Source organism: Streptomyces sp. NPDC088246 (genome assembly GCF_044741025.1).
Classification (GTDB): domain Bacteria; phylum Actinomycetota; class Actinomycetes; order Streptomycetales; family Streptomycetaceae; genus Streptomyces.
Genome location: NZ_JBIURV010000053.1, coordinates 1 through 41,099, shown reverse-complemented (window position 1 = coordinate 41,099; position 41,099 = coordinate 1). Strand labels below are relative to the sequence as shown.

34 protein-coding genes and 4 pseudogenes are annotated in these 41,099 nt (G+C 69.6%); 23 read left to right on the top strand and 15 right to left on the bottom strand.

Annotated elements, in window-relative coordinates:
* From ACIPEK_RS39015 to ACIPEK_RS38995, 5 genes are all read left to right on the top strand, one after another.
* Nucleotides 1–6,455, top strand: a 6,455-nt coding sequence (locus tag ACIPEK_RS39015) for an amino acid adenylation domain-containing protein (protein ID WP_402006462.1), incomplete at its 5' end; no start/stop codon positions are given.
* Nucleotides 6,456–6,460: 5 nt separating this feature from the next.
* A complete protein-coding gene (locus ACIPEK_RS39010; protein WP_093896554.1) occupies nucleotides 6,461–6,676 on the top strand; it encodes an MbtH family protein in 216 nt (71 codons plus the stop codon).
* Nucleotides 6,677–6,686: 10 nt separating this feature from the next.
* On the top strand, nucleotides 6,687–7,934 hold the full coding sequence (locus tag ACIPEK_RS39005) for a cytochrome P450 (protein WP_402006459.1): 1,248 nt from the start codon (nucleotides 6,687–6,689) through the stop codon (nucleotides 7,932–7,934).
* Between the two features lie 30 nt (nucleotides 7,935–7,964).
* Nucleotides 7,965–8,702: an SRPBCC domain-containing protein gene (locus ACIPEK_RS39000; RefSeq protein ID WP_402006456.1), complete on the top strand. Its 738-nt coding sequence runs from the start codon at nucleotides 7,965–7,967 to the stop codon at nucleotides 8,700–8,702.
* A gap of 31 nt (nucleotides 8,703–8,733) precedes the next feature.
* The gene (locus ACIPEK_RS38995) at nucleotides 8,734–8,922 is read left to right on the top strand and encodes a hypothetical protein (protein WP_383081987.1); all 189 of its coding nucleotides are present in this window, start codon (nucleotides 8,734–8,736) and stop codon (nucleotides 8,920–8,922) included.
* A 508-nt stretch (nucleotides 8,923–9,430) separates the two neighbouring features.
* On the opposite strand, the gene ACIPEK_RS38990 is transcribed toward ACIPEK_RS38995, so the two are convergent.
* From ACIPEK_RS38990 to ACIPEK_RS38970, 5 genes are all read right to left on the bottom strand, one after another.
* Complete coding sequence (locus ACIPEK_RS38990) at nucleotides 9,431–10,789, bottom strand: NAD(P)/FAD-dependent oxidoreductase (protein ID WP_402006454.1); 1,359 nt, start codon at nucleotides 10,787–10,789, stop codon at nucleotides 9,431–9,433.
* Nucleotides 10,786–11,847, bottom strand: a complete 1,062-nt coding sequence (locus ACIPEK_RS38985; RefSeq protein WP_402006451.1) for an oligopeptide/dipeptide ABC transporter ATP-binding protein — start codon at nucleotides 11,845–11,847, stop codon at nucleotides 10,786–10,788. Before ACIPEK_RS38985 ends, ACIPEK_RS38990 begins: the two co-directional genes overlap by 4 nt.
* A complete protein-coding gene (locus tag ACIPEK_RS38980; protein WP_402006448.1) occupies nucleotides 11,844–13,703 on the bottom strand; it encodes a dipeptide/oligopeptide/nickel ABC transporter permease/ATP-binding protein in 1,860 nt (619 codons plus the stop codon). The genes ACIPEK_RS38985 and ACIPEK_RS38980 overlap by 4 nt, the downstream gene beginning before the upstream one ends.
* Nucleotides 13,704–13,791: 88 nt before the next feature.
* Nucleotides 13,792–14,778: an ABC transporter permease gene (locus ACIPEK_RS38975; RefSeq protein ID WP_402006446.1), complete on the bottom strand. Its 987-nt coding sequence runs from the start codon at nucleotides 14,776–14,778 to the stop codon at nucleotides 13,792–13,794.
* Nucleotides 14,779–14,826: 48 nt separating this feature from the next.
* Nucleotides 14,827–16,299 (bottom strand): ABC transporter substrate-binding protein, encoded by a 1,473-nt coding sequence (locus tag ACIPEK_RS38970; RefSeq protein ID WP_402006443.1) that lies wholly within the window; start codon nucleotides 16,297–16,299, stop codon nucleotides 14,827–14,829.
* A gap of 282 nt (nucleotides 16,300–16,581) precedes the next feature.
* Here ACIPEK_RS38970 and ACIPEK_RS38965 point away from each other — a divergent pair, with 282 nt between their 5' ends.
* The 7 genes and pseudogenes from ACIPEK_RS38965 to ACIPEK_RS38935 all read left to right on the top strand — a co-directional run.
* On the top strand, nucleotides 16,582–18,315 hold the full coding sequence (locus tag ACIPEK_RS38965) for a DUF885 domain-containing protein (protein ID WP_402006440.1): 1,734 nt from the start codon (nucleotides 16,582–16,584) through the stop codon (nucleotides 18,313–18,315).
* Between the two features lie 88 nt (nucleotides 18,316–18,403).
* Nucleotides 18,404–18,964 carry a DUF5132 domain-containing protein gene (locus tag ACIPEK_RS38960; RefSeq protein ID WP_402006438.1) on the top strand — a complete coding sequence of 187 codons (561 nt, stop codon included), beginning with the start codon at nucleotides 18,404–18,406 and terminating at the stop codon, nucleotides 18,962–18,964.
* Nucleotides 18,965–19,353: 389 nt separating this feature from the next.
* Entirely contained in the window at nucleotides 19,354–19,584 is a 231-nt protein-coding gene (locus tag ACIPEK_RS38955; protein ID WP_383080600.1) for a hypothetical protein, read from the top strand.
* Complete coding sequence (locus tag ACIPEK_RS38950) at nucleotides 19,581–20,348, top strand: thioesterase II family protein (protein ID WP_402006435.1); 768 nt, start codon at nucleotides 19,581–19,583, stop codon at nucleotides 20,346–20,348. The genes ACIPEK_RS38955 and ACIPEK_RS38950 overlap by 4 nt, the downstream gene beginning before the upstream one ends.
* 214 nt (nucleotides 20,349–20,562) lie before the next feature.
* Nucleotides 20,563–21,705 (top strand): alpha/beta fold hydrolase, encoded by a 1,143-nt coding sequence (locus ACIPEK_RS38945; RefSeq protein ID WP_402006432.1) that lies wholly within the window; start codon nucleotides 20,563–20,565, stop codon nucleotides 21,703–21,705.
* 264 nt (nucleotides 21,706–21,969) lie between these two features.
* Nucleotides 21,970–22,170, top strand: coding sequence for a DUF5132 domain-containing protein (locus ACIPEK_RS38940; protein WP_327277379.1), 201 nt, complete (start codon nucleotides 21,970–21,972; stop codon nucleotides 22,168–22,170).
* A gap of 502 nt (nucleotides 22,171–22,672) precedes the next feature.
* A pseudogene (locus ACIPEK_RS38935) lies at nucleotides 22,673–22,852 on the top strand (IS701 family transposase); the annotation flags it as partial.
* 253 nt (nucleotides 22,853–23,105) lie between these two features.
* Here the strand turns inward: ACIPEK_RS38935 and ACIPEK_RS38930 are convergent.
* From ACIPEK_RS38930 to ACIPEK_RS38915, 4 genes are all read right to left on the bottom strand, one after another.
* Nucleotides 23,106–23,732 carry an ISAs1 family transposase gene (locus ACIPEK_RS38930; RefSeq protein WP_402006475.1) on the bottom strand — a complete coding sequence of 209 codons (627 nt, stop codon included), beginning with the start codon at nucleotides 23,730–23,732 and terminating at the stop codon, nucleotides 23,106–23,108.
* Between the two features lie 52 nt (nucleotides 23,733–23,784).
* The gene (locus ACIPEK_RS38925) at nucleotides 23,785–24,285 is read right to left on the bottom strand and encodes a transposase family protein (RefSeq protein WP_402006429.1); all 501 of its coding nucleotides are present in this window, start codon (nucleotides 24,283–24,285) and stop codon (nucleotides 23,785–23,787) included.
* A 744-nt stretch (nucleotides 24,286–25,029) separates the two neighbouring features.
* Nucleotides 25,030–25,404, bottom strand: a complete 375-nt coding sequence (locus ACIPEK_RS38920) for a hypothetical protein (protein ID WP_402006427.1) — start codon at nucleotides 25,402–25,404, stop codon at nucleotides 25,030–25,032.
* A gap of 254 nt (nucleotides 25,405–25,658) precedes the next feature.
* A complete protein-coding gene (locus ACIPEK_RS38915) occupies nucleotides 25,659–25,970 on the bottom strand; it encodes a hypothetical protein (RefSeq protein ID WP_402006472.1) in 312 nt (103 codons plus the stop codon).
* 294 nt (nucleotides 25,971–26,264) lie between these two features.
* Between ACIPEK_RS38915 and ACIPEK_RS38910 the strand changes: the two genes are divergently transcribed.
* Entirely contained in the window at nucleotides 26,265–26,444 is a 180-nt protein-coding gene (locus tag ACIPEK_RS38910; RefSeq protein WP_402006424.1) for a hypothetical protein, read from the top strand.
* A 534-nt stretch (nucleotides 26,445–26,978) separates the two neighbouring features.
* Here ACIPEK_RS38910 and ACIPEK_RS38905 read toward each other — a convergent pair.
* Nucleotides 26,979–27,443: pseudogene (locus tag ACIPEK_RS38905) on the bottom strand (calcium-binding protein); the annotation flags it as partial.
* Nucleotides 27,444–27,445: 2 nt separating this feature from the next.
* On the opposite strand from ACIPEK_RS38905, the gene ACIPEK_RS38900 reads away from it, so the two are divergent.
* The 3 genes from ACIPEK_RS38900 to ACIPEK_RS38890 are packed head-to-tail and all read left to right on the top strand — an operon-like array spanning nucleotide 27,446 to nucleotide 29,509.
* Entirely contained in the window at nucleotides 27,446–28,762 is a 1,317-nt protein-coding gene (locus ACIPEK_RS38900; RefSeq protein WP_402006470.1) for a site-specific integrase, read from the top strand.
* Nucleotides 28,743–29,009, top strand: a complete 267-nt coding sequence (locus ACIPEK_RS38895; RefSeq protein WP_402006421.1) for a potassium-transporting ATPase subunit C — start codon at nucleotides 28,743–28,745, stop codon at nucleotides 29,007–29,009. The genes ACIPEK_RS38900 and ACIPEK_RS38895 overlap by 20 nt, the downstream gene beginning before the upstream one ends.
* 5 nt (nucleotides 29,010–29,014) lie before the next feature.
* Nucleotides 29,015–29,509, top strand: coding sequence for a DUF3592 domain-containing protein (locus tag ACIPEK_RS38890; RefSeq protein ID WP_402006418.1), 495 nt, complete (start codon nucleotides 29,015–29,017; stop codon nucleotides 29,507–29,509).
* A 122-nt stretch (nucleotides 29,510–29,631) separates the two neighbouring features.
* Here ACIPEK_RS38890 and ACIPEK_RS38885 read toward each other — a convergent pair whose 3' ends face one another.
* A complete protein-coding gene (locus tag ACIPEK_RS38885; protein WP_402006415.1) occupies nucleotides 29,632–30,378 on the bottom strand; it encodes a DUF4118 domain-containing protein in 747 nt (248 codons plus the stop codon).
* Nucleotides 30,379–30,751: 373 nt separating this feature from the next.
* Here ACIPEK_RS38885 and ACIPEK_RS38880 point away from each other — a divergent pair, with 373 nt between their 5' ends.
* The 5 genes from ACIPEK_RS38880 (at nucleotide 30,752) to ACIPEK_RS38860 (ending at nucleotide 34,601) form a co-directional block, all read left to right on the top strand.
* Entirely contained in the window at nucleotides 30,752–31,180 is a 429-nt protein-coding gene (locus ACIPEK_RS38880) for an SAV_915 family protein (RefSeq protein ID WP_402006412.1), read from the top strand.
* 65 nt (nucleotides 31,181–31,245) lie between these two features.
* Nucleotides 31,246–32,577: a diaminopimelate decarboxylase gene (gene lysA / locus ACIPEK_RS38875; RefSeq protein WP_402006467.1), complete on the top strand. Its 1,332-nt coding sequence runs from the start codon at nucleotides 31,246–31,248 to the stop codon at nucleotides 32,575–32,577.
* A gap of 261 nt (nucleotides 32,578–32,838) precedes the next feature.
* Nucleotides 32,839–32,973, top strand: a complete 135-nt coding sequence (gene kdpF, locus ACIPEK_RS38870; protein WP_402006465.1) for a K(+)-transporting ATPase subunit F — start codon at nucleotides 32,839–32,841, stop codon at nucleotides 32,971–32,973.
* A gap of 228 nt (nucleotides 32,974–33,201) precedes the next feature.
* Nucleotides 33,202–34,140, top strand: a complete 939-nt coding sequence (locus ACIPEK_RS38865; protein ID WP_402006409.1) for a GNAT family N-acetyltransferase — start codon at nucleotides 33,202–33,204, stop codon at nucleotides 34,138–34,140.
* Nucleotides 34,141–34,211: 71 nt separating this feature from the next.
* Nucleotides 34,212–34,601: a hypothetical protein gene (locus ACIPEK_RS38860; protein ID WP_402006407.1), complete on the top strand. Its 390-nt coding sequence runs from the start codon at nucleotides 34,212–34,214 to the stop codon at nucleotides 34,599–34,601.
* Between the two features lie 1,010 nt (nucleotides 34,602–35,611).
* On the opposite strand, the gene ACIPEK_RS38855 is transcribed toward ACIPEK_RS38860, so the two are convergent.
* From ACIPEK_RS38855 to ACIPEK_RS38845, 3 genes and pseudogenes are all read right to left on the bottom strand, one after another.
* Complete coding sequence (locus ACIPEK_RS38855; RefSeq protein ID WP_402006404.1) at nucleotides 35,612–36,364, bottom strand: DUF4118 domain-containing protein; 753 nt, start codon at nucleotides 36,362–36,364, stop codon at nucleotides 35,612–35,614.
* Nucleotides 36,365–36,399: 35 nt separating this feature from the next.
* Nucleotides 36,400–36,663, bottom strand: a complete 264-nt coding sequence (locus tag ACIPEK_RS38850; protein ID WP_402006401.1) for a winged helix-turn-helix domain-containing protein — start codon at nucleotides 36,661–36,663, stop codon at nucleotides 36,400–36,402.
* Between the two features lie 180 nt (nucleotides 36,664–36,843).
* Nucleotides 36,844–37,755 (bottom strand): annotated as a pseudogene (locus ACIPEK_RS38845) (LysR family transcriptional regulator); the annotation flags it as partial.
* A 13-nt stretch (nucleotides 37,756–37,768) separates the two neighbouring features.
* Between ACIPEK_RS38845 and ACIPEK_RS38840 the strand changes: the two are divergent.
* A pseudogene (locus ACIPEK_RS38840) lies at nucleotides 37,769–38,340 on the top strand (pyridoxal-phosphate dependent enzyme); the annotation flags it as partial.
* Nucleotides 38,341–38,457: 117 nt separating this feature from the next.
* Nucleotides 38,458–40,272 (top strand): APC family permease, encoded by a 1,815-nt coding sequence (locus tag ACIPEK_RS38835; protein ID WP_402006399.1) that lies wholly within the window; start codon nucleotides 38,458–38,460, stop codon nucleotides 40,270–40,272.
* A 42-nt stretch (nucleotides 40,273–40,314) separates the two neighbouring features.
* Here ACIPEK_RS38835 and ACIPEK_RS38830 read toward each other — a convergent pair whose 3' ends face one another.
* Complete coding sequence (locus tag ACIPEK_RS38830; protein ID WP_402006396.1) at nucleotides 40,315–40,527, bottom strand: potassium-transporting ATPase subunit KdpA; 213 nt, start codon at nucleotides 40,525–40,527, stop codon at nucleotides 40,315–40,317.
* Nucleotides 40,528–41,099 lie beyond the last annotated feature (572 nt).

Sequence of the window (41,099 nt, the reverse complement as noted above, 5' to 3'; positions counted from 1 at the left end):
AGATCGCGCTCGACGTCCGGCATCCGGCCTACGTGATCTACACGTCGGGCTCGACCGGCCGGCCCAAGGGCGTCGTGGTGAGCCACACCGGCGTGGCGAGTCTGGTCACCGCCCAGATCGAGCGGTTCGCGATCGAACCCGACAGCCGGGTGCTCCAGTTCGCCTCGTCCAGCTTCGACGCTTCGGTGTCGGAAGTCTTCACCGCCCTGCTGTGCGGCGCGGCCCTGGTGCTTCCTCCTGCGGCCGATCCGGTCGCCGCGCTGATGGACCCGGGCATCGCAGTCACCCATGTGACCGTGCCCCCGTCCGTCCTGGCCGCCCTGTCGGAGGACACGGCGACCGTGTCGACGCTGGTGGTCGCGGGTGAGGCCTGCCCGCCGGAGCTGGTGGCCCGGTGGGCGCCGGGGCGCCGGATGATCAACGCGTACGGTCCGACGGAGACGACGGTGTGCGCGACGATGAGCGACCCACTGTCCCCGGGGTCGGGCGTGCCGCCGATCGGCCGTCCGATCGCCAACGCTCGGGTGTACGTCCTGGACGAACGGATGCGGCCGGTGCCGCCGGGTGTGGTGGGGGAGTTGTATGTGGCGGGCGCCGGGCTGGCGCGCGGGTATCTGAACCGGGCGGGGCTGACGGCCGGGCGGTTCGTCGCCTGCCCGTTCGGCACGGCAGGTGAACGCATGTACCGCACGGGCGACCTGGTGCGCCGGCGCACCGACGGTGAGCTGGAGTACGTCGGCCGAGCCGACGACCAGGTGAAGGTGCGCGGCTTCCGCATCGAGCTCGGCGAGATCGAGGCAGCCCTGGCCGAGCACTCCGCAGTCGCCCATGCCGCCGTCCTCGCACAGGACGACCGGCTCGTCGGCTACGTCGTCCCGCGCCAGGCTGCGGCGCGGGACGACGGCCTCGAAGCGGAACACGTGGGCGAGTGGCGGGACATCTACGATGCCCTGCCCATCGTTCCCGAGGAAGCCGCCTTCGGTCAGAACTTCGTCGGCTGGAACAGCAGTTACGACGCGAGCCCGATTCCGATCGAGCAGATGCGGGAGTGGCGGGACGCCACCGTGGCGCGCGTCCTGGCCCTGCGCCCCCGCCGGGTGCTGGAGGTCGGCGTCGGCACCGGCCTTCTCCTCTCGCAGATCGCACCGCACTGCGAGGCCTACTGGGCGACCGACTTCTCCGCCACCGCGATTGACGCGCTGGCCGCCCAAGTGGCGCGGGACGAGCGGCTGGCCGAGCGTGTGGTCCTGCAGACCCGCCCGGCGCACGACATCGACGGGCTGCCGGTCGGGCGGTTCGACACCATCGTGCTGAACTCGGTGGTGCAGTACTTCCCGTCCGCCGACTACCTCGCCGACGTGATCGACCGGCTGATGCGGCTGCTCACCCCCGGCGGCGTGCTCTTCGTCGGCGACATCCGCAACCTGCGGCTGCTGCGCCCGTTGGCCACGGCCGTCCAGCTCCACCGGGCCGCCGACGGCGCCGACCTGCCTTCAGTGCGCCGTGCAGTGGAGCAAGCCCTGCTGGTGGAGAAGGAACTCCTGGTCGACCCGGACTTCTTCACCGTCCTGCGCTACCGGGGCACCGTCGGTGCCGTGGCCGTGGAGGTCAAGCGCGGTCGGCACCACAACGAGCTCACTCGCTACCGCTACGACGTCACGCTGCACAAGCAGCCGGCCGTCCCCACGGCACCGGCCGCGCCGCAGGAGCTGGCGTGGGGCCGAGAGATCGCCGACCTCGAGGAGGTGCGCGAGCTGCTCGCCCTGCGCGGCGCGGACCCGGTGCGCATCACCGGGGTGCCGAACCGGCGCGTCGCCCGCGAGGCAGCGCTGGCCCGGGCAGTGCAGAACGGGGACGGCACGCTCGCCGAACTGCTGGACCGGCTACACGGCCCGGACAGCGGCGACTTGCCCGACCCGGAGGATTTCCGTGAGCTCGGCGACGAACTCGGCCGCCGGGTGGACGTCACCTGGTCGGTCGGCGCGCCCGACGCCCTGGACGTCGTCATCTCCGACGTACCGGGAGACGCCCCCGTCGAGGCCTACCGGCCGCTGCGGCCGTCCGGCACCGCGTTGTCCTCGCTCACCAACCGCCCGACCGGAAGCCGCGCCACGGGCGCCCTCGTCGGCGAACTCCGCGACCGGCTGCGCGACCGCCTGCCCGACTACCTCGTGCCGTCGGCCCTCGTCGTCCTGGACGCACTGCCGCTGACCGCCAGCGGCAAGGTCGACCGCCGCGCACTGCCCGCCCCCGACCTGGGGACGGCCGCGACCGGGCGGGCGCCGCGCACCCCGCAGGAGCAACTGCTCGCCGATCTCTTCGCCGACGTGCTCGGGCTGCCCAGGGTCGGCGTCGAGGACAGCTTCTTCGACCTCGGCGGGCATTCCCTGCTGGCGACCCGCCTGGCCTCCCGGGTCCGGGCGACCTTCGGCGCGGAGCTGGAGGTTCGCACGCTCTTCGAGCACCCGACCGTGGCCGCCTTGGCGGCCCGCCTCGACGGCTCGGTCACGGAGCGGCCCGCGCTGACCGCCCGTCCGCGCCCCGAGCGGATCCCACTGTCCTTCGCCCAGCAACGCCTGTGGTTCCTGCACCGTATGGACGGGCCGAGTGCCACCTACAACATGCCGCTCGCGCTGCGCCTGGACGGCGAGCTGGACCGGGCGGCGCTGCATGCCGCGCTCGCCGACGTGATCGCCCGGCACGAGAGCCTGCGGACGGTCCTGCGCGAGGCGGACGGCGTGCCGCACCAGCTCGTGCTGAGCGCGGACGAGGCCCGCCCCGAGCTGCCGGTCATCGAGCTCGATGAGGTACGGCTGTCCGGCCGGCTGGCGGAGGGGGCCGGGCGTGGCTTCGACCTGGCCGCCGAACCGCCGATCCGCGCGGAGCTCTACGCGCTTGCCTCCGACCGGCATGTGCTGCTGCTCGTGGTGCACCACATCGCGGCCGACGGCTGGTCGATGGGCCCGCTCTCCCGCGACCTGGCGACGGCATACGCGTCCCGCTGCCGGGGCGAGGAACCGCAGTGGTCCCCGCTGCCGGTGCAGTACGCCGACTACACCCGGTGGCAACGCGATCTGCTTGGCGACGCCGCCGATCCGGACAGCCTGTTCGCCCGACAACTCGCCTATTGGAGCGAGGAGCTGACCGGGCTGCCGCAGCGGCTGCAACTGCCCGCAGACCGGCCCCGGCCGGCTGTGGCCTCCCAGCTGGGCGGTCGGCTCGCCGTCCGGCTGGACGCCGAACTGCACCAGGCATTGCGGGACCTGGCCACCTCGCGCGGCGCCAGCATGTTCATGGTGCTCCAGGCCGGCCTCGCCGCGCTGCTCACCCGGCTCGGCGCCGGCACCGACATCCCGATCGGCAGTCCCATCGCCGGGCGCACCGACCAAGCCCTGGACGACCTCGTCGGGTTCATGGTCAACACCCTGGTGTTGCGCACCGACACGAGCGGCGACCCCGGCTTCGCCGAACTGCTCGGCCAGGTACGGCAGAAGGCGCTGTCCGCGTACGCCAACCAGGACGTGCCGTTCGAGTACCTGGTCGAGGTGGTCAACCCGGCCCGATCCCTGTCGCACCACCCGCTGTTCCAGATCATGCTGGCTCTTCAGAATGCGCCATGGAGCGAGTTCACGCTGCCGGGGCTGTCGACCGGCTACCTGGAGGCACCGACCGGCACCGCGCGGGTCGACCTGACGTTCAGTCTGGCCGAGCAGTACCGACCGGACGGCAGCCTCGACGGCATGGTCGGTGCGGTGGAGTACGCCACCGATCTGTTCGATCCGGCCACCGTGGAGCTGCTGTTCGCCCGCTGGGCGCGGTTGCTGCGCGCGGTGGTTGCCGACCCCGACCGGCCGATCAGCCGGATCGACATCATGTCCGGCGAGGAACGCCACCGGCTGCTGTCCGAGTTCAACGACACCGCCGCCGAGCTGCCCGAGGCCGCGCTGCCGGAGCTGTTCACCCGTCAGGTGCGAGCCACCCCGGATGCGGTGGCCGTCGTGGCGAGGGGCACCGAGCTGACCTACCGGGAACTCGACCTGCGGGCCAACCGTCTTGCGCGGGCACTGATCCGCCAGGGCGTGGTGCCGGAGGCGCCGGTCGCGGTACTGCTGGAGCGCTCGGCGGACCTGGTCGTGGCGATCCTGGCGATCATCAAGGCGGGCGGCGCCTACGTGCCCCTCGACTCGCGCTTCCCGCCGTCCCGCATCGACCTGATCCTCCGGGAGGCCGGGACCACGCTGGTCCTCACCGAGGACGTGCTGACCGCACTGATCCAGGCCGAGTCCGACTCATCCGACCCTGAAGTCTTCTGTGACCCAAAGCAGTTGGCGTACGTGATGTACACCTCTGGCTCGACCGGGCGACCGAAGGGTGTCGCCGTCACCCACCGCGACGTGGTGGCCCTCGCGCTGGCCCCCGACTGGCGCGGCGGCGGACACGAGCGGGTGCTGCTGCACTCCCCGACGGCGTTCGACCTGTCGACGTACGAGCAGTGGGTGCCACTGCTCGGCGGCGGCCGGGTCGTCGTCGCACCGCCCGGCCGGCTCGACCTCGACCTGCTGCACCAGGCGGTCAGCGAGCACCAGGTAACCGGACTGTGGCTGACGGCCGGCCTGTTCCGCCTGGTCGCAGAGGAGCGGCCGGGCCTGCTCGCGGGGGTCCGCGAGGTGTGGACCGGCGGTGACGTGGTCTCCCCGGCCGCCGTCGCCCGGGTGCTGGCAGCCTGCCCCGGTCTTGAGGTGGTCAACGGCTACGGGCCGACCGAGGCCACGACCTTGGCCACCTGCCACCCGGTGCACAGCCTCTCCGAGCACGCCGCGACCGTGCCGATCGGCCGGCCGATGGCGAACATGCGTGCCTACGTGCTCGACGCGGGGCTGCGGCCGGTGCCGCCGGGCGTGGTCGGTGAGCTGTACCTCGCGGGGGTGGGCGTGGCCCGGGGCTACGTCGGCCGATCCGGCCTGACGGTACAGCGGTTCACCGCCGACCCGTACGGGCCGACCGGTAGCCGGATGTACCGCACGGGCGACCTGGCCTGGTGGCTGGCCGACGGCACGCTGGAGTTCGCCGGACGGGCCGACCACCAGGTCAAGCTGCGCGGCTTCAGGATCGAGCCCGGCGAGATCGAGGCGGTGCTCGCGAGTTGCCCGGGCGTCGCCCAGGTGGCCGTCGTCGTCCGCGAGGACCAGCCGGGCGACAAGCGGCTCGTCGCCTACCTGGTGCCCGCTCCCGAGGGTGCGCCCGAGGCGGGTGAGCTGTCCGACCGGCTGCGGCGCGAACTGCCCGAGTACATGGTGCCGTCGGCGTTCGTCACCCTGGACGTGCTGCCGTTGACCGCCAACGGCAAGCTGGACCGGGCCGCCCTGCCGGCCCCCGACTACGGTGCGCCGGGCACCGGGCGCGGCCCGCGGACGCCGCAGGAGGAGCTGCTGTGCGACCTGTTCGCCGAGGTCCTCGGCCGGGAGCAGGTGCGCATCGACGACAGCTTCTTCGACCTGGGCGGGCACTCGCTGCTTGCCGCCCGCCTGGTCTCCCGCGTACGCGAGACCCTCGGCGTCGAGGTGGGCCTGCGCACACTCTTCGAAGCGCCGACCGTGGCCGGGCTCACGGAACGCCTGCTCATGAACGATCCCGACGACGCGTTGGACGTGCTGCTGCCGCTGCGCACGACCGGGAGCCGGACACCGCTGTTCTGCATCCACCCCGGCGGCGGCATCAGCTGGTCGTACAGCGGGCTGCTGAACCACATCGGCTCCGAGTACCCGGTCTACGCGATCCAGGCGCGCGGACTCGGCCGCCCCGAACCCCGGCCGACGTCCTTCGAGGAGATGGCGGCCGACTACGCCGACCAGATCCAGAAGATCCAGCCCGAGGGCCCGTACCTGCTGCTCGGCTGGTCTGCCGGTGGGCTGATCGCCCAGGCGATCGCCTGCGAGCTTCAGGCCCGTGGCGAGCGGACCGCGCTGCTGGCGATCCTCGACGCCTACCCGGTGAAGGACGTGCAGTTCGAGGAGCTGCCCGTGCCCACCGAGCGGGACGTGCTCGTCGGGGTGCTCGACTGCGACCTGGACGAGCTGGGCGACCGGCCGCTGACCTACGCCGAGGTCGCCGAGATCCTGAGCCGGCGGGGCAGCGCACTTGCCGGCCTGACGGAGCAGCAGATCGAGGTCATCGTCCACATCATGATCAACAACGCCAAGCTGGCGGTCGACTTCGTCCCCGGCAGGTTCGACGGAGACCTGCTGCTCTTCAACTCCACGATCGACCGGGGCGCCGACAACGCCGGGCCCGGGACCTGGCGCCCGTACATCGCCGGCCGGATCGAATCGCACGAGATCACCACCCGGCACGACCGGATGACCCAAGCCGGCTCGCTGGCCCAGATCGGCCCGATCCTGGCCGCCAAGCTCGCCGAGGCCACCGGGGACACCCCAACCCGCAACCAGGAGGACTGATTCACATGACCAACCCCTTCGAGAACCAGGACGGCACCTTCCTTGTGCTCGTCAACCAGGAGAACCAGCACTCGCTGTGGCCGCAGTTCGCGGACGTTCCCGCCGGCTGGACCGTCGCCCACGGCCCCGACACCCACGCCGCCTGCCTGGAGTACGTCGAGCAGACCTGGACCGACATGCGGCCCAAGAGCCTCGTCGACGCCATGGACGCCCAGCGGTAGCGCGGCCGACATGACCTCCACCGATACCCTGGACGAGGCCCGCGGCACCGCGGGCCTCGTCCGGCCCCGCGACCTCGCCGCAGCGCTGCAAACGCCCGAGGCCCGCCGGGACCCATACCCGTTCTACGCCCGCATGCGGCGCGAGAGCCCGGTCCACCGCAGCACCCAGGGCATCTGGTACCTCACCCGGTACGCCGACGTCGAGGCGGCCCTGGGAAACCTGCGGCTGTCCAACGACCGGGACCGGATGACCCGCGCCTACGGCGCGCTCGGCGGCGACCTGAAGGCCTTCAGCAGGCTCACCGACCGGCTCGGCCGGGTGATGAGCAACACCGACCCGCCGGACCACGCCCGGCTGCGCAAGCTGGCCAACCGCGCCTTCACCGCCCGGCGCGTCGAAGCCCTGCGCGACGGCGTCCAGCGGATCGTCGACCGGCTCATCGACGAGGCGGTCGCGGCGGGGTCGACCATGGACCTGATCGAGGCGGTCGCCTCCCCGCTGCCGCTGTCCGTCGTCTGCGAGCTGTTCGGCATCCCACCCGAGGACCGTCCGCAGGTCAACACATGGTTCCGCCGCCTCGGCCGGCTCAGCGAGGACATCGACAAGTCCGAGGCGGCGATCGAGCAGTACGAGGAGTACCTCGCCCGACTCGTCCGCCGACGCCGGGCAGACCCGGGCGACGACCTGATCAGCGCCTTGGTCGCGACGCAGGCGCAGGACGACCGGCTCACCGACTCCGAACTGCTGTCCACCTGCTTCGTCCTGATCACCGCGGGCGACGAGACCACCACCCACCTGGTCGGCAACGGTGTGCTCGCCCTGCTGCGCCACCCCGACCAGCTGGCCCGGCTGCGCGAGGACCCGGCGTTGATCCGCACCGCCGTCGATGAACTGGCCCGCTACGACACGCCGACCCAGGCAATCGTCCGAGTCGTCGCAGAGGACGTCGGGATCGGCGGGCGGACGCTGCGCGAGGGCGAGCTGGTGTACCTGTTCCTCGCCGCCACCAACCGTGATCCCGAGCGCTTCGAGGACCCCGACCGGCTCGACCTGTCCCGCCCCGGCAACCGGCACCTGAGCTTCGGCAACGGCCCGCACTTCTGCCTCGGCGGTCCGCTGGCCAAGCTCCAGGCAGAGGTGGCCATCGGCACGCTGGTCCGTCGGCTCCCGCACCTGCGGCTGGCCGACGGGGCGGCCCTCGAATGGCGGCCCAACCCACTGCAACGGCGGCTGAGCGCCCTCCCACTCAGCTACTGACACATGAACGATGACGAAGGAGAAGTGACCATGGCCCGAGAGTTCGAGGTCCGCCGGGAGCAGGACCTGCCCGCCACGCCCGAGCAGGTCTGGCACGCGGTCGCCACCGGCACCGGAAACCTCGGCTGGCTGTACCCCATGGAAGTCGAGCCGCACGTCGGCGGAAAGGTCACCCGGGCCGACGGCACCGTCGTGGCGTGGGAGCCGCCGAACCACTTCGCCGTGCGCGTGGCCCTGGACGACGGGTTCTCCAACACGCTCACCTACCGGATCGAGCCGCTCGACAGCGGAACGAGCCACCTGCGCATGGGAATCCACTGGGTGCACACGGGCGTCGTCGACGACACGTGGGACACCAAGGCGGACGCGGCCGAGAAGCACGTCGACTTCTACCAGCACGCCCTCGCCGAGTACCTGAGGCACTTCGCCGGCCGCCCCGTCGTCTACGTCAAGGCCGGCCGCGGCGAGCGCACCGACGACCCCGCCGACTTCGCCGCCCTGCGCCGACGCCTCGGACTCGCCGACGACACGACCGTCGGCGACCGGCTGTCGCTCGACCTCCCGGGCGTGGACGGCGGCTCGGAGGAGGTCGTTGTGGACTGGCTGAGCCCCGACTTCGTCGGCCTGCGCGGCCCGGACGCGCTGTACCGGTTCTTCAACGGCAGCACCTGGAACTGGCCGATCTGGCTGGGCCACCACCTGTTCGCCGAGGACGCGAACGAACAGCAAGCCACCAAGGCGTGGGACGCGTGGCTCAACGGGGCCTGACTCGTCGCACGACACAACCGAAGGATCTCTGGTGGAAACACTGCTCTATGCCGCCGAACTCGTCCAGGAAGGCGGTACCTACAAGCTCGTCGTGCAGGACGTGGTGCGGGGCACGGTCCAGGTCACTCCCGTCCCCAAATCCGCGGTGGACAAGCTCCCGACCTTCCTGTCGGTGCTGAGTTCCAAGCTCGGCTCCGCACCGGCACGCGGCCGCTGGTAGACCTCTTCCGTCGTCACGAGGCCGGTGCCGTCCGGCGCAGCAGCTCCCGGACGGCACCGGCCTCGTGACGACGCGGCCCAGGGCCTGGCGGTCCCCGCCTCCCCGAACCGCGGCAGGATGGTCACCCTCGCTTTCTCGGCGATTGCGGTATTGGCGCCCGTGTCCAGGAACGCCCGGGTCTCCTTCGAGGAGTACGCCCAGCAGTAGACCACCACGACCTTGTCGTCGGCGATCGTCTTGCGGAAGTCCTCCAGGCTGGTCGGGCCACATCAGTGTCCCTTGGCGACTTGATCCTGCCGCCGGGCCAAGGGGGCGGTGGCTGAACGAGTGGCCCGCGGTCAGGACGAGTCGCACGCGACCGACTCGCCCTGTCCGCAATAGGGGCGCAAGCACCGTCCATCAGCACGCGCCCGAGATGGCGGGCCCGACCAGCAGCGGTGCCATGGGGTTCAACGAGGCATACGCGGTCACCCGACGCTGTTCTGCAGACCCCTGCCCATGCAAAACGTCAGCCCATGACGGTTCGAGAGGCGGCACCCTCAGCCATGGGCCGTTTGCGGGAGAACGCGCCTAGGTTGATGACGATGCCGGTGTGTTCACCTGTGTACCGCAGCGGATCGCGGTCGTGGTCGTGGCCGGCCTCGACGCGGTCGACCAGGGCGGCGAGGAACCGACCCGCCAGGGGAGCGTTCTTGAACTGGTTGCCGCTCGTTCCCATGGCGACGTAGAAGCCGGCCAGATCGGTGCGGTCGTAGATGGGGGACCAGTCGTCGGCGGCGTCGTAGACACCGGCGATGCCGGTCGGCCGGTTCGGAACGCGGAGGAGCGGGAATCGGCGTGCGGCCCTGGTCACTTGGGTGTCGAACCGGGTGGGCGTCGGGTGCGGGTTACACATGTCGGGATCGTCGAGCCACTCCATAGGGTCGCAGGCGGGCAGCGTGCTGCCGATGAGGAGGTGTCCGCCGAGGGGGCGCAGGTAGGTCCCAAGATCGACATCGGCCACGATCAGGCCGAGCGTAGTCTTGGCGCCGCCCGGGCTCGACGAGGTTGTGTCGCCCTGGCAGACCGGTGCGGCCACCTGGTGGACTTCTTGGCGCAGCGGGCGCACTCCGACGGTGAACTCGGCCCCGACCTCGGCCATCCGGTTGAACGCGCCCGACCAAGGCCCGGCGGCGTTGATCACCACCGGTGCCGTGATCGCGGTGCCGTCGGCGAGCCGGATGCCCGCCACCCGGTCCTCGCGGCGCAGGACACCGACGACTGTGCGATGGAAGAGGAAGCGCGCCCCGATGCGGGCCGCCGCGTCCGCGAGATTCTGTGCCGCGAGCTGGGGATCGTCGACGAAGCCCGCATCGGGTGTGAACAGCGCGCCGAGTTCCCCTTCCGGGCCGGAGAAGAACGCCTCGTCGAGCAGGGGCTTGGGGGGTCCGTAGCGTCCCGCGTCGATGCCGGGGATCCGGCTGCGCAGCATTGCGGCATCCCAGCGCTCGTACGGCACGCCGGCACGCTCGAACAGTGCGATGACCTCCGACGTCCCGGAGCCCGGCGCGTCGAAGAGTACCGCTCCGGTCCGCCGGAACGCCGCCAGGCCAGGGCCGTGCATGGTGCCCAGGTGCTCCGCCCATCGTGCCCAGCAGTGCTGGGATTCCCAGGCGGTGGCGACACCGTCCCAGGTCGAGTAGTTGAAACGGATGATCGCGCTCGAGGCGCTGGTGGATCCGTGGCCGACGCCGCCGGACTTGTCGACGACCACTACGCGCCGACCGGTGCGCGCCAGTTCCAGTGCCACCGCGGCACCGATCACACCGGCGCCCACGACGATCGCGTCCGCGCCGGACGGAAGCGTGTCCGGCTCCCTGTCCGTCATGACGGCAGGTCCCCCGGGGTTTGCGGAGCCCGGTCGCCGTTCGCGTCCGGGTGGACGCTGCCGGCGTGGGGCGGGCAGTGGTCGGCGCGATACGGGAAGTGGCACGCGGCGCGGTGCGGCTGTCCGGCCGCATCCTGCTGGGGGTCCCGTGCGGCGCAGACGTCCCGTCCGGGACGCCGGCCCGGCCCGACGGGGCAGCGCGGATGAAAGCGGCATCCGGTCGGTGGCGATGCGGGGTCGGGCACCTCTCCGGGAAGAAGCGGTTCCCCGACCGGTCGTCGTCCGGCGTGCAAGCTCGGCACGGCGGACAGCAGCGTTCGGGTGTAGGGGTGCCGTGGGCTGCGCAGCAGGTTCTCGGTGGAGGCGGTCTCGACGATCCGACCGAGATACATCACGGCGACGGCGTCCGACACATGGCGGACGGCGGCGAGGTCATGGCTGATGAACAGCATGGCGAAGCCCATGCGTCGTTGCAGATCCCGAAGCATGGTGAGGAGCGCCGCCCGGACCGACACGTCGAGAGCCGAGGTGACCTCGTCGGCGATGAGAACCGCCGGATCGACGGCGAGCGCGCGGGCGACGGCCACGCGTTGGCGCTGGCCGCCCGAGAGTTGCCGCGGCACACGGTCGGCGCAGCCGGCGTCGAGACCGACCAGTTCCAGCAGCCCGCTGATGCGCTGTTCGCGGCTACGGCGGTCCAGCCGAACGAAGGCCCCGGCTGATTCGGCGATCGACTGACGGACCGTCATGCGCGGGTCCAATGCCGTGTCCGGGTCCTGGAACACCAGTTGGACCTGTTGCCCCAACCGACGCCGATCGGCCGCCCGGCGCCCACGGTACTCCCGCCCACCGACCGTGATCCGCCCGGCGCATGGGCTGTCCAGCCCGACGACCGCACGTGCCAGAGTGGACTTTCCCGAACCGGACTCGCCGACCAGGCCGACCGTCGTGCCCTGGGGAACCTCCAGTGACACTCCGTCCACTGCCACGACCGGCCCGAACGGCCCGTGGTGGCGGACAGTGACGTCGTACAGCGCCAACCCTGCCCCTTCCCTCACTTCTCCTCCCCTTCGGTCTCACGCTGTCCGCAGAACAGTGCCGGGGGCAGCGGTCGCCAGCAGGCGACCTCGTGCCCCGGGTCGAGCGGGGACAACATGGGGCTCTCCACGGCGCACCGGTCCAGTCGATGCGGACAGCGGTCATGGAACGGGCAGCCCGGGGCCGCACCGCACGGATCGGGCGGCACTCCCTCGATGGTGCGCAGGGGGCGGTCGCGGTCCGCGGCCATGTCCGGGACCGAGGCGACGAGCATTCGCGTGTACGGATGCCGTGCGCCGGTCGCCAGCTCATGGGCAGGAAGGTTCTCCACGATCGTTCCCCCGTACATGACCAGAACCCGGTCGCAGGCGTCGGCCACCAGGGCGATGTCGTGGCTGATGAAGAGGATCGCGGTGGCGTCGTCGCGCCGGATACGGCGGAGCAGGTCCATGATCTGCCGCTGCACGGTGACGTCCAGGGCTGTCGTCGGCTCGTCCGCGATGATGAGGTCGGGCCGCACCATCGAAGCGGCAGCGATCGCCACTCGCTGGCGCTGACCGCCGGAGAGCTGAAAGGGGCGGGACCGCAGCAACCGACGCCCGCCGGGCAGCGCGACCCGCTGAAGCTGCGCCAGGGCCTGCTCGACGGCCTGGGCACGAGGGGTGCCATGGTGCGCGCGCACGGCCTCCGTCATCTGCGTTTCGATGCGCAGCGACGGGTTGAAGGCCGAGGCCGGGTTCTGGAAGATCATCGCCATTCCCGTCGCCAGCTGCCTGCGTCGCTCTTTGCGTGTCGAAGACTCGGCGTCCGCGCCGAGGAACCGGTGGGTACCCCAGGTCGCGCAGGCGCCGTCCGGCAGCAGGTCGGCGATGGCAAGCGCCGTCAGCGACTTGCCGGAGCCGGACTCGCCGACCAGGCCGACCATCTCACCGCGCCGCAGAGCGAGGGTGACACCGCGGACGGGCCGGACCACCCGGTCCGCCGAGGGAAGGGCGACCCACAGATCCTCCACCTCCAGCACGTGTTCCACGGATGTTGGTCGGTCGGCGCGTGCCGGGTGTACCGCGGGTTCTTCCAGCTGCCGTGTGCGGGCGCGTCGCGCAGCGGCTCCGGCCAGCACCTCGCCGAGCAGTTGGAAGGCCACACCGGCGTAGACGATGGCGATGCCGGGTGCCACGGCGGGCAGCGGTTCGGTGTAGATGCGGTCCAGCCCCTGGCTCAGCAGGAGCCCCCAGTCGTACGAAGGGGGCTGCACCCCCAGTCCGAGGAAGCTCAGTCCCGACAGGGCCACGAGTGACGAGCCCGCGGCGACTGTGGTGTTGAGCAGCAGCGGTTCGGCGATGTGGGGCAGGACATGGCGCAGGAGGAGCCGGTGGCGACGCAGGCCCAGCACACGTGCCGCCGCCATGAAGTCGGTTCCGGCCACTCCGGCAGCAAGGGTCTGCGTGATCCGCGCGAAGCCCGGTGCACTGGCGACGGCGAGTGCGAACACCGCCCCACCCGCCCCCGCGCCGAAGAGGGCCGCGAAGAACATCGCGACGAGAAGCGCGGGAAATGCCAGTAGGAGGTTGATCAGGGCTCCCAGCAGGCGGCGGGCGCGCCCGCCCACGACGGCGGTGAGTGCGCCCAGCGTGATCCCGGCCACCGCCCCGAGGAGCGTGGCCGCGACTGCCAGCAGCAGGGAGAGCCAAGTCGCCGAGAGCAGCCGGGCGAGCAGGTCGCGCCCGAGATGGTCCGTGCCGAGCAGATGACTTGCAGTGGGCCCCCGCAGCACCGCCGACGGGTCCGGACGGTCGGCGGCCTGCCCCCACAGCACCGCCCCCGCGACGGCCAGTACGGCGAGCGATCCGAGCATCGCCAGGGTGATCACGCCCATGGGCGAGGCCCAGACCGACCGGGACGCGCGAGACCTGCCGGCGGCGGCACCCGGCGTGGAAGGGGAAGGGGGAAACAGCACCATCGGATCACGTCTTCCGGATGACCGATCGGGGGTCGAGCAGCGCGAGGGCCAGATCGACCAGGAAGTTCACCACGAGGACGGCCGAGCCCAGCACGAGAACCGACGCCTCGACGACCGCGTAGTCCTGCGCGGTCACGGACTGTGCCATCGCCGAACCGATGCCCGGCCAGGCGAACACCTTCTCGACCAATACGGTCCCCGCGATCAGGGCCGGCAGGAGATTCCCGGCGAGCGTCAGCGACGCGGTCAGCGTGTTCGGTGCCACGTGGCGCAGATAGAGCGGGACGGCGGGCAGCCGTTTCGCGCGGGCGGCACGCAGATAGTCCGTCGCGAGAACCTTGAGCGTCTCCACCCGTACGATCCGCAGTAGAACCGCGGTCGGAGCGAGCGCCAGCGCGAGCACGGGCAGCACGTAGGACTGAGGACCGAGGTCGCCGGCTACCGGAAAGATGCGCAGGGCGACCGCCAGTCCCGCGGTGAGACCCGCCGCGAGCACGAAGTCCGGCATGCCCGCCATGGCGGAGGTGGTGGCGGTGAACGCCAGCTCCGCCCGGGGCCGCCGCCCTCCGCGTGTCCACACCGCGGCGAGCAGCCCCCCGGGGAGGGCGACGACGAGTACGCAGGCGAACGCCAGGACAGCCAGCAGCAAGGTGGCCGGCAGACGTGCCCTGATCAGGTCGGCCACCGGCTCGCCGGTCACCAGAGAGACCCCGAGGTCCCCGTGGGCCAGATGACGCAGATACCGCCAGTACTGTTCCAACAGGCCACGCTCCAGACCGAGTTCGTGTCGTTTGGCCGCTACGAGGTCCGGCGGGGCATCCACCCCCAGCGCGGCCCGGACGGGGTCACCGGGTACCAGCCGGATCATCGCGAAGGAAGCGGTGACGACCACGAAGAGGGAGACCGTCAGCCGCACCGCACGCCGGCAGCAGAACACCACCCACGGGTGGCACCGGGCCAGGGCGCCGAGCCGCGCGGACACGGTCGTCATGGGAGACCTCCTCGACTGGTGGTGCGCGGTCGTGTGCGGCGTCCGTCGCTATCTGTGCAGGCGGATGCTGGTCGGTACGATCTGGCCGCCGGGCGCGACGGCGAAGGTCGTCCGGTAGCCGTATACCGTGCTCGTGCCGTCGGCGATGGGCAGTGCATCGGCCGAGCGGAACAGCGCCGCGGCGGCCCTGTTCCAGTCCGCACAGCTGGCCGTGCCCGGTGCGCGCAGGGCGAGGACGACGAAGCGGTCGTAGGCGCGGTTGGCGACGTACGCGAAGTTGAGCCCCCCGGACGGCGGCGAGCCGGAGAAGTACGGGACGAGCTGCGCGGGCAGCGGCGGACCCGGCGAGCTGCCGACCACGACGTCGAAGTCGCCGCTTTGGTACATGGCCTGTACCACCGCGTTGCTGCTCTCGCTGACGAGGTCGACGTCCGCGCCCAGCGCCTGCCAGGTGGCGGCCATCAGTTCGGCGACCGACGGAAGGGTGGAGCCGAAGTCGGCGCTGCTGAGCAGCCGCAGCCGCAGAGGCCTGCTGTGCTTCACCAGCCTGCCCCGTGCGTTCTTCGTCCAGCCCGCGGCGCCCAAAGCCCCCACGGCACTGGGCGAGGGCAGGTTCCCGGCGGCCACGTCGGCGTGGCAGACGGAGTCCGCGGCGGTCAGATGGCTGGCGGGCGTTCCGTCGCCGCCGATCGCCACATTGGCGAGGCCCTTGCGGTCCAGGGCACCCACCAGTGCCTGACGCAGCACAGGATCGCTCAAGGGGCGGCCGGTCCGTTCGTTGAAGAAGGTCAGCCCCACCACGGTCGGCACCTGGGCGGTGGCCAGGCCGTGGCCGGTCAGCCGCGCGCGGTCCGGGCCGGTCACCATCGCGATGTTCACGCCGCCCGTGAGCAGCAGATTCGCCACCGTGGACTCCTGTGGCACCACCGACACCACGATCCGCTCAGGCTGGCCCGCAGCTGCGTTGGTCGCTCCCCGCGGCCCCCACGCATACCCCTTGCGCCGTGTGAAGAGGTACGGACCGCCCGAGGTGTAACCGCTCAGCACGTACGGCCCGGTGCCCTCCGTGCTCCTGTCCAGCGCGCCGGGATCCGCCAGCCCGGCGGGGCAGACGACGGGCACCAGACCGATCGTCCGCACGATGAAGCTGTACGGTGACGCCATCCGCACCGACACCGTCCGTGCCGCGTCGTCGGCCGACACCGTGAACGGCACACCGGGCAGTGCCGCCCGGGCGCCGACGAGCCGGTTGCGGGGATCGCTCGCATATCTCAGTGACCGGGCCACCCCGGAGGCCGTGAGGATCGCGCCGTCGGAGCAGGTCACTCCCCTGCGCAGGGTGAAACTCGCCGAAGTGGCTCCGGCCCGCCACTTCTCGGCCAGGCCCGACGCCACACGCCCGTCCGGCGCCATATTGACCAACGAGTCGTAGGCATAAGGAGCCAGGGCAGAGCCGAACTGCGAGTACGGATGGAAACTCGGGGTCTCGGAGGCGGTGGCGATCGTGACGGTGCCCCCCACGACGACAGGGGTGTGTGTCGATGACACGTCGCCGCCGCCACAACCGGCCATCACGGCTGACGCGACAGCGGCGGACGCCACCGCGGCCGACCGAGCCCTGGGAAACGACACGGTTCGGCGGTACATGGTGTTCATCGTGCCACCGAGATCGACGGCGTCGGGCCGCCTCCCCGGGTGCGGACACGAACGGGCCGGATGATTTCCCCCGTTCGAGTGAGGCCGCCCGACTCGCGGTTCATCTCCATTCCTGACGTGGCGTTATTCGGCGCGCACACTGGCAGCATGGCGAACCATCCATCCCACTGCCCGGACGGCTCGGCGGCGCAGGTCGACCGACTCGCGACCTCGTACTGGGACTTCCTGCTCGTACGTGAGCCGTCGTTGCGGACACGCCGCGGGCTGCCGGTCGAGTCGCTGCCGGGAGTGTCTGCCGCGGAGGCCGACGAGCGCGCCGGGTTCGCGGCAGGGGTGCTGAACCGGCTGGGCACACCGCAGCCCGCGGAACTGTCGGGTCCCGCCGCCGACACCGCGGGCTTTCTTCGGGCGCTGGCCGAACAGGAAGCGGAGGCGGGACGCTTCCACTGGCTCACCCCCACTGCCACGCCGTACCAGCTCTTCCGCCTCCAGCAGTACGGTGACACGGTCTTCCGCCCGTTCCGCTTCGACAACCGGGCCGACGCGGACCGGTACGTGTCCCTCGTACGGGATCTGGCCCGCTGCGTCGCGACGATCGGTGACAAGGTCGCCGGGCAGGCGGCACGGGGCTTCCGTATCCCCGTCCCGGCGCTGGCCGGGGTCCACACCACCCTCACCCGTCTGCGGGCATCGGCGACACGGTACGTCCGAGCGGGCGCCGAGCGGCTCACTCGACTCGACGCGGCGAGCCGGGGCCACCTGCGCGACGCGGTGGCGGGGCTCGTGGCTGCCGAGCTGGAGCCGGCGTTCGACCGCCTTCTCGCCCTCGTGGGCGACCCGGACCACCTCAGGCGGGCACCGCAGGCCGTCGGATGGGCCCACTACCCGGAAGGCGAAGCGGCGTACCGGGCCTTCGTCAGGACGTACACATCCAGCGACACACCACCCGAACGCCTCCACGAACTCGGCCGGGAGCACTGCCGCGAACTCAGCGAGCGGATGCGGGAGATGCGAGACACGCTCGGCTTCGCGGGGACGGAAGCGGAGTTCCATGAACGGCTTGCGACCGAGCCTCGCCTGTACGCCGTCACCCCGGAGGAGGTCGAGGCTCGCTACCGCGGACACCTCGACCGCCTCACCTGGCTGCTGCCGCGATGGTTCGCGGTCCTGCCTCGTGCCCCCTATGGCGTGGCCCGCCTCGACCCGGCGTTGGAGGCGTCGATGACGTTCGGCTACTACGAACCGCCCACCGCCACACAACCGGTGGGACGCTACCGCTACAACGCCTCGGACCTGGCGCATCGGTCACTTCTAGGCGCAGCCGCGCTGATCTACCATGAGCTGGCGCCCGGACATCATTTCCACCTCGCCCGTCAGGCTGAGAACACCGCACTGCCCGACCTGCGACGCGAACTGGCGCCCTTCAGCGGGTTTGAGGAGGGCTGGGCGGAGTACGCGGCAGGGCTCGCCTGGGAGATGGGGCTGTACGACGACCCGTGGGACGCGTACGGACGCCTGGCCCACGAACGGTTCACCGCGCAGCGCCTCGTCGTCGACACCGGCCTCAACCTCGGGATGATGACGCTGGAGCAGGCGCGCACCTTCATGCGCGCCCACGCGGCAGCCGAGTCCGAGGGACAGATCACGACAGAGTTGCTGCGCTACGCGACCGATCTGCCGGGACAGGCGCTGACATACCGGGCGGGGCATGCGGAATTCACGGCATTGCGCGCAGCGTGCGAACGCGGCGCCGGTGCCGCGTTCGACGTGCGTGCCTTTCACGAGGCTGTGCTGGCCGGCGGCACGCTGCCGTTTCCGGCCCTGCGCCGACGGTTGGCGAGAGAACTGCACGGGGCGTCCGGCCGTCAGCAGAGGTACTAGTGGTCACCCGAAGGAGGCGGGTGGCTCGGGTTCTGGCTGTCGAGTGGCCTGAACAGGCCGTCAGGGGAGAGTCGTTCTACTCGAATGAGTGAAGGCCACGCCGGAATTCGGAACCGCCTTCTCGGCCTCGAATATTCTCCATGATGAGATGAGGGGTACGGGTTCGGCGATGCGGGAAGCCATGCGTGTCATTACATTTTCCTGTTCGCCTCCCGCTGTCTTCTCGATCATCGTTTTCTCGACAAGAAGAGAAGGATGTCGCGCCATGCCGCCTGTAGTACCTCCTTTCCTGATCGGCTTGATCGCCGCATCCCTGGTCAAAAGGCTGGGTAAACCTCTCATGCGAGGGATCGTCAAAACATCGGTGGGACTGGGGATCGAAGCCAAGAGGGCCGTCCACGAAGCCAGCGTGGGAATCCAGGATCTTGCGGCCGAGGCGACCGCCGAAATGCTCGCCGCCCAGATGACGCACGGAGCCGAGCACGGCACCGACACCGGCGCCCCGGAGGGCGGCACCGCGGGCCGAACCGGAGCGGGCACCGGCTCGGCTCCCGCGGCCGCAGCGGCCCACGCTGCGCAGGCCGGCAGCGAGAGCAAGGGCGCCGACAAGGCCCGCGGCGCCGGTTCGGCCGCTGCCACGGTGCGCTGAGTCTGCTGACCGGATTTCCACGTTGTCCCCGGCGCGCCCGATATCACGGCCCGACGCGACACGAGTGTTTTCCGCGTACCGTCAGCTGCTCTGCGGACATCTCCGCGCCGCACTTTCGTCTGCGCACGCCGTCGAGGCTTCCAATTCCCGGCAGGGTACGCCCGTCCGTTTCTGGATGCGCCCTTGTGACCGGATCCACTGGGTGCACACGGGCACCGCCGTGTACCTGCGCCACTTCGAAGGGCGCCGTGCCGCCTACATCAAGGCGGACAGGCCGACGGGCTCTACCGCTTCTTCAACGGGCACATCTGGAACTGGCCGATCCGGCTCGGTCACCACCTGTTCACCGACACCCTCGACGAGAAGCAGGCGACGGAAGCGTGGAAGGCATGGCTGGAGAAGGAGGCACCCTGATGGAGGCAGGTCAGATGTCCGCGACCGGAACACCCCTGTATTCCGCCGAACTCATTCAGGAAGGCGGCGCCTACAAACTCGTGGTGACCGATCGCCTGCGCCACACGGTGCAGACCGCATACGTGTCCAGGAGGGCGGTGGAGCAGCTTCCCACCTTTCTCTCCAAGCTCAACTCCTTGCAGCTGGGCGGTCTCCGACAGCGATGACGGTGCACGATGCGAAGAAATGGTTCCGTGTCCACCGGCGCGCGGCGGACCCCAGGCTCCGACTGTTGTGTTTCCCGCACGCCGGCGGCACGGCACAACTGTTCCACAGCTGGCCCGCTCTGCTGCCCCAGGACATCGAGGTGCTCGCCGTGCGGTACCCCGGCCGCCAGGACCGGCTTGCGGAAGCCTGCATCGAGGACATGGCCACCCTGGCCGACACGATCGAGAACGCACTGCGGCCCTGGCTCGACCGGCCGCTGGCGCTCTTCGGGCACAGCATGGGCGCCTGCGTCGCCTACGAGCTGGCCCTGCGGCTGGAGGTCCGCGGCATCGTCCCCGAGCACCTGCTGGTCTCCGCACACGCAGCCCCCCAGCGGACCGAACACACCGCACTGCACAGTGCCGACGACGAAAGCCTGATCACCCGCGTCCGGCACCTCGGAGACCTGCACTCGGATGCCTACGACATCCCGGAGCTGCGTGACCTGCTGCTGCCCGCCCTCCGCGCGGACTACCGGCTCATCGAGGGCTACCACCCCCCGCATCCGGCTCCGGTCAAGGCACCGATCACCGCGTACGTTGGCCAGGACGATCCGAGTTGCGTGCTCGACCGAGTCCTCGCCTGGTCCGACCTCGCCGCCCCGGGCTCCTTCGAGCTGTGCTCGTTCCCCGGGGACCACTTCTACCTCGTGGCTCGGGAGGCCGAAGTGGTCGCGGACGTGGCAGCGCGCCTTGCACGCGCGTGCGGCGCGGGCCAGGTCTGACGGTGGTACGCACAAGGGCCAGGCGCTGTGTGTGGTCAGTCTCCGGCCAGGTTTGCACCTCGGCCCCGGCAACTGTCCGTACGGCGGTGACGGACGGCGGGCCCGACACCGCGCATGGCGCCCGCGGGGTTTCCGGGGGACGATGCTTGTGCCGGGCGCCGAGGCGCGCGGTGTCCCTGGCAGCGACCACGAATGCTGGGACGGAGAGGGAATCATGCGACCGGGCACACGTGTCGCCGACGCGATACTCCGGCTGCTCAGCCGGGACTGGGCCGGGTTGGCCATCGCCCTGCTGCTGGCGGCCGCGGGAGCGTGCTGCGTCACCCTGGGAACCGGCTGGCGGATTCTCGGCGGTGTGCTCTGCGCCGTGGCCCTCACGCTCGCTCTCGGGTCTCTCCGCCATCTGATGCATGTGGCCCGGGTACGGGTGAGGTATCCGCCACCCGGGCGAATGGTCGATGTGGGCGGCTACCGCATGCACATCCTCGCCGAGGGAGACGCCGGGCCGAGGCCCACCGTGGTCTGGATGCCGGGCGGCCATGCCGGCGGGTACGCCATGTACCGGCTACACGCGCTGGCACGGGAACGGACGCGTTCGGTCCTGGTGGACCGTCCGGGCTCAGGCTGGAGCGACCCGGGCCCGTTCCCACGCACGACGGCAGCCGAAGCCGTCGAACTGCTCACGGCGCTGGAGCGGGCCGGCGAAAAGGGGCCCTACGTCTTCGTGGGACACTCCTTCGGGGGACTGCTCATGGCCAACGCCGCCAGGCGCCGCCCCGACATGGTGGCCGGTCTGGTGCTGCTCGATCCCACCCCGCCCGATGTCGTCGCCTTCGGCCCGTCGCTTCCGGCCCTGCGGCATGCCGTGAGGGACCAGACCGCCCTCGCGCTGCGCCACCTCTTCGGCCTCCACGCCCTCGTGCCCAAGAACGAGGCACGCTCTCTCGAGGACCCGACGCAGGTTCTCGCCGTAATCGAGACCAGGACCAAGGCGAACTGCGCCGCCGCATCGATCCTGCGAGAGCTGTCGCCGGACGGCATCACCCGAGACGGTTGGCAGACGGTCGTACACGATGGCGAGCTCGGCTCGCTCCCTCTCTTCCTCGTGGCGCCGCGCGATCTGACGGGCGGTGACAAGATCTTCGACGCGGTCGACGATCCGGAGGAGAGCGCCCGGGTACGGCACTTCTTCCTCACCGTGAGAGAACGCTTTCTCGCAGCTTCCAGTGCGGCCCGGAGGGTCTACACCCCGGAGGGAACCGGCCACGATTTTCCGGACCGCGTACCCGAGTTCGTTGTGCAGGTGGTGGGCTCACTGCTGGACGAACGCGGGCCGGGCGCACCGGACCCGTTCTGATTCCGTTCCGCAGCGACGGTCTGCTCCGGCGCGCCTCCGCTCGAACGAATGAAAGGCATCGGCGTCCCCGGGCGCGTCGGCCGAAGGTCGACTACGGTGTTTTTCGGTGGGGGAGAAATGCCTGCCCAGCATCGCCGGCCAGGCGGTATTGGCACGTGCGGCGGCGGCGGCAGTCGTGCCGTGAACACAAGAGAGGGTTCACACATGCCCCCTGTAGTTCCTCCCTTCCTCATTGGCCTGATCACGGCCCCTCTGATCAAGAGAGTGGTGAAACCGCTGGTGCGGGGCATCATCAAGACGTCGGTCGGCCTGACCTTCGAAGTCAGGCGAGCAGCCATCGAGGCTGGTGAGGAGATTCAGGACCTCACCGCCGAAGTGGCTGCCGAGAAGCTGGCGAGTTCGGCTCGCACGCGTCGTGTGAAAGCCGACGGTGAGGTAACGGCGCAGGGTGCCACGGCCGGATGAAGACTGGCCGTCAGCGAGAAGCTGGGTACGGATGGGAGCAGCCTGCGTGGCCCCGGAGGAGAAGGGAGACCCCGCTCAAAGCGGGCAACGAGGTGGAGATCTGCGACGTCCTCACTCCTGACGACACGCTTGTCCTGATGGAGCGCGTTCATCAGTCCGGCCCCGCTCAGCCACCCTTGCAGCCTGGGTGACCTGATAGTTGGTTCATCTTGCGCACGCGACCTCCATCGCTGTCGACGGGTAGAGCCCTACGAAGCGTCGCCCGTCGACCCGCTGCGCCCCTACCGCACTCGCACGGGCCTGGTCAGGGCTCGCACAGGTGGTGCCTTTGTGCCACCCTGTCGATTCTGAGCCGTCCCGCCTCGTGTCGCTGCCTGGCGAGGCTCCGTACTGCAACCCTCTGACCTGGTCGGCAGCGCGCCGACCAGTGAGGAGACGACATGTCAGAGACCACGCCCAACGCCAAGGGACCGGCCCCGGTCAATGTCACGCCCGAAGCCGCTACCGCGAGATGAAACACGGCCTGGGCCTGGACCACTTCGAAGGCCGCACCTGGCGCGGCTGGCACCACCACGCCGCCCTGGTCACCGCAGCTCACGCCTTTCTCACCCTCCGCCGCCTCGACCCAAAAGCCCAAGCGTCGGCCTGGCCTTCTACCAGGTCCTCGACACGCTCCAGGACCACATACGCGCATGGACCGGCACATGCCCCACCTGCCACCGCGACATACCCACTCCAGCCCCGCCAGAACACCACCCAAGCCAGCCAACCTAACGAAGTACTACTAGTCCGAAAAAGGGCAAGCGGACTTACAGAACTCCTTGCCCAAGTGCTCCGCGAACGGGGCCGCGACGTCGAAGTCGAGCACCTACACGTCCACCTCCCCCCCCACGGCCCCGGCGTTGTTCCATTGTGTCCGACTTCGTAGTGGTTGATCAGATGCCGTAGACGGCGAAGGCGTGGTCGTGGTCGAGGAGGTCGCGGCGGGCGTGAGCGATGTTGGCGCGTCCGGCAAGGCGGAACGCGCTGATGCCCAGGTTGCGGAGGCTGGCCAGTACTCGGGGCGCGGTACCGGTCCTGACCTGGGAGTTGTCCTCATGGAAAGTGACGTCGCGGACCCAGTGGAGCCGGTTTCCCACCGACCAGTGCGAACGCTCGTAGTGGTTGAGGTGTTCGGGGCCGGCAAGGTCGCCGGGCAGGCTGGTGACACCGAAGACGATCTCCTTGCTGGTCCACGTGCCGTCCAGTGCGCCGGTGTCCCGGCGTAGGCGGAATACCTGGTGGGCGCCGGGGAAGAGCTCGTCGTCAGCCGGGGCGGTGCGGATTGTGCGGCGCTCGGTGCGGCCGTGCCCGCAGTCGTCCTCAACCGCGGTGGTCTGCACCCACTCGGCGTCTTTCCCGGTCAGCAGGGCCTGAGCGGCGGTGCGGGCCAGCGGCTGGTTCCCCTTGAGGACCAGGACGTAGTGCCCGTGCAGCGGTCCGGTGATCAGGCGGGCGGTCTTCGTGGTGTGCAGGGCGTCCAGTGTGAAAACCATGCCGGGGATGGACAGTTGGGACAGCAGCGCGCGGGCCGCGGGGCCTCGCCGCGCCTGTCGGGGACCTGGACCTGTCCCATCACCGCGCCGCCGGCGTGGGCGATCGCGCCGACCAGGAAGACCTGCCTGGTCGGGGTGTGGGCGCCGCGCAGGGCTTTGCCGTCCACGGCCGCGGCGGGCAGCAGCCCGGACGGGGCCGGGTGCTCGGCCGTCCGTTGCAGGGCGCGGCGCTCCTCGCGCTCCAGTGGGCCGGGGGTGCGCGCAACCTCGGGGACCGGGCGGCGCCGCGTACGACATCTGCCGTATAGCCGCAGGTCGCGGCGTCCAATGCGTCCGCGTCCAGGTCGGTGAGCACTCGCCGGAAGGTGCGCTCGCTGGGAACGAGGTACCGGCCGGTGAGCGGGTCCCGGCGGGCACCGATGCGGGCGAGCTTGTCCTGCGGAGAGCGTGCCGCCCACTGCCAGATCGCCGCGACACAGTCACCGCCGACCACCAGCGTCGCGCAGGCGGTCAACACCAGGACCACTACGAGCGGGTGCCGCAGCCCGCGCCGCGCACGACGGTCCGGCATCTGGGCCAACCGACGCAGCAGCGCCGACTCGACCTCGACCGGCTCCGCTACCAGCTCCGTTTCCCACAGGGCCAGTTAGGCGAGCTGGTCAAGAACAGAGTCCGTCAGGGAGGATACGGACATGAGCACGACTCCTCGAAGATCATCCGGGCTGGAGAACTGGAGATCATCAGAAGTCGTGCTCGCCTACCAACTCCAATCCGACGCGGTGTGAAACGTGCAGACGCCCTCAAGCCAGACAACGCCGGGCCCGTGCACCTGATCCCCACCCCACAGTCAACGGGAAGCCCATTGAGAACCAGGCAGTTTGGATTCATCCTCGCTTTCGCCGTCACACTCCTCGCCTCATTCATCGGCTACCAGGCCAATGGCGGCCACCCAAGCATCCCGTTTGCACTTTCAGGAGCAGCTGCGGGCACGGCCATCGCCTTCGCGACACGCCTCATCCGAGGCAAATGAAAGCTGACTGCTTTGGACGGCCCACGGTCCACGGCCTGCAGTGATGCTGTGATGTGGCAGCGGCAACCTGCAGGCCGCCTACTCCGCCAATAGCGTGGTCGCCCGTCAGCCCCTGAACGGCCGCCACCCCGCCGCGACCTCCTCGACCACGACCACGCCTTCGCCGTCTACGGCATCTGATCAACCACTACGAAGTCGGACACAACGGAACAACGCCGGGGCCGTGCACCTCCCCCGGGCGTTGCAGACGGCCGCCTCATGATTGGTACTTCGCCCGGGAAGACATGGCGCCCCTCAACTGCGTCGGAAGATCCTTCTGAGCCGGCCCGGCGTGGAGCCACGGAATCGTTGAAGCAGTTCAAGGGCCGGAGGACTGTCCGGATCAAAGCCGTGGATCCCATCTAACTCGGCGGGCACGCCCGGCCCCCACAGGCGGGCCCCGTGGCACTGGAAGCAGAAGGCGATCTGGAAGAGCAGGTCGGTGGCGCTATGAGCACGGATACCCCAGCCCGGGATGAAACAGCGGTACAGCTCACTGTCCGGCGCAGAGCTGATCAACGTCAGGGCGTCCCTGACCTGAGCCGCCTCCCAGATCGCAACGTCGTCACCGACCAGGTTCGGCGCGCTGAGATGCCTCATTGGGTCGGTGATGCGGACGACCTCGATCAACTCGATCTTCTCCTGAAGGAGCGGAAGCATCATGCGGACAGAGTCACTGATTAAGGCCCCACGCACCAGAGGCAACCAGACCTGGCGACAGTCAAGATCCGCTTAGTCCGGAAAAGGGCCAGCGCACTTGCAGAACTCCTTGCCCGAACACTCCGCGAACGCGGTCGCGAGGTTGAGGTCGAGCACCTCCACGTCCACCTGCCCCGCGTCTTCAAATCGGCCAGCACGTGATCGGGTACCGCTCGGAGCCGCCTTTAGGAATCCGGGCCCCGGGCAGGGCACTGCCAATCGGCCCCGTCGATCGCCTTACCCGCCATGTCACTGAGATGGAAGCAATCACCGTTGGCCCAGACCGTGACCGAATCCGGGCGGTGGTCAACCTGGAACGGCTCGTCCCCACGCAACGTCCCGGACCAAGAACCGTCCTCTGCGGGCGAGTGAGTGACAACAACGCAGGTCTGCTCCGGCAGGATCGGGTAGGTATCTGCCCACGGCTCCACGGTCAGCTCCAGCGGCACTTCACCGCTGTTTCTGATCAACAGCCGGGCGGTTCCCCCAGCGAACATCTCCAGCACCTCTCCTTGCCCCCGCAGGCGATTTTTCGTGCAAGCACCGGCCACAGGCAGGCGACCCGATCCTCACACACGCGGTCACGTGCTCCAAGCGCCTGCATCGTCCGAGCTGCCCAACATCAGCGCAGGGATGAGTCGCTGCCCTTTATTCCGGAAAAGTGCAAGCGGTCTCACTGAACTGCTTGCCCGAGCGCTCCGCGACCGCGGCCGCCAGGTCGACGTCGAACACCTTCACGTCTATCTGCCGCGCGTACTCAAGGCAGCCGACACCAGCACCGGAGCGAGCGCATGACGACCACGGCCCTGTACGAGATCGAGACCAGCGAAGGCGACGACGGCAGCGCCCATCCCGTCGAATGCATCTGGACCCCCGGCGAGGACGCCCGGGCTTCCCTGGGGCTGCGCCACCTGATCGCCTCTCCAGTGGGCGCACGTGGGCTTGGGGGAGAAGCCGACGCGCGAGCGTGAGGGAAGAGGGCCAGGTCAGCCCACTCTCTCTTTACCTACGGTTCCTTTTGGCTCTCTTCTGTTCTGGGTGCCGGTTTCCGGTACCTCAGCAGCCGGAAACCGGTACCTCGACGTACCGGAAACCGGCACCCCAGGGACCAGAAACCGGTACCGGCCTCGGTACTGGTGGGCTCGCGTATTCAACTGTCGTCAATTCATCATGGAACCCACCCTATTAATGACCGTGTGTGGTCGCCGGAGGCATGCTGGTTCCGGGTTCCACCGAACTCGGATGTGAAGCGGGATGTGAGGACGCGGTGGCAGACAGGGGTGGCGACGGAGGCGGACGTCCCAGGGGCTGCTTTCGGATTGCTGCGGTGCGGCTGGCAGTCTTGGGGGACGCCGAGATCGTCGATCAACTTGGAGAGCGCGAAGGGATGCAGCGGCTGACCGGCCCGCCGGCCGGGAAACAGCCAGGGCTCAAGAAGGCCCAGACCAAGGGTCTCCGGCCTGGGCCTTCTGCGCTTGCTGGAGGATAGATGACCTTCTCGAGGGTTACTTCACGTCGATGTAGTCCGCCGCGGAGGCGACCGCCGGGGTGGTGGACGTGCCTGCGAAGGAGTAGCGGAAGTAGCCGTCCGCCGTGGCCTTCGTCGTCGTCCTCAGGTTGCCCTTGCTGTCCGTCGTGACGGTCTTGAGGGGCTTGTAGGTGCTGGTGCCCTTCTTCTTGAACTGGAGCTTCACCGGCTGCTTGGTGTAGCCCCCGTTCTTGTAGGTCTCCCAGTTGGCGCGGGTCAGGGCGCCCGTGACGGTGATCGTCTTGTTCTTCTTCACCGGTTCCGGCGAGGCGTTGACCGTCAGCCTGGAGTTGCGCAGGACCTTTGCCTTCGCGGCGGAATCCTTGGTGATGTAGTCACCGTCGTTGGCCAGGGCGTGGGCTCTCACGGTCCAGGTCCCGGCCGTGGTGTTGTCCTGGGGGTGGATGCGCGGGTTGATTTTCAGCGCGTAGGTGCAGCCGGTGGCTGCGTGAGCTCCCGGCCAGCGGGGCGCCAGCGCCGAGCTCGTGGGAGAACTACGCGCGGGTGGTCAAGGAGTGGATGGAGTTTCTGGCCGAGCACGGGGTGAGCCTGTTCGACTCGCGGGAGCGATTGAAGGCGGGGCTGAGCCGGTACGCCGAGCACCGGGCCGCCGGGCCGTTGAAGGCCCGGTTCGCTGCGACGACGTGGGGCCAGCACATGAGCATCCCGTCGAAGTTCTACCGGTGGGCGATCAACGAGGGGTACGCGGAGGCCGATCCGTTCACCTACCGGGCCGCGCGGGCCCTGTTCGCGGGCACCGGCCGGGAGGTGAAGGTGAATCTGGCGGTCCGCCGCACCCCGAAGCCGCATGTGACGATCAAGTATCTGGAGCCGGACTTCACTGAGCTGTTCCGCAAGGGGCTGCGCGGGTTCGCGCCGGACGGCTCGCAGGACACCGGTTTCCACGGGCGGGAGCTGTCCCGCAACGGGGCGGTCGGGGATCACGCGCTGGCCACCGGGATGAGGCTGCAGGAGTTCACCTACCTGCTGCCCTCGGAGATCCCCTCCCTGCCGCCGGAGCCGACCGCGGTCCCCATCCCGTTCCCGGTGCCGGCCGGGATCACCAAGGGCAAGAAGTTCCGCACCACGCGGACCTCTTACGAGGCTCTGGCCGGGCTTCACGACTATTTCGACCTGGACCGCGCCGCCACGACGGAAGGCTCTCTCTGGCGGCCGCCACGGCGATGGGGCGAACCGCTGATGGTGACCGAGCCGGACGCCCGGGGAGGGCTGATCAACGGGATCCGGCGGCCCTGGGCGTTACTGACGCCGGCCGAGCGGCGCCGCCTGGTCGCCCCGGAGGGCGGTTCATGCCTGCTGGCGGTGAAGAACGGCGGCGGCCCGTTCACCGCCTGGGCCACGGTCTTCGAGCGCACATCCGACCGGATCCGGGCCCGCTTCGAGCCCCGATTCCCGCACGTCTGGCCCCACCGATGCCGCCACACCTTCTCGATGAGGACCTTGGAATACCTGGTCACCGGGCACTACCGGCAAGCGGCGAAGCTCGTGCGGGACACCGACGCAGACGCCGCCCTGGTCTTCTACCTCAGCAAGGCCGACCCACTGCTGGTACTTCGCGATCTTCTAGGACATTCCACCGTCCTCACCACGGAAAAATATCTCCGCCGCCTGGACACGACCTGCATCTACCGGGAGGCATACGAGGGCGCCGGAGCCGCTGTCGGGCTGACCGGCGACGCAGGCGCCGATCGGGAAGCCGCCGCCGAGTTGACCGAGGACATTGAGGACGGGGTCCTCTGATGCCGGCCATGCTGATCGACCAACCCCTTGGCATCACCTGCGTGTTAGCGGCTCCGGGCTCGACCCGGCGATCTCCCCGGCCTACGCCTACGAACAGGTCGACCGTGTCGCGAAGGCCCGCCACCTCGCCCCCGCCGAGGTCAGGAGGCTGGTCGCCCACTACGTCCAGGGACGTGCTCTCGGATTTCTGGGTCAGGAACGCGTCAATGTCGTCGAACTCAACCACGATCTGGCCAGGCTGATGTGACCAGAATGTGCGGGGCTGCCCTGCCGACGCGATGGCGGCCGAGGCAAGGACATGGACCGGTGTGGGGGCGTGACGTGGACGTGGGTGCCGTGGCCGTACTTGCAGGGATCACAGCGTTCGGCGGCATGTTCGCCGTCCTTGTGGGGGCCTATGGCGTGCGTCAGGCACGGCGTGTGAGCGAGACGGGAGTGCGTGTCCAGGCGCTGGTCAAGCGACGCCCGGGAGAGGCCCGTGAGGAGTCGGCCCCGACGCGCCCGCTGCTCCAATTCGTGACGGAGGACGACCGGGTGATGGAAGTCGTCTGTCCTGTTCCTCCCACCCGGCGACAGCCGATCAATGACGGCGATGACGTACTTGTCTCCTACGATCCGGCAGACCCGCGAAACGTCGTCGTCCACGGGCGGGAACGCTTGGGTCCTGAATGCGTATTCATCGCCGGGGGTGCCCTCGTCGCGTTGCTCTCGCTGCCCCTGTTCGCGGTCGCGATTGCGGGTCGGTGAACGATCCGGAACGATTCGCGCCGTCGCTTCGTGTGGGTGGAGTCCTTTGAGATGTGACCGGGCGTCGGCAGTGCGGGCTGATCGCCGGCCAGGACATCGGCTCGGCCGGCGGGCCGTTGCCGTCAGGTGTGGGCGCGGCCGGCCGTGTCGAGTTCCGCCCCGACCTGGTTGGCCAGGGTCACCGCGACCAGACGCGCGGCGAGCGGGGGCGCCGCTCCGGGAGAGGCCTGGAGCATGAACCGGCCGTGGAAGCGTCCCTTGTGGAAGACCCGCAGTTCCAGCTCCTCGCCGGGCAGGCCGTCGCGGTCGGCGTCCCAGCGGCGATGGTCCCAGGCAATGGTGCCGTCCTCCTTCAGACAGGGCGGGTGTCCGATGAGGGTGCCGTATTCGAAGCGGCAGTCGCTCAGGCCGAGGAGTCCCACGAGCTGCCGACACACATGGTCGATCACGGTGTGCGGGCTGGTGGAGGTCTCGGCCAGCCGGGCGGTGTGGTGGATCTGTGCCAGGTAGTGATCGTCGGTGAGGGCGATCACCTTGAGTTCCCGGGCCCGGGCCGCGAGCTGGGAGACGGCGATGCCGACGACAAGGAGCAGCACAGCAGTGGTGATGTCGTCGGCCTTGGTGATGGCCAACTGTCCGTATGGGCGGGTGAGGAGGAAGCCGAACCACACCGCTGCGGACAGGGCCGTGAGCGCACCGGCCAGGCGATGGCCCAGGGCGGCCACGGCCACCACGGTGACGACGAGTACAAGGGCCGCATCGGTGTTGGACATGTCGGTCCTGACGGGCACCAGCACCGCGCACACGACCGGTGGCAGCGCGAGGGCGGCCCCGACCGCCACCTGGCCCCGGGTGAGGTACAGAAGCATGAGGCCCACCTCCACCTCAGGTGTAGCGGGGGCCGACGCTTCCGTGTTCATTTCTGTCCCGCCTTGATGACTCCTTGACGATGCCGATGGGCGCACCGATCAGCTGGACCAGCCCCCGTCCGCTACTGCTCGTAGCGATGAACGGCACAGCGTGTCGAACACGCCCGGACATCGATGCCGGGTCGCCCGCGATGTCCGGCACAGCGCCGAACGGGGTCGTGGCGTCGTCAATCGGGCGTCAAGGGTCGGGTGTGCGGGATCAAGGAGCCGCTAACGGAGACCTCCGGCCCGGTGGGAGCGGGCATAGCGTCACCGGTATGCCCCGGCTTGCCAGTGGTCCGGGGGGGATGTACCCGTCTCCATGAGGAGTGCTATGAACGACAACCAGCGTGCCGAGGACCCCGACCCCCTTCAATCGAACCGGACCGGAGCGTTGTTCGTTCCGGTCCGGCCGGGGCCCGCGGGCTACTGTGCCCGCCTCTTCCGTACGCCCCTTGGCGTCCGCACCGCAGTCGCCTTCACCAACGAGCGACGATTGACCCTCACCCTGGGACAGCGGCAGACCTGGATCCGGCTCTCCGAGCCGGCTGTACGTGCCCTCGTCGCGCCCTTGGGGGTTGCCGACCTCGTCGTCGACCCGCTACTCGCTGCCCCCGGGCCCAGTGCCACACCCGCGGTGAAGTTCACTCGCCGTCCGGTCCCTGCGCCGCAGCGTGAGCACCGGCCGGACTGGGATCTGCGAGCGGTCGATGTTGTCCACGCGACCGGCACACAGTCGTTGTCTCCTGCGTCAACCTCTTGATCGGCTGAGGGAACACCATGACCACAACACTGCCAGGACTGTCCGTTCCGGCGCCGGCACCGACCATGCCGCACGCAGCCCCCGTGCCGGCGGGCAACGCCGCAAGTCTGTCCGTCTGGCCCGCTTCGGCGCGGCTCGCCTCCCGCGGCGATGTCGCGGTGGGAGGCGTCTCCCTCGCCGAGGCGGCCGAGCGGTTCGGCACCCCGGTCTATCTCCTCGACGAGGGAGAGGTGCGCGAACGCTGCCGCACCTACCTGCGGGCCTTCCCGGACACCGATGTCGTCTACGCGGCGAAGGCCTTCCTGTGCCGCGCCCTCCTGCACTGGGTGCAGGAGGAGGGCCTCGGCCTGGACGTCTGCTCCGCAGGCGAGCTGGAACTCGCCGTCACCACCGGCTTCCCGCCCGAGCGCATCGTGCTGCACGGCAACGCCAAGAGTCCGGACGACCTGAGCGCCGCACTGCGCCTGGGCGTCGGACGGATCGTCATCGACAGCGCGTGGGAGATCGCCCGGCTGTCCGCACTCATCCCGGCCGACGGCCGCCAGAAGGTGCTGGTGCGCGTGGTTCCGGGCGTGAGCGCCGGCAGCCACGCCGCGATCCGCACCGGCACGGACGACCAGAAGTTCGGGCTGTCGATCACCGACGGGAGCGCTCAGCACGCCATCGCCCGAATACTCGACCAGCCGCGACTGGAACTGGCCGGACTGCACTGCCACATCGGCTCGCAGATCACCACGGTCAAGCCCTACCTGACTGCGCTGCGACGAGTGGTCGGGCTGCTTGCCCAGATCCGCCACCAGCACGCAATCGTCCTGCCGGAGCTGGACCTGGGCGGCGGGCACGCGGTCGCCTACCGGCCGGGGGAGACCGCGCTCGACATACCCTCCCTCGGCGCCCGCATCCGCCGCGAACTGGCCACGAGCTGCGCCGCGGCCGGTATCCCCGTGCCTCGTCTCACCGTCGAGCCCGGCCGTGCGCTGGTCGGGCCCGCAGGCGTGGCGCTCTACCGGGTGCTCGCCGTCAAGAGGACCGGCGACCGGATCTTCGTCGCCGTGGACGGCGGAATGAGCGACAACCCGCGGCCCGCGCTGTACGGCGTCCGCTACGCACCCCGGCTCATCGGCCGTCGCTCGACGGCCGAGCCCTGCACGGCGACCGTCGTCGGCCGGCATTGCGAGGCGGGTGATGTGCTCGCCGCCGAAGTGGCCATGCCGGGCGACATCCGCCCGGGCGACCTGGTCGCCATCCCGGTCGCCGGCGCCTACCACCTCTCCATGGCGTCCAGTTACAACGCGGTCGGCCGCCCGCCGGTGGTCGCCGTCCACGACGGCCGCGCGCGGCTGCTGGTTCGCCGCGAATCCCTCGCCGACATCAACGGCCGCGACGTCGGTCTCTGAACCGCGCGCACATGCCCGTAACGCTCCCGACGACCGCCGACCGTGAAGGAGCCGATATGTCCTGCACCAGCCGTCCGTCCCTCGGGAGCAGCCGTGACCACTGAGAGGGCGATAAGAGCCAGCTCGACCCAATTTACGCGATCACTCCGGAGGCTCACAGGGGGACTTACCGGACAGAACTCCCTCCAGCGAGGTGGGGAGTCACGGGTCGAAGCCCGCCAATGAGGTCGTCCACGCGAATTCCGCAGGCGGTAGCCCGCCATCAGGAGGGGCAGATCGGCACCAAGTCTGAGGAACCGGCTCTTATCGCCCTCTGAGAACATCATCGGTCTGATCGTCGCTGTGAGCCTCCTCGGATACCTGGTACTGGCCATCAAGTTCCCGGATCGATTCTGACGACGACTTCTCGCATCGGTCGGCCGGCGGGGCCGTCCGACGGCCCGCATCGCTCTGTCGTCACTTCACCGACAGAGCAAGGGGTGGAAGGGCAGCCGGCACCCGGCATGCGAGTCGGACCGGCGTACTGGATGTGCCGAGAGGACCTGCGTATGGCCGCCCGACGCCGAACCCGCCGCGGGGCGGCCTACCAGGGCCGCTCCGCACTCGAATCAGATGGTGTCTCTCATGATCCAGCTCCGGCCGAACGGCCTCTCCGCGCTCACCCGGTGGTTCCCCGCCGGATCGGCGGGATCCGCCACCCTGGTCGAACACGTCCTCGGCACCGGAACCGGCCGTTGGTGGGCGGACAGCGCTCTCCAGCCACAGGTCGTTGCCGTGAGCTGTGCGAACCATGTACTCCTGCGCGGCGATCCGCACGCGCTCGCCCTGGGCTCCCTGGCCCCGTTCGCCGACAGTTACGTGGAGGCGCCGTCTCGCTTCCTGCCGGTCCTGGGCGCCTCCTTCGACAGGATCGTGCCAGCAGGGCGGATGGTGTACATCCGCCGTGCGCCCGCATTCTCACCGGCGCCGCGGTCACCGCATGGTGTGACGGTACGCCCGCTCGTACGCGAGGACGCGCGGGCACTCGCCGCGCTGGGGCCGACAGAGGCCTGGATCCACGCGAGTTGGGAAGGCCCGGCGGGGCTCGCTGCTTCCGGATGTGGCTGGGCTGCCTTCCACAAGGGCCGGATTCTCACCGTGGCCTGCACATACTTCCGCGGCAGCGTGTACGAGGACATCGCATGCGCCACAGTCCCCGACCGCCGACGTGAGCACCTCGCCCACGCCTGCGTCACCGGTCTGTGCGCGGACATCGCCGCCCGCGGCCGCACCGCGATTCTGTCCTGCTCCCGCGACGACCGTGCCAGCCGCCTCCTGGCCTGGACCGCCGGATTCCGGCTGCAATGCGAGTACGTCCACTACGCGACCGGGCGGCCCACCGCGTTGCGCCTCCCCAGGCCCAGAGTCTCTCTCTGCACGCCGAGGACGGCATCTGATCAGCACCCATGGGTTTGGGGGCGGCCAGATTCGTCGCAGAACAAGTTGGGCGAGTGGCGCCCGACCGTCGGCGAGAGGGGGGCATTCTCTCCCCCGACCCCGCCCAACCGCCGTCCTCGCACATGACGCATGCGCGGGAGGTCTCGTGCTTGAGCGAGAGCCTGACGACCAGTGGTGGAGGACCGTTTACGACTTCGGTGAACGCTCAGGGAATCAGCACGCCCCCCGATCTCGGCGGCCTGCCAGGACAGTCGGAGGCCGAACTGGCCTCCCGGGCCTGGGGGAGCGAGGCGGGAGAGCCGGGGAGGTTCAGGAAGCCGCTCGCGTCGGCCAACGTCGCCGTAGGCGAGAGCGAGGGCGGCGGCTCGCTCGACTCCGGCCGCTCGCAGAGTCTGCTCGTCGGGACGTGCCGCGATCAGCAGTTCGACGGGGGACCGCGGGGCGCGGTGGAGTGTGTCGATCTCACCACCGTGCTCGTCGTGGCGGGACGGCAGGATGACGGTAGCGGTCTCACCGCAGACGGCGTCGAGCTCGACCGCGAGACGGCGGGCCAGCCCGTCGTCACCGCAGATCACCATGTGCTGTGAGCGTGGCGCAACTTGCGTGGTAGAAGGGGAAGTTGAGGTCACACCCGTCAGCCTGCCGCTTCGAAGGCCGCTGATTCCCGTTCGCACGGAAGTTCGGCATCAAGGTCATGTATGGGGAGGGACAATCGGCATCCGAGGTGACCGTCGGCGGGGGCCGCGACGCGTGAGCCAGGGCCCTTTGGTGAAGCGGCCGGTGCGGTAGTGCCGACGATCGCGCCGGAACGCGAGCGGCACAGCGATCCGGGCTGAGCCTGACAGCGCGGGAGGGTTGCCGCTCGACGTCGTCGGCATCGGACGTGAGTCCGGTTTGAAGGTCCGTCATGACCCTGGAGGTGTCACAAACATTTACCAGAACATGCTCGGTTCCACTTTTGACTGAGAACGAGTTGTGACAGTAAATCGGCGATCCGGGCCGCTTTCACGGGCGGCTCTTGATCTCGCTCCGGGAAAGGCTCGTTTGTGACAGCCGGCTGCGGCCTCCGCCCCCGCAGCGCCGCACAGTCGGGCCTGAATCCGGCTCGGCTTGACCTTGACCCTGCGTCACGATTGGGCCATCGACTCGTGAGCACCTCACACCAGGCCCCGCTGGGGCACTTCTACGGCATCGACGGACGGCGCCTGTTCCTCCACCGCTCGGGCACGGGAGGGCCGGCCGTGGTGTTCCTGCACGGTGCCAGCGCTGTCGGGACCACCTGGAGATCCACGACCGAGTCTCCGGGTTCACCACGTTCGTCCTCTACGACCGCGGCGGCACGGGCTGGAGCGACCCGGCCGACCTGCCGCGCACCGCGGCCGAGGGCGCCACCGAACTGCAGAAGCTGCTGCGCGCAGCCGGTGTGCCCGGACCTTATGTACTGGTTGCGCACTACATTGGCGGCGCCTACGCGCGCCGCTTCGCTCAGCTGTTCCCCGACGAGGTGGCGTATCTGGGCACGATTTCGCAGGACGCGAACCAGAACTCGCCGCAGCAGGCCACGCGGCATCATCGCATCGCCCGGCGCTGCGCCCCGTCAGCCGCGCTCATTTGCGCCGATCGTCGCCATGGCCGCCCCCGCCTGGTCGGCCAGGGTCACCGCCACCAGTCTCGCCTGCAACGAGGCAGGCTCCGCGCCGGGCGTGGGCACGAGCATGAACCTGCCGTAGTAGTGGCCGTTGCCGGTCGCGCGCAGCTCGATCTCCTCCTCCGGCCAGCCCCTCCGCTCCATGTCCCACGTTCGCCGCCCGACGACCACGTCGCCGTCCTGTTCCAGCCGCGGTGGGTGCCCCAGCAGCGTTCCGTACTCGAACCGGCAGCCCTTCAGCCCGAGCAGCCGGGTCAGCTCGCCCCGGACGTGGTCGACCACCGCGTCGGGGGAAGTCGTCGACTGTGCCAGCTGCGCAGTGCCGTGGATGGCGGCCAGGTGGCCCGCGTCGGTGATAGCGACCACCTTCAGCCGTCGGGCCCGTGCCGCCAGCTGCGAGACGATCAGGCCGACCACCAGGAGCAGCACGGCTGTCTGAATATCGTCGCGGTTGTCGATGGTCAAGCGTTGGTATGGCTTGGTGAGGAAGAAGTCGAACCAGACGGCGGCCGAAAGTGCGGCGAGCGCGCCTGCCACCCGGTTTCCGATTGCGGCGACCGCCACGACGACCACGACGAGGATAAGCGCCGCGTTCGTGCTGGTGAGGTCCGTACGGAAGGGCACGAGGATTCCGGCGACGGCGGGCGGGCAGACCAGGGCCGCGGCCACAGCCACTGTGTCCCGCAGCGGGAAACCGGACATGAGTGCCTCCAGACTCTGACTTCCACGATGCTCCCTCACCGCCGGAAGCGGTAGCCGAGACCGGGTTCGGTGATCAAATGCTGCGGATGGGCGGGGTCGGCTTCCAGCTTCTGCCGCAGCGTGGCCATGTACACCCGCAGATAGTGGGAGTCCTTGCGGTGTTCATCACCCCAGACCTCGCGGAGCAGCGCTTCTCCCGCTACCAGCCGCTCGGGGCTGCGCAGCAGCATGCCGAGCAGCCGCGATTCGGCCGGTGTCAGAATGCACGCTGTGCCCCGTTCTCGGTCCGGAAGGTGCATCGGGTCTGCGGGTAATCGTGCAGTCGGTCAGGTCCACGGGGTACGGGCCGAGGTCGACGCTCCCGGGGGTTTTCGAGGGCCTGGGGCCTGCCGAGGAACGGCGCGCAGCTGGACGGCGAGCTCGTCGACCGGGCGCCCTGCGGCGAGGCGCAGGGCGGTTCCGGCATCCGGTGCGGTGGAAACCGAGTAGTCGCGGGCCCGGAGTGCGGTGCTCAGGACATGCCGGCAGGCCTCGATGCCGGGATGCGCGCCGCGGCCGCGCCTCACCGCAGTGAAGACGCTGCGAGCCCGCTGTCCGCGGGGGAGCTCCCGTAGGGCGACCGTCGGGCTGCCGCCGCCCCACACGAGGTCGGGCAGAAACGCGGCAGCATGACCCTGCTCGACAAGTCGGGCATGGAAGAGGAGATCGGTGGACTCGAATCGCACGTCCGGCTCGAATCCGGCGTTGCGGCACAGGGCCATCGCCCAGTGCCTGGCGACTGTGCCCTCGGGTTCCATGACCCAGGGGTGATCCGCCAGTGACCGGAGCACTGCTGTGGGGCCCTCCGCGTCCGTGGCCTCGGGCAGAGCCAGGCGCAGCGGGTCCTCGCACAGGCCCTCCTGCTCCAGCTCCTCCGGCCGATGGTTCGGGTTGCCCGGGTACTCCTCGGCGACGACGAGGTCGACGTCGCAGGCAAGCAGTGCCGGGAGGGCCATCTCCGGTTCCATCTGCGTGACGTGGACCCGCAGCCGCGGGTGCACATCACGGAGCAGCAACGCGTCGGGCAGCAGCGCGAGCGCCGCGGTCTGGAACGACGCGATGCGCAGCGTCCCAGTGAGGTCGGTGAGCGATGTGGCGATGTCGGCCTCGGCCCGCTCCAGCCGTTCGAGCACCGCCTCGGTGTGCGCGACCAGGATTTCGGCCTGCGGAGTGAGTCGTACGCGTCGCCCCACTGGTTCAAAGAGCGGGACGCCGACCTCCGACTCCAGTCGCGAGAGCCGCTGGGAGACCGAAGAGGGGCTGTAGGAGAGGGCGATGGCGACGGCCGCGAGCGTGCCCCGGTGCTTGAGCTCGCGCAGCAGCCGCAGCCGCAGCCGGTGGAGATCGAACATCGGTGAACCGGCCGGCAACCACGGCCGGACAGTTGCCTCCATGGCCCGCCTGCTTGGCCAGAGTGCCCACGTCTTCGTCCCGCACGGTGTCCACCCCGCGGCCGCCGCAGCCATCGCCGCCGAAGGGGCCGAGGTCACCCGGGTCGCCGGACCGTACGACGCAGCCGTTCGCCGGGCAGCCGAGGCAGCGGCCGCCCCGGACGCGGTGCTGGTCCAGGACACCGCCTGGCGCGGCTACGAGATCCTCGGCTGGATCGTCGACGGCTACTCCACCCTGTGCGCTGAGATCGATGCTCAACTTGCCGCCGTCGCAGTCGCCTCGCCCGGCCTCGTCGCCGTGCCTGTCGGTGTGGGTTCGCTCGCTCAGGCTGTCGTCACTCACTACCGCAGCCGCCCCGTCGGACAGGCACCGGCCCTGATAGCTGTGGAACCCGACGCCGCGGCCTGCGTGCTCCAGAGCCTAAACCGCGGCGAACCGGTCAGTGTCGCCACCGGGGAGACCACCGTGGCAGGAATGAACTGCGGCTCCCCTCCAGCATCGCCTGGCCCTGCCTGCGCGACGGCCTGGATGCCGCGATCGCCGTTGACGGCCCTCTGAGCGATCGATGCGAAGCCTCGGCGCGTCCTTGACGTCCCGCGCCGCAGTGGTCCCGCCACACTGTCCCTGGACAGCCCCCGCACCCCTGCATCGCGAGGTTTCCCATGGCGTACGGTCTTGCCCGCCGAGAGCTGCGGCCGAGAGTTCCGCTGCAACACGGGGAGGGCAACAAGCACCACCTGACCAGCATCGAGGGGCTTGCCGCACTGTCCTTGGACGCGCTGAGCTCGGTCGCGTACGGACCCGAGGCGATCGTGCTCGTCCTGATCGCTGCCGGGACCGGGGCGCTGACTGCCACGCTGCCGGTGACGCTGGTCATCGCCGCTCTGCTTGCGGTGCTGGTGGTTTCGTACGGCCAGGTGATCGCCGTGCACCCGGACGGCGGTGGCGCCTACGCGGTGGCGAAGAGGGACCTCGGTCCCAGGACGAGTCTGCTCGCAGCGGCCAGCCTCGTCGTCGACTACGTGCTGACTGTGACCGTCAGTCTGGCCGCCGGCGCCGCGAGTCTTGCTTCCGCCTTCCCCTGGCTCGGGGAGCATCTGCTTGCCGTCTGTCTCATCGGGCTCGCCCTGCTCACCGCTGTGAACCTGCGGGGAGTGGCCGAGAGTGCCCGGGTGCTCATGCTGCCCACCGTGCTGTTCATCGTGAGCATCCTCGGCATCATCGTTCTGGGACTGCTGCGTGACCACCCTGCGGCCGTCGTCGGCAGTGCACAACCCGTTCATGCCGCCGAAGCACTGGGGCTGTTGCTGCTTCTGAAGGCGTTTTCCTCCGGCTGCTCCGCGCTGACCGGAGTGGAGGCCATCGCCAACGGGGTGCCCGCGTTCCGCCAGCCCCGTGTCAAGCGGGCGCAGTGCACCGAGCTGATGCTGGGCGCGCTGCTCGGGCTGATGCTGATCGGCCTTGCGGTGCTGATCCGCCGCGACCATGTGGCCCCGCGCGAGGGTGTGACCGTCCTCGCGCAGCTGACTGCAGGCTCGTACGGGACGGGCTGGGCGTACTACGCGACCAACCTTGTCGTCACCCTGGCCCTTCTTTTCGCCGCCAACACGAGTTTCGGCGGCCTGCCCGTCCTGATGAGCCTGCTTGCCAGGGATCACCGGCTGCCTCATCTCTTCGGGCTGCGCACGGAACGCCCGGTGTACCGCTGGGGCGTGGTGGCGCTCGCCCTGCTCGCGGCGCTGTTGCTGATCGCCGTGAACGCCGACACGCACCGGATGATCCCGCTGTTCGCGATCGGCGTGTTCATCGGCTTCACGATCAGCCAGATCGGGCTCGTACGGCACTGGGCGGGGCAGCGGCCGCCCGGCTGGCTCCGGCGTGCGGTGCTCAACGGCGTCGGCGCGGTGCTGACCACCGTGGCACTGCTGGTCCTGCTGGCCACCAAGTTCCTCGAAGGAGCTTGGGTGGTGGTCGTCGCGGTGCCGTTGCTGATGCTGCTGTTCGCCCGCGTCCAGCGTTACTACACAGTGGTTGGCGTGGAACTCGGGCTCGGCGAGATCCCGCCGCCGGTGCGGCACACCGATTCCCTGGTCATCGTGCCGGTCGGCGAGGTCAGCAAGCTCACCCAGCATGCGCTGACGGCAGCCCGCGCCCTCGGCGGTGAGGTCGTCGCGGTAGCCGTGCACGGTGATCCCGCCAAGGTCCGCAGCCTGAGGGAGAGTTGGGCGCGCTGGAATCCGGGGGTACGTCTGGACATCATCGACAGCCCGCAGCGCTCGCTGGTGCAGCCCATCGTCGAGTACGTGCGGCAGGAGGCAGAAAGGGGACGGCAGATCGCCGTTCTCATCCCCGAGGTCGAGCCGCGCCACCGCCGCTACAAGATCCTTCAGAACCAGCGCGGCATCCTGCTGGCCACCGCGCTGAGAGCACGTACCGACGTCGTCGTCTGCATCCTCCCGTACCGGCTGAGTCTGTAAAGGGTGACGTGCTGACCGCCACAGGATCAGCCACTGCCTTCGCTACAGCAGCCCGTCGGCGATGGTGCCGAGGGAGAGGGCCGGAAGGAAGTTGAGCAGCGCCAGAATGACGGCTGCTCCGGTGGCCAGGACGACAAAGTTGACGCCGTGGGCACGCAGCCTGCCGCCGTTTTGAACAGAACCCCAGGTTAGGGTCAGACCGGGCAGCACGCTTGATGCCCCGCGTCGTGCAGTCGGTGGGAGAAGTCCTGCCACCTTTGCAGTAGGTGTCCGGGGCTGGGCTCTGAACTGGGGGCTCTCGGGGAAGTGCCTGCTGACCATCGGAAACGCCTCTCGGTAGTTCTCACTGGTCAGTAGCGTTTCCCCTGGTCATGGGCCCTGGATGTGCCCTCCCGGGACGTGTGCCCGTTGGGATGTGTTTCGGTACGCAGGTTTGATACTCGCCCGACGAGGTGCCACCTCGTGACCCCGCGAGAGGGCTGCCTGCGCATGGGCGCGGGTGCCGTCTTCGGGAGTCAGGCGCGGTACTTCTCGATCCAGGTCATAGGGACCGTGTCGACTGTCCCGGACGGACTCGGAGTCTCGTCCCCGGATGGAGGCGAGGGTCTGCGCGCGCTCGCGAATTCAGGCGGCCGACTTGCGGGTGGTCCGGTCCGGTAGCCAGCCGAGCTCGATGAAGGGCTGGTCCGTCATGGGGTAGTCACTCGTCAGCGATGGCAAGGTGCCCCCGGCCAGTCTCAGAGGGTGTTCGGTACCGTTTCATGCTGCCGCGGGCGGTTTCGGGCGGAGGTATTGCCCGATTTGACTCGGGCTCGCGGTCAGCCTGC

Coding starts and splice junctions, on each gene's coding strand:
- ACIPEK_RS38945 (WP_402006432.1), top strand. CDS start 20,563: ATGCGACCGGGCACACGTGTCGCCGACGCGATACTCCGGCTGCTCAGC.
- ACIPEK_RS38850 (WP_402006401.1), bottom strand. CDS start 36,663: ATGCACCTTCCGGACCGAGAACGGGGCACAGCGTGCATTCTGACACCG.
- ACIPEK_RS38865 (WP_402006409.1), top strand. CDS start 33,202: ATGATCCAGCTCCGGCCGAACGGCCTCTCCGCGCTCACCCGGTGGTTC.
- ACIPEK_RS38955 (WP_383080600.1), top strand. CDS start 19,354: ATGGCTGGAGAAGGAGGCACCCTGATGGAGGCAGGTCAGATGTCCGCG.
- ACIPEK_RS38910 (WP_402006424.1), top strand. CDS start 26,265: ATGACGACCACGGCCCTGTACGAGATCGAGACCAGCGAAGGCGACGAC.
- ACIPEK_RS38890 (WP_402006418.1), top strand. CDS start 29,015: ATGTGCGGGGCTGCCCTGCCGACGCGATGGCGGCCGAGGCAAGGACAT.
- ACIPEK_RS38950 (WP_402006435.1), top strand. CDS start 19,581: ATGACGGTGCACGATGCGAAGAAATGGTTCCGTGTCCACCGGCGCGCG.
- ACIPEK_RS38835 (WP_402006399.1), top strand. CDS start 38,458: ATGGCGTACGGTCTTGCCCGCCGAGAGCTGCGGCCGAGAGTTCCGCTG.
- ACIPEK_RS39005 (WP_402006459.1), top strand. CDS start 6,687: ATGACCTCCACCGATACCCTGGACGAGGCCCGCGGCACCGCGGGCCTC.
- ACIPEK_RS38915 (WP_402006472.1), bottom strand. CDS start 25,970: ATGTTCGCTGGGGGAACCGCCCGGCTGTTGATCAGAAACAGCGGTGAA.
- ACIPEK_RS38880 (WP_402006412.1), top strand. CDS start 30,752: ATGAACGACAACCAGCGTGCCGAGGACCCCGACCCCCTTCAATCGAAC.
- ACIPEK_RS38990 (WP_402006454.1), bottom strand. CDS start 10,789: ATGACGGACAGGGAGCCGGACACGCTTCCGTCCGGCGCGGACGCGATC.
- ACIPEK_RS38855 (WP_402006404.1), bottom strand. CDS start 36,364: ATGTCCGGTTTCCCGCTGCGGGACACAGTGGCTGTGGCCGCGGCCCTG.
- ACIPEK_RS38885 (WP_402006415.1), bottom strand. CDS start 30,378: ATGCTTCTGTACCTCACCCGGGGCCAGGTGGCGGTCGGGGCCGCCCTC.
- ACIPEK_RS39010 (WP_093896554.1), top strand. CDS start 6,461: ATGACCAACCCCTTCGAGAACCAGGACGGCACCTTCCTTGTGCTCGTC.
- lysA (WP_402006467.1), top strand. CDS start 31,246: ATGCCGCACGCAGCCCCCGTGCCGGCGGGCAACGCCGCAAGTCTGTCC.
- ACIPEK_RS39000 (WP_402006456.1), top strand. CDS start 7,965: ATGGCCCGAGAGTTCGAGGTCCGCCGGGAGCAGGACCTGCCCGCCACG.
- ACIPEK_RS38965 (WP_402006440.1), top strand. CDS start 16,582: ATGGCGAACCATCCATCCCACTGCCCGGACGGCTCGGCGGCGCAGGTC.
- ACIPEK_RS38980 (WP_402006448.1), bottom strand. CDS start 13,703: ATGGGCGTGATCACCCTGGCGATGCTCGGATCGCTCGCCGTACTGGCC.
- ACIPEK_RS38975 (WP_402006446.1), bottom strand. CDS start 14,778: ATGACGACCGTGTCCGCGCGGCTCGGCGCCCTGGCCCGGTGCCACCCG.